The organism is Devosia marina, from assembly GCF_009758415.1.
Taxonomy (GTDB): domain Bacteria; phylum Pseudomonadota; class Alphaproteobacteria; order Rhizobiales; family Devosiaceae; genus Devosia; species Devosia marina.
Map to the genome: position 1 here is coordinate 504,230 of NZ_WQRF01000002.1, position 55,257 is coordinate 559,486.

General features: G+C 62.8%; 59 protein-coding genes and 1 tRNA gene (2 of these 60 only partly in view). 33 read left to right on the forward strand and 27 right to left on the reverse strand.

Going from position 1 to position 55,257, the window contains the following annotated elements; translation table 11 throughout:
• Positions 1-781, forward strand: the 3' portion of a protein-coding gene (locus tag GO014_RS10300) for a prephenate/arogenate dehydrogenase family protein (protein WP_157290242.1). It extends 191 nt beyond the left edge of the window; 781 of the gene's 972 nt are visible here — the last part of the coding sequence; the start codon falls outside the window, past its left edge; it ends in the stop codon at positions 779-781.
• A 114-nt stretch (positions 782-895) separates the two neighbouring features.
• Here GO014_RS10300 and GO014_RS10305 read toward each other — a convergent pair whose 3' ends face one another.
• Positions 896-1,867, reverse strand: coding sequence for a DUF2125 domain-containing protein (locus GO014_RS10305; protein ID WP_157290243.1), 972 nt, complete (start codon positions 1,865-1,867; stop codon positions 896-898).
• Positions 1,868-2,018: 151 nt separating this feature from the next.
• Between GO014_RS10305 and GO014_RS10310 the strand changes: the two genes are divergently transcribed.
• A complete protein-coding gene (locus GO014_RS10310) occupies positions 2,019-2,603 on the forward strand; it encodes a gamma-glutamylcyclotransferase (RefSeq protein ID WP_157290244.1) in 585 nt (194 codons plus the stop codon).
• Here the strand turns inward: GO014_RS10310 and GO014_RS10315 are convergent.
• From GO014_RS10315 to ftsE, 4 genes are all read right to left on the reverse strand, one after another.
• Positions 2,591-2,932 carry a hypothetical protein gene (locus GO014_RS10315; protein WP_157290245.1) on the reverse strand — a complete coding sequence of 114 codons (342 nt, stop codon included), beginning with the start codon at positions 2,930-2,932 and terminating at the stop codon, positions 2,591-2,593. The genes GO014_RS10310 and GO014_RS10315 overlap by 13 nt on opposite strands.
• Before the next feature lie 118 nt (positions 2,933-3,050).
• Entirely contained in the window at positions 3,051-3,863 is an 813-nt protein-coding gene (locus GO014_RS10320) for a lysophospholipid acyltransferase family protein (protein WP_157290246.1), read from the reverse strand.
• Positions 3,864-3,932: 69 nt separating this feature from the next.
• The gene (locus GO014_RS10325) at positions 3,933-4,862 is read right to left on the reverse strand and encodes a cell division protein FtsX (RefSeq protein WP_157290247.1); all 930 of its coding nucleotides are present in this window, start codon (positions 4,860-4,862) and stop codon (positions 3,933-3,935) included.
• Positions 4,855-5,517, reverse strand: a complete 663-nt coding sequence (gene ftsE, locus GO014_RS10330) for a cell division ATP-binding protein FtsE (protein ID WP_104894858.1) — start codon at positions 5,515-5,517, stop codon at positions 4,855-4,857. Before ftsE ends, GO014_RS10325 begins: the two co-directional genes overlap by 8 nt.
• 209 nt (positions 5,518-5,726) lie before the next feature.
• Between ftsE and GO014_RS10335 the strand changes: the two genes are divergently transcribed.
• Both GO014_RS10335 and GO014_RS10340 read left to right on the forward strand, forming a co-directional pair.
• Positions 5,727-6,641, forward strand: coding sequence for a zinc-ribbon domain-containing protein (locus GO014_RS10335; RefSeq protein WP_157290373.1), 915 nt, complete (start codon positions 5,727-5,729; stop codon positions 6,639-6,641).
• A gap of 10 nt (positions 6,642-6,651) precedes the next feature.
• A complete protein-coding gene (locus GO014_RS10340) occupies positions 6,652-7,059 on the forward strand; it encodes a response regulator (RefSeq protein WP_116587319.1) in 408 nt (135 codons plus the stop codon).
• Between the two features lie 26 nt (positions 7,060-7,085).
• Here GO014_RS10340 and lysA read toward each other — a convergent pair whose 3' ends face one another.
• The 3 genes from lysA to argH form a co-directional block, all read right to left on the reverse strand.
• Positions 7,086-8,345 (reverse strand): diaminopimelate decarboxylase, encoded by a 1,260-nt coding sequence (gene lysA, locus GO014_RS10345; RefSeq protein WP_343030896.1) that lies wholly within the window; start codon positions 8,343-8,345, stop codon positions 7,086-7,088.
• 118 nt (positions 8,346-8,463) lie between these two features.
• Positions 8,464-9,183, reverse strand: a complete 720-nt coding sequence (locus GO014_RS10350) for a gamma-glutamylcyclotransferase (protein ID WP_157290248.1) — start codon at positions 9,181-9,183, stop codon at positions 8,464-8,466.
• A gap of 59 nt (positions 9,184-9,242) precedes the next feature.
• Positions 9,243-10,691 carry an argininosuccinate lyase gene (gene argH, locus GO014_RS10355; protein WP_157290374.1) on the reverse strand — a complete coding sequence of 483 codons (1,449 nt, stop codon included), beginning with the start codon at positions 10,689-10,691 and terminating at the stop codon, positions 9,243-9,245.
• 22 nt (positions 10,692-10,713) lie between these two features.
• Between argH and GO014_RS10360 the strand changes: the two genes are divergently transcribed.
• A complete protein-coding gene (locus tag GO014_RS10360) occupies positions 10,714-11,376 on the forward strand; it encodes a TlpA disulfide reductase family protein (protein WP_157290249.1) in 663 nt (220 codons plus the stop codon).
• A 229-nt stretch (positions 11,377-11,605) separates the two neighbouring features.
• Here GO014_RS10360 and GO014_RS10365 read toward each other — a convergent pair whose 3' ends face one another.
• The 5 genes from GO014_RS10365 to GO014_RS10385 all read right to left on the reverse strand — a co-directional run bounded on the left by GO014_RS10365 (position 11,606) and on the right by GO014_RS10385 (position 14,341).
• A complete protein-coding gene (locus tag GO014_RS10365) occupies positions 11,606-11,797 on the reverse strand; it encodes a putative motility protein (protein WP_157290250.1) in 192 nt (63 codons plus the stop codon).
• Between the two features lie 91 nt (positions 11,798-11,888).
• Positions 11,889-12,497, reverse strand: a complete 609-nt coding sequence (locus GO014_RS10370; RefSeq protein ID WP_157290251.1) for a rhomboid family intramembrane serine protease — start codon at positions 12,495-12,497, stop codon at positions 11,889-11,891.
• A gap of 113 nt (positions 12,498-12,610) precedes the next feature.
• On the reverse strand, positions 12,611-13,204 hold the full coding sequence (locus GO014_RS10375) for a cob(I)yrinic acid a,c-diamide adenosyltransferase (protein ID WP_157290252.1): 594 nt from the start codon (positions 13,202-13,204) through the stop codon (positions 12,611-12,613).
• Between the two features lie 20 nt (positions 13,205-13,224).
• Positions 13,225-13,419, reverse strand: a complete 195-nt coding sequence (locus GO014_RS10380; RefSeq protein WP_157290253.1) for a twin transmembrane helix small protein — start codon at positions 13,417-13,419, stop codon at positions 13,225-13,227.
• 7 nt (positions 13,420-13,426) lie between these two features.
• Positions 13,427-14,341: a LysR family transcriptional regulator gene (locus GO014_RS10385; RefSeq protein WP_157290254.1), complete on the reverse strand. Its 915-nt coding sequence runs from the start codon at positions 14,339-14,341 to the stop codon at positions 13,427-13,429.
• An 88-nt stretch (positions 14,342-14,429) separates the two neighbouring features.
• Between GO014_RS10385 and GO014_RS10390 the strand changes: the two genes are divergently transcribed.
• Together GO014_RS10390 and GO014_RS10395 are read left to right on the forward strand one after the other, a co-directional pair.
• Positions 14,430-15,389 (forward strand): NAD-dependent epimerase/dehydratase family protein, encoded by a 960-nt coding sequence (locus GO014_RS10390; protein WP_157290255.1) that lies wholly within the window; start codon positions 14,430-14,432, stop codon positions 15,387-15,389.
• A gap of 17 nt (positions 15,390-15,406) precedes the next feature.
• Positions 15,407-15,778 carry a DUF4260 domain-containing protein gene (locus GO014_RS10395; RefSeq protein WP_157290256.1) on the forward strand — a complete coding sequence of 124 codons (372 nt, stop codon included), beginning with the start codon at positions 15,407-15,409 and terminating at the stop codon, positions 15,776-15,778.
• Here the strand turns inward: GO014_RS10395 and gluQRS are convergent.
• Complete coding sequence (gluQRS, locus tag GO014_RS10400) at positions 15,775-16,620, reverse strand: tRNA glutamyl-Q(34) synthetase GluQRS (protein WP_157290257.1); 846 nt, start codon at positions 16,618-16,620, stop codon at positions 15,775-15,777. The two genes, GO014_RS10395 and gluQRS, sit on opposite strands and share 4 nt — an antisense overlap.
• Positions 16,621-16,811: 191 nt before the next feature.
• Here gluQRS and rlmN point away from each other — a divergent pair, with 191 nt between their 5' ends.
• The 3 genes from rlmN to GO014_RS10415 are packed head-to-tail and all read left to right on the forward strand — an operon-like array spanning position 16,812 to position 18,774.
• On the forward strand, positions 16,812-18,020 hold the full coding sequence (rlmN, locus tag GO014_RS10405) for a dual-specificity RNA methyltransferase RlmN (RefSeq protein ID WP_157290258.1): 1,209 nt from the start codon (positions 16,812-16,814) through the stop codon (positions 18,018-18,020).
• Positions 18,020-18,415, forward strand: coding sequence for a bleomycin resistance protein (locus tag GO014_RS10410; RefSeq protein WP_116587370.1), 396 nt, complete (start codon positions 18,020-18,022; stop codon positions 18,413-18,415). Before rlmN ends, GO014_RS10410 begins: the two co-directional genes overlap by 1 nt.
• Positions 18,415-18,774, forward strand: coding sequence for an HNH endonuclease family protein (locus tag GO014_RS10415; RefSeq protein WP_116587371.1), 360 nt, complete (start codon positions 18,415-18,417; stop codon positions 18,772-18,774). The genes GO014_RS10410 and GO014_RS10415 overlap by 1 nt, the downstream gene beginning before the upstream one ends.
• 3 nt (positions 18,775-18,777) lie before the next feature.
• On the opposite strand, the gene GO014_RS10420 is transcribed toward GO014_RS10415, so the two are convergent.
• The 4 genes from GO014_RS10420 to GO014_RS10435 all read right to left on the reverse strand — a co-directional run bounded on the left by GO014_RS10420 (position 18,778) and on the right by GO014_RS10435 (position 21,993).
• Positions 18,778-19,626: a 23S rRNA (adenine(2030)-N(6))-methyltransferase RlmJ gene (locus GO014_RS10420; protein ID WP_343030897.1), complete on the reverse strand. Its 849-nt coding sequence runs from the start codon at positions 19,624-19,626 to the stop codon at positions 18,778-18,780.
• Position 19,627: 1 nt separating this feature from the next.
• On the reverse strand, positions 19,628-20,275 hold the full coding sequence (locus GO014_RS10425) for a LysE family translocator (protein WP_116587373.1): 648 nt from the start codon (positions 20,273-20,275) through the stop codon (positions 19,628-19,630).
• Between the two features lie 96 nt (positions 20,276-20,371).
• Positions 20,372-21,454: a serine hydrolase domain-containing protein gene (locus tag GO014_RS10430; protein WP_157290260.1), complete on the reverse strand. Its 1,083-nt coding sequence runs from the start codon at positions 21,452-21,454 to the stop codon at positions 20,372-20,374.
• Positions 21,455-21,528: 74 nt separating this feature from the next.
• Positions 21,529-21,993, reverse strand: a complete 465-nt coding sequence (locus GO014_RS10435) for an Lrp/AsnC family transcriptional regulator (RefSeq protein WP_116587375.1) — start codon at positions 21,991-21,993, stop codon at positions 21,529-21,531.
• 127 nt (positions 21,994-22,120) lie between these two features.
• On the opposite strand from GO014_RS10435, the gene GO014_RS10440 reads away from it, so the two are divergent.
• From GO014_RS10440 to GO014_RS10490, 11 genes are all read left to right on the forward strand, one after another.
• The gene (locus tag GO014_RS10440) at positions 22,121-23,344 is read left to right on the forward strand and encodes an argininosuccinate synthase (RefSeq protein ID WP_116587376.1); all 1,224 of its coding nucleotides are present in this window, start codon (positions 22,121-22,123) and stop codon (positions 23,342-23,344) included.
• Positions 23,345-23,480: 136 nt separating this feature from the next.
• Positions 23,481-25,607, forward strand: a complete 2,127-nt coding sequence (locus GO014_RS10445) for a sensor domain-containing protein (protein ID WP_157290261.1) — start codon at positions 23,481-23,483, stop codon at positions 25,605-25,607.
• A 49-nt stretch (positions 25,608-25,656) separates the two neighbouring features.
• Complete coding sequence (locus tag GO014_RS10450) at positions 25,657-26,250, forward strand: RNA polymerase sigma factor (RefSeq protein WP_157290262.1); 594 nt, start codon at positions 25,657-25,659, stop codon at positions 26,248-26,250.
• Positions 26,251-26,298: 48 nt separating this feature from the next.
• Positions 26,299-26,694, forward strand: a complete 396-nt coding sequence (locus GO014_RS10455; RefSeq protein ID WP_157290263.1) for a VOC family protein — start codon at positions 26,299-26,301, stop codon at positions 26,692-26,694.
• The gene (locus GO014_RS10460; RefSeq protein ID WP_157290264.1) at positions 26,691-27,074 is read left to right on the forward strand and encodes a VOC family protein; all 384 of its coding nucleotides are present in this window, start codon (positions 26,691-26,693) and stop codon (positions 27,072-27,074) included. Before GO014_RS10455 ends, GO014_RS10460 begins: the two co-directional genes overlap by 4 nt.
• Before the next feature lie 268 nt (positions 27,075-27,342).
• Positions 27,343-29,157: a translational GTPase TypA gene (typA, locus tag GO014_RS10465; protein ID WP_157290375.1), complete on the forward strand. Its 1,815-nt coding sequence runs from the start codon at positions 27,343-27,345 to the stop codon at positions 29,155-29,157.
• Positions 29,158-29,295: 138 nt separating this feature from the next.
• Positions 29,296-29,904, forward strand: coding sequence for a DedA family protein (locus tag GO014_RS10470; protein ID WP_116587382.1), 609 nt, complete (start codon positions 29,296-29,298; stop codon positions 29,902-29,904).
• A 310-nt stretch (positions 29,905-30,214) separates the two neighbouring features.
• Positions 30,215-30,517 (forward strand): YggT family protein, encoded by a 303-nt coding sequence (locus GO014_RS10475; protein WP_104892834.1) that lies wholly within the window; start codon positions 30,215-30,217, stop codon positions 30,515-30,517.
• Positions 30,518-30,532: 15 nt separating this feature from the next.
• The gene (locus tag GO014_RS10480; protein ID WP_157290376.1) at positions 30,533-30,844 is read left to right on the forward strand and encodes a DUF167 family protein; all 312 of its coding nucleotides are present in this window, start codon (positions 30,533-30,535) and stop codon (positions 30,842-30,844) included.
• A 160-nt stretch (positions 30,845-31,004) separates the two neighbouring features.
• The gene (locus tag GO014_RS10485; RefSeq protein ID WP_157290265.1) at positions 31,005-33,146 is read left to right on the forward strand and encodes a sodium-translocating pyrophosphatase; all 2,142 of its coding nucleotides are present in this window, start codon (positions 31,005-31,007) and stop codon (positions 33,144-33,146) included.
• A 785-nt stretch (positions 33,147-33,931) separates the two neighbouring features.
• The gene (locus GO014_RS10490; protein ID WP_157290266.1) at positions 33,932-34,726 is read left to right on the forward strand and encodes an ion transporter; all 795 of its coding nucleotides are present in this window, start codon (positions 33,932-33,934) and stop codon (positions 34,724-34,726) included.
• A gap of 40 nt (positions 34,727-34,766) precedes the next feature.
• On the opposite strand, the gene ppa is transcribed toward GO014_RS10490, so the two are convergent.
• Together ppa and GO014_RS10500 are read right to left on the reverse strand one after the other, a co-directional pair.
• On the reverse strand, positions 34,767-35,297 hold the full coding sequence (gene ppa, locus GO014_RS10495; RefSeq protein ID WP_116587314.1) for an inorganic diphosphatase: 531 nt from the start codon (positions 35,295-35,297) through the stop codon (positions 34,767-34,769).
• 109 nt (positions 35,298-35,406) lie between these two features.
• On the reverse strand, positions 35,407-35,856 hold the full coding sequence (locus GO014_RS10500; protein ID WP_157290267.1) for a universal stress protein: 450 nt from the start codon (positions 35,854-35,856) through the stop codon (positions 35,407-35,409).
• A gap of 96 nt (positions 35,857-35,952) precedes the next feature.
• On the opposite strand from GO014_RS10500, the gene GO014_RS10505 reads away from it, so the two are divergent.
• Positions 35,953-36,522, forward strand: a complete 570-nt coding sequence (locus GO014_RS10505; RefSeq protein WP_157290268.1) for a hypothetical protein — start codon at positions 35,953-35,955, stop codon at positions 36,520-36,522.
• An 11-nt stretch (positions 36,523-36,533) separates the two neighbouring features.
• Here the strand turns inward: GO014_RS10505 and GO014_RS10510 are convergent, their stop codons facing one another.
• On the reverse strand, positions 36,534-36,989 hold the full coding sequence (locus tag GO014_RS10510; protein WP_157290269.1) for a tellurite resistance TerB family protein: 456 nt from the start codon (positions 36,987-36,989) through the stop codon (positions 36,534-36,536).
• Between the two features lie 230 nt (positions 36,990-37,219).
• Here GO014_RS10510 and GO014_RS10515 point away from each other — a divergent pair, with 230 nt between their 5' ends.
• Genes GO014_RS10515 through GO014_RS10525 form a run of 3 tightly spaced genes read left to right on the forward strand, consistent with a single transcriptional unit; the run spans position 37,220 to position 43,024 of the window.
• On the forward strand, positions 37,220-38,029 hold the full coding sequence (locus tag GO014_RS10515; protein WP_157290270.1) for an ImuA family protein: 810 nt from the start codon (positions 37,220-37,222) through the stop codon (positions 38,027-38,029).
• Positions 37,914-39,593 (forward strand): Y-family DNA polymerase, encoded by a 1,680-nt coding sequence (locus tag GO014_RS10520; protein ID WP_157290271.1) that lies wholly within the window; start codon positions 37,914-37,916, stop codon positions 39,591-39,593. Before GO014_RS10515 ends, GO014_RS10520 begins: the two co-directional genes overlap by 116 nt.
• On the forward strand, positions 39,590-43,024 hold the full coding sequence (locus GO014_RS10525; RefSeq protein ID WP_157290272.1) for an error-prone DNA polymerase: 3,435 nt from the start codon (positions 39,590-39,592) through the stop codon (positions 43,022-43,024). Before GO014_RS10520 ends, GO014_RS10525 begins: the two co-directional genes overlap by 4 nt.
• Before the next feature lie 56 nt (positions 43,025-43,080).
• On the opposite strand, the gene GO014_RS10530 is transcribed toward GO014_RS10525, so the two are convergent.
• Positions 43,081-43,371, reverse strand: coding sequence for a 4a-hydroxytetrahydrobiopterin dehydratase (locus tag GO014_RS10530; protein ID WP_116587307.1), 291 nt, complete (start codon positions 43,369-43,371; stop codon positions 43,081-43,083).
• 198 nt (positions 43,372-43,569) lie between these two features.
• Here GO014_RS10530 and GO014_RS10535 point away from each other — a divergent pair, with 198 nt between their 5' ends.
• Both GO014_RS10535 and GO014_RS10540 read left to right on the forward strand, forming a co-directional pair.
• On the forward strand, positions 43,570-45,864 hold the full coding sequence (locus GO014_RS10535) for an EAL domain-containing protein (protein ID WP_157290273.1): 2,295 nt from the start codon (positions 43,570-43,572) through the stop codon (positions 45,862-45,864).
• Positions 45,865-46,016: 152 nt separating this feature from the next.
• Positions 46,017-46,763, forward strand: coding sequence for an N-acyl amino acid synthase FeeM domain-containing protein (locus tag GO014_RS10540; RefSeq protein WP_157290274.1), 747 nt, complete (start codon positions 46,017-46,019; stop codon positions 46,761-46,763).
• 30 nt (positions 46,764-46,793) lie between these two features.
• On the opposite strand, the gene GO014_RS10545 is transcribed toward GO014_RS10540, so the two are convergent.
• The 5 genes from GO014_RS10545 to hemC all read right to left on the reverse strand — a co-directional run bounded on the left by GO014_RS10545 (position 46,794) and on the right by hemC (position 51,244).
• Positions 46,794-46,869: transfer RNA gene (locus GO014_RS10545), tRNA-Thr, on the reverse strand.
• Positions 46,870-46,908: 39 nt separating this feature from the next.
• Positions 46,909-48,294 (reverse strand): heme biosynthesis protein HemY, encoded by a 1,386-nt coding sequence (locus tag GO014_RS10550; protein WP_157290275.1) that lies wholly within the window; start codon positions 48,292-48,294, stop codon positions 46,909-46,911.
• Positions 48,291-49,550: a COG4223 family protein gene (locus GO014_RS10555; RefSeq protein WP_157290276.1), complete on the reverse strand. Its 1,260-nt coding sequence runs from the start codon at positions 49,548-49,550 to the stop codon at positions 48,291-48,293. The genes GO014_RS10550 and GO014_RS10555 overlap by 4 nt, the downstream gene beginning before the upstream one ends.
• 24 nt (positions 49,551-49,574) lie before the next feature.
• Complete coding sequence (locus GO014_RS10560; protein ID WP_157290277.1) at positions 49,575-50,318, reverse strand: uroporphyrinogen-III synthase; 744 nt, start codon at positions 50,316-50,318, stop codon at positions 49,575-49,577.
• Entirely contained in the window at positions 50,306-51,244 is a 939-nt protein-coding gene (gene hemC, locus GO014_RS10565) for a hydroxymethylbilane synthase (protein ID WP_157290278.1), read from the reverse strand. Before hemC ends, GO014_RS10560 begins: the two co-directional genes overlap by 13 nt.
• A 76-nt stretch (positions 51,245-51,320) precedes the next feature.
• On the opposite strand from hemC, the gene tsaD reads away from it, so the two are divergent.
• From tsaD to GO014_RS10595, 6 genes are all read left to right on the forward strand, one after another.
• Entirely contained in the window at positions 51,321-52,379 is a 1,059-nt protein-coding gene (gene tsaD / locus GO014_RS10570; protein WP_343030915.1) for a tRNA (adenosine(37)-N6)-threonylcarbamoyltransferase complex transferase subunit TsaD, read from the forward strand.
• Positions 52,363-53,355, forward strand: a complete 993-nt coding sequence (locus GO014_RS10575) for an NAD(P)H-dependent glycerol-3-phosphate dehydrogenase (protein ID WP_211198460.1) — start codon at positions 52,363-52,365, stop codon at positions 53,353-53,355. The genes tsaD and GO014_RS10575 overlap by 17 nt, the downstream gene beginning before the upstream one ends.
• 1 nt (position 53,356) lies before the next feature.
• The gene (locus GO014_RS10580; protein WP_157290280.1) at positions 53,357-53,650 is read left to right on the forward strand and encodes a YciI family protein; all 294 of its coding nucleotides are present in this window, start codon (positions 53,357-53,359) and stop codon (positions 53,648-53,650) included.
• A gap of 4 nt (positions 53,651-53,654) precedes the next feature.
• Positions 53,655-54,089: an EVE domain-containing protein gene (locus GO014_RS10585; protein WP_157290281.1), complete on the forward strand. Its 435-nt coding sequence runs from the start codon at positions 53,655-53,657 to the stop codon at positions 54,087-54,089.
• A 100-nt stretch (positions 54,090-54,189) separates the two neighbouring features.
• On the forward strand, positions 54,190-54,942 hold the full coding sequence (locus tag GO014_RS10590; protein WP_157290282.1) for a siderophore-interacting protein: 753 nt from the start codon (positions 54,190-54,192) through the stop codon (positions 54,940-54,942).
• 98 nt (positions 54,943-55,040) lie between these two features.
• On the forward strand, positions 55,041-55,257 hold the 5' portion of the coding sequence (locus GO014_RS10595; RefSeq protein ID WP_157290283.1) for a DUF1761 domain-containing protein. It continues 188 nt past the right edge of the window; only the first 217 of its 405 coding nucleotides appear in the window; it begins with the start codon at positions 55,041-55,043; its stop codon lies beyond the right edge, outside the window.

Consider the following 55,257-nt stretch of genomic DNA (forward strand, 5'->3'; position numbering starts at 1 on the left):
CGGTGCTGACCTCGTCATTCTCTGCGCTCCGGTTGGCGCCTATGCGGCGCTGGCAGCAGCCATCGGGCCGCATATGGAGCCCGGTGCCATCCTCTCCGATGTCGGTTCGGTCAAGGAGCATGTGGTTCGTGTGGTCGGGCCACATGTGCCCCAAGGGGTCAGCTTCATTCCCGGCCATCCCATCGCCGGCACGGAGCATTCCGGTCCCTCCGCAGGCTTTGCCGAACTGTTTGCCGGGCGCTGGTGCGTTCTCACCCCCACCCAGGGTGTACCGCAGGCCGATACGGACAAGCTCGTCAGCTTCTGGCAGGCCATGGGTTCGATGGTCGAATGCATGGATGCGGCCCATCACGACATGGTGCTGGCCATCACCAGCCATATCCCGCATCTGGTCGCCTATAATATCGTTGGCACGGTGGCCGATCTCGAAGCAGCGACGCAGTCGGAAGTGATCAAGTTCTCGGCTTCGGGCTTTCGCGATTTCACCCGCATTGCCGCCTCCGACCCGGTGATGTGGCGCGACGTGTTCCTGACCAACAAGGACGCTGTGCTTGAAATGCTGGGGCGCTTCAGCGAAGACCTTTCGGTATTGCAGCGCGCCGTGCGCAATGGGGATGGTGCCGCGCTCGAAACCATGTTCACCCGCACCCGTGCCATTCGTCGCTCGATCATCGATGCCGGCCAGGAAACCGCCGCCCCCGATTTCGGCCGACCGCACGAAACCCCGCCGACCCCTGACGTGCCCTTTGTGCGCGAACACGGCGGCGGCGATGATGCTTGAGTCCGTCACACAGGGCAAATCTCCCCAGAGGGGAGATTTGAGGGCTCAAGGCCATGAGAGCTATGCTCGAATGGCGGGTGCCGCCAGAGCAATTCTCCCTATCGGGGAGAATAACTAGAACAAGGGTGCCAGCGCTGCGATCGGCACCAGCCCTGAGGAAACTCCCCCGCCGGCGAAATTGAGCTGGTTGCTGTGCCGGCCAGTCTCGCCGGGGACGCCCAGCACCAGGGTACGCCAGGGCTCCTCGATATAGGGGCCGATGCGTTCGGCAACGCCCAGGGAATCGATGCTGATTGACCCGGTCGGGTACCCTTGGGCGTCGAGCGCTAGTTCGCCGCTGGCGTTGAGATCGGCGGTCCCGTCATTGGCGCGGATGCCCAAGATGCGCAACTTGCCCCCTGCCTGTTGCCAGTCTGGCAGAATGGGCTCGGCACCCCAGTTGCGGATGTCATCGGGCAGGGCTGTGACCTCCAGTTCGATTTCGGCATTGGTGTCGGTAAGCTCGATACCTGGAGCCGACAGCGCCTCGGCCCGCAGATAGCCGGCAAGGGCGGCGCGGCCGGCCTCGGCGTCGTGCATCTCGGGCATGTCGAGCAGGTGAGCCTCGACATGCCCGGCCTCGACGATCAGCGTGTCGCCGAAAAGCTGGTCGGTCCAGGTGACGCCGTCAACGACGATGGAGAGCCGGGCTATACGCCAATCTTCGAGCCTGAGGCTGGCTTCGCTCTCGGTCCAGTTCACCTCCTGCCGCGAGCCTGTAAAGGCATCGGAGAGTGCAATGGGGCCGGTGGCGGCGCCGAGCAGATGATTGGGCCGATAGACCATGGCGCTGGCCCGCATATAGGGGATCTCGGCCAGCAGGTCGCCCGAGACCACCGAGGCGGACGCGCATTCGATATCGAAGCGGAAGGGGAAGCCGCCAATGTCGAGGCTGCCGCAGACCAGTTGCGGCGCTGTCTCGCCGTCGGCAAGCGCCTGCAGCTCGATCTGTTGACGCAATTGGCCAGCGATGAAGAACCAGGCACCGGTCCAGGCCATAACGACGAGCAGGACCAGGCTGCCCAGGATGATGATTCGTTTTTTCATGGCCTCTTCATAGCCTTGCTGCGGACTTGTCAGAAGCGGGTTTGCAGCGCGCCTGTCAGGCGCCACATATCCCCGGGTGCTCAGGCGGGCTTGGGATGTCCTTGCCCCATCTGATTGGTGTCGCTAGCCTAATGGGGAAAGTGGTTGCGCTATGGCGAATGAACGAGATTTCGAAGCGTCTGAAAAAACGCACTGGGTTTTTGGCTACGGGTCGTTGATCTGGAACCCCGGCTTTTCGTTTCTCGGCGCGCAGTTGGGGCTGTTGCGCGGGGCGCATCGCTCGCTTTCGATCATATCGCATCATCATCGGGGCACGCGGGATGTGCCCGGGCTGGTTTTTGGATTGACGCGCGGCGGTTCCTGCCGGGGCATGGCGTTTGAAGTGTGCGCCAATGCCTGGGCCGAAGTGCGGGCCTATCTTGATGCGCGTGAACTGGTGACGGCGGTTTACCGCGATGTCTGGCGGCCAGTGACGCTGGCCGATGGCCGCCGGGTAAGGGCACTGACCTATGTGGTGGACGAGAATCATGAGCAATTCGCTGGCCAGTTGAGCCTTGAGGAGCAGGTGGCGATGATCCGAGCGGGGGTGGGGATTTCCGGCCGCAATGTCGATTATGTGCTCAACACCGCTCATCACCTGACCCAATTGGGCATCAATGATAGGGCTCTGATGCGCCTGGCGCGGCAATTGGAGGCTGAAGGCCTGCCCGGTGCAGGGACGGGTCAGGCGGCCTGAGCGACCGGCGCCGTGGCGGGGGTGGCCTGTTCGAGGTCCCAGATGGTGGCCAGACGATTTTCTGGCGCCGCCAGGCTGAACACATTGGTGGCGCAATCAAGCGCCAGACGAAACCGCGAGCGGCTGATCGGATCGGCCACCAGGTCCTGGGTCGAGCCGACCCAGAGCACATGGCTCCCCTTGGCAATGAGATAGAGCTCGGCTTCTTCCATGGCGAACTTGTCGAGTGCCCTGGGCCGGAGGCCATAGGCGCGGCCCGAATGGCCCTGCCAATGCACTACATTGGCCCGGTCACCACCCACTCTGTGTGTATTACCCGAGAGCATCATCTGACGTTCCCCTGCGTCCCCAGAAGAAGAACAAAGTTAGAACAAATTGTATCGACCGTCAAGCGCCGCCCCGCGCTGGCCCTATATCTATGGATGTGTTCGTTGGATGCGTCAATATCTAGTGTTTTTGGGTCTCGCGCAGGATGTTCATACGCTCCCGCAGCCTCCCATCCGGCGGGCGCCCAATGCCCTGGTCGATCGCTTCGAGGGTCAGCCGGGTCGATTCGGGCTCGATGGCCTGTTTCAGGCGCGCCAGAAAAACGTCCGGAGCCAGGCCCGGCTCGATCGCCGGCAGGAAACGGGCGCGTGCGGTTCCGGGCCAGATGACCAGGCTATTGCGGCCCCAGAACAGGCCGGCATTGAGGGCCACGGGCACGACCGGCACATTGAGAGAGGTGTATAGGCGCACGATGCCCTGGCGGTAGTCGGGCGGCGCCAGTGAGGCCCTGCGGGTTCCCTCGGGATAGATGACGATGCGGCATCCTCGGTCGATGGCATCGCGTGCCTGGCTGATCATGGCGGGGATCGACTGGGCGCCTTTCTGGCGGTCAATCTCGATGCAGTCGAGCGAGCGCGCGGCCCAGCCGAAAAAGGGGATGCGCATCAATTCCTTCTTGGCGACATAGGCGGGTCGTCCGGTATGGGGGAAGATCGCAAAAATGTCCCAGTCGGACTGATGTTTTGAAGCGATGATGCAGCCCCCCGGGGGGATATTCTCATCGCCTTCAACATGGGTGCCCATGCCGGTCAGCACCCGCAGAAACACCACATTGGACCAGCACCAATAGCGGGCAATGGCCCAGCCGAGCCGAGTCCGTCCGGCGACGATGCCGATTGTCCCGGCGATGATGGCAAGGATGATCGTCTGGCCGATGAACACCGCGTAAAAGATCGTGGTGCGGATCGCCTGAATTGCGGCCTTGATCGACATATGCTCCCCCGCCCTGCCGGCACTCAGTTCGTCATAGCGGGGCTGACCGCGATTGGCGAGGGCAAGGGGTCACGAGGCTTCGCTGAGATAGCGCCGCACCGTCATGCGCGAGGTGATCGCGGTGAGTACCGCAATCACCGGCACCACGGCCAGGATGAAAGCCATGCCATCCCAGCCCAGCAGGAACTGCCCGAACAGCACACCGACCTGCGCGGTCGCTTCGCTGGGCAAGACGCTGCCCGCGGCCATGCCGATCAGGAGAAAGAACAGGATGGCAAAGAGCGCGCCCAGAAACCCGCCCTGCAGGCCGATGGAGAGGAACCGTCCCTGAAATTCCCCGGCGATGAACTTGTTGGATGCGCCAATGAAGTGGAGCACATCAACGATTTCGCGATTGGAGGCCATGGCGCCGCGGGTGGCAAAGATGATCGCCAAGACGGTCGCCACGCCGATCAGGCTGAGCACCAGCAGGCCCGAGAGCACCACCGTGCCGGCCATGGTGTTGAGCTGCTGGCGCCAGGCGGCGTGGGTATCCAGACTCGCGCCATTGATGGCGCTGAGATTGCGCTGCAACTGCGCGACATCAGCCTCGACCGGATCGGCAAGCTGCACCACCACGAGGCGCGGAATGGCGATGACCGAGAGGTCGAGGCCAGCACCCAGCCAGGGTTCGAGAAGGGCCTGGCTCTCTTCGATGCTGAGCGCCCTGGCGCTGGCGACGCCCGGGGTCGATTGGGCCAGGGAAACGGCGGTGCGCAGATTGGATTCCATCACTTCACCTTCGGCCGGGCGGATCTGGATGGTCAGTTCCCGCCCCACATCGGCCGACCAGGCGATGGCCGATTTCTGCACCAGCACCACGCCGCCCAGGGTTACAGCCGAAAGAAAGGCCATGATGGTGACCAGCAGCAGCAGGGTGCGGCCGGCGACGCTTCTTTCGGGGACGATGGGGGCGGCGCCGCCGCGGCGCGGCAGCAGGGCGAGCAATTGCCTAATCATGGATGGTCAACTCCCCCTTGTTCAGCACCATGCGGGGATAAGGGAAGCGGTCGAGCAGCGGCAATTCATGGGTGGCCAGAATAATGGTGGTCCCCAATGTGCGGTTGAGCTCGGCGAACAGATGCACGAGCCGGCTGGACAGGTCAGGGTCGACATTGCCCGTGGGCTCGTCGGCCAGCAGCACTTTGGGCCGGGCAATGACGGCGCGGGCAATGGCAGCGCGCTGCTTTTCGCCGCCCGAAAGCAGGGTGGGCAGAGCGTGCATGCGTTCGCCCAGGCCCACCCATTCGAGCAGTTCGATCACGTTGGGCCGGTATTCACTTTCCGGCTGCCCCAATACGCGCAGTGGCAGGGCGACATTCTCAAAAGTGGTCAGATGGTCCAGCAGGCGAAATTCCTGGAACACGATACCGATATGGCGGCGCATCTGCAGCAGCCGGTCCTGGTCAAGATTGCCCACATCCTCGCCGAACATGGTGACCTTGCCGCGGCTGGGCTTGTTGGACAGCAGCAGAAGGCGCAGCAGGCTGGTCTTTCCCGCGCCGGACGGCCCGGTCAGAAAATGGAACGAGCCCGGCTCGATCGAAAAGGTCAGGTCTTTAAGGATTTCAGGGCCATTGCCATAGCGCAGGCCCACATCGGAAAATTCGATCAAGAAGCAGTGCTCCCGGGTCATCGGGCAATAAAAGGCGGTGCAAAAGCGAATCAGCTTTGCCCCATCATAGCAGCGCGACCCCATCCACGCGGCATGCCGCCCTCATTGGCCGGGGGAAAGCGGCACAATTTTGGTGAAGGCCGGGGTTTGAGGAGTTTTAACCCCGCAAGGGATAGGGTCGCACACCCGAACGGAAATCCGCGCGCCCGATGATCATCACCTGCCCGCATTGCCAGACCAAGTATCAGGTGACCTATGAGGCCATTGGCTCGGCTGGTCGCAAGGTGCAGTGCGCGCATTGCCATCAAGCCTGGAACCAGGGCGCGCAGTCCGATGCGCCCGAGACGCCCGCGGATGTCGAGGCCAACAAGCTGTTCGATGCCATGGCGGAAGATGCGCTGGACGAGGCCATGAGCGCCGAGGAAAAGACGGTGGCTGGCAAAAGGCCCGCCGCCAGTTCACCGCCGCTCAATGGCCTGGCGGAGGGCATCGATCCGGCGGAACTGAAAAAGCAGCAACAGGAATTCTCCCGCCGCCAGAACGCCATGACCTCACGCCTGCCATTGGCCAGATTGCGGCGCGGCGCGCGGATTGCCGGTGTGATCCTGCTGGCCGGCATTGTTGGCGGCGCCTATTTCTGGCGCTTGCCGATCGTGGAGCGCTATCCCGATCTGGCCGGGCTTTATGAATCCATTGGCCTGGGGGTCAATGTGGTCGGCCTCGAATTTGCCGACCTCGAAACGCTCAAGGCGCTCTCGGATGGCAACGACGTGCTGACCGTCTCGGCGCAGATCGTGGGACAGTCCGGCAGCCCGGTGGCCGTGCCGCCAGTCGTGGTCAGCCTGCTCGATGAGACCGGACAGGCGATTTATGAATGGAGCGTTTCACCACGGGTTCGGGACCTCATGGCGGGAGAACGCGCAACTTTCGATACCAGGCTGTCGTTGCCGCCCAGTGAAGCGGTGCGGGTGCGCCTGAGCTTTGCCGGGCAGTCGGGCATGGCTGGTGGGCGCGGCAATGGTTCGCAACAGACTATGCAGGGCCAGGCGGCGCCTGTTCCGGAAACACCTGCGGCGCCGACCGCAGAGACACATGCGGCCCCGGCCGCCAGTGGCCAACACTAGGAGAGCAATCATGGCTCGCATCCTCGTTGCCGAAGACGATCCGTCTGTCCGCGCCTTTGTCGTCAGTGCCCTCACCATGAAGGGCCACGAGGTGGTGGCAGAAGACGATGGTGGCCTGGCCGCCGAAACTATGGAGGCAGAGGCCGGCCGTTTTGACCTGCTGCTGACCGATATCAAGATGCCGGTCATGGACGGCATTGCCTTGGCGCTGCAGGTGGGCGCAGCCTATCCTGAGGTCACCATCCTGATGATGACCGGCTTTGCCGATCAGCGCGAGCGGGCGCATGGGCTGGACGCCCTCATCTACGACGTTATCGCGAAACCGTTCACGCTGGTCGATCTACTTGAAAAGGTCGATGATGCGCTCAACGGTCGGCCGGTGGAAGTTGTGCCTCTGGCGCGGCGGTCACTGCAGTAGCGCGAGACACAGGCCCCTCAGTTTGATCAGATCCAGTCGGGCACGCTGTCCAGCGCGATCAGCTCGTCGAGCGATTTGCGCGGACGGATGACGTGCCAGCGCGGGCCATCGACCAGCACTTCGGGGATCAGGGGCCGCGAATTATAGGTCGAGGCCATGACCGCGCCATAGGCGCCAGCGCTCATCACCGCGAGCAGATCGCCCTCCTCGACCCCGGCAATAGTGCGGTCCTTGGCCAGATAGTCGCCGGTTTCGCAAACCGGGCCGACAATGTCGCCGGTGATCGGAGGCAGATTGGAGGGGTTGACCGGCTGGATGTCATGATGCGCCTCGTAGAGGGTGGGGCGCAGCAGATCGTTCATCGCTGCATCGACGATCACAAAATCCTTGTCGCCCGTCTTCACATATTCGACCCGGGTAACGAGAATGCCCGCATTGCCGACCAGCAGGCGCCCCGGTTCGATGACCAGTGCGCACCCCAATTGCCCGACCTTGTCGCGCACCACGGCGGCATAGGCTTCGGGGTGCGGCGGGGCTTCCTGATCGTGATCATAGGGAATGCCCAGACCGCCCCCGACATCAATATGCTCTATCTGATGGCCGTCGGCGCGCAATTCGGTGACCAGTTCGGCCATCAGGCCGAAGGCATTGCCGAAGGGTTCGAGATCGGTGATCTGGCTGCCGATATGCATGTCAACGCCAACCGCCTCGATATTGGGTAATGCGGCGATGCGGCTATAGACCTCGCGAGCGCGCTTATAGGAAATGCCAAACTTGTTCTCGGACTTGCCGGTCGAGATCTTGGCATGGGTGCGCGCGTCGACATCGGGGTTGATGCGGACGGAGACCTTTGCCGTCAGCCCCATATCGGCAGCGATCGTGGAGAGGCGCTCAAGCTCGGGCTCGCTCTCGACATTGAAGCACTTGATGCCGACTTGGAGGCCGCGCCGCATTTCGGCGATTGTCTTGGCAACGCCTGAAAAGACGATCTTGTCTGGCGCAAAGCCGGCGGCCAGCACGCGTTCGAGTTCGCCCAGTGAAACGACGTCGGCACCACAGCCTTCCGAGGCCATCAGCTTGAGCACGGCCTGGTTGGAATTGGCCTTCATTGCATAGGCAGTCAGCGTGGGGATGCCGTCAAAGGCGTCGCGCACCACGCGGACATGCCGCCGCAAAGTGGCGCTGGAATAGACATAGAACGGCGTACCGACCTGGTCTGCGAGATCGTTGAGATTGACGTCTTCGGCGAAAAGCACGCCGTCGCGATGATTGAAGTGATGAACCACAATATGCCCCGTTGGGTCGATACAGCCGCCATGCGATCACCGGAGGTGAACGGATCGCCGACGCTGTCCTTCGTTGCAGGCACCTCTAGTCCAGGCAGGATCAAAACGAAAGCCAGACTTATCGATCTGCCTCATAAGCGGCTTCGATGCGTTCGGCGACCAGATGTTGCAGCCGCCAGAGATGGGGGTCGTGGATGCCCATCTGCTCGAGATGGTCGACCGTGGCGTGCAGATATTCGGCCATAGAACCGCGGGTGCCGGTGGCGCTAGCCAGCACATCGGCAATCTCGGCTTCGGACAGGCCTGAGACATAGCGGCCGGAATTGCGGTCAATGCAGAAGGTCAGCGCCCGGATCACGCGCTCGCCGGTCCGCACCGTTACCCATCGCGGTGGAAAGGCGGTGGGCACCCAGCCCATTTCGCGCTCGAACAGCTTGACCAGGCACTCATCGCGCCGGTCGGGCGGCAGGCGATAGAGAGCGCCCTTGCACGAGCCACCCCGATCAAGCGCCAGCATCAGTCCGGGATTTTCCTCGCTGCCGCGAAAGCGGGTATTCCACCCCAGGCAAAAGGCACGGTGCCAGCCATGCAGCAGGCCGGTGCGCATTTCGATGTAGTCGCAGGCTGGTTTCCAGATCAACGAACCATAGGCAAAAACCCAGGTTTCATCGTGATGGTCGGGGCCTTCGAACAGGCTCGCAATAGTTGCCTGGTGGTCTTCCTGGCTGGCTTCCCGCATGCCGGGCGGTGGCGCGGGGAGGGCTTCAAAGATCTCGTCTGGCTGGAGATAGGCAACATGGCGCGCGCTCAGGCGCATCTGTCGCGGGGGTCGCGTCATTTCCGGTCCCTTACCCTCTCCCGCATGGGGAGAGGGAGAGATTGTAGCAATGGTCCGGCTTACTCAACCCCACTATCGCCATGGCCACCTTGCTTTTTCGCTTTGAGAGGGCGTGGCTCGTGCTGCTCGCCGGTGAGGGCCGATTTCCAGCGCGCGGACTGGGCCAGCACATTGGCCGGGGCGGTGCCGCCATAGGAGGCGCGGGCGGCCACCGAGGCCTCGACGGTCAGCACCTTGTGGATACGGCTATCGATGCGCTCATCGATCCGCTTGAAATCCTCGATGGTCAGGCCCTCAAGGCCGCAGCCCTTCTGCTCGGCCATGGAAACAACCTGGCCGGTGATGTGATGGGCGTCGCGGAAGGGAATATTGAGCTCGCGCACCAGCCAGTCGGCGACATCGGTGGCGGTCGAGAAGCCGGCGGAGGCCGAGGCATGCATCTTGTCGCGGTTGGGCTGCATGTCGGTGACCATGCCGGTCATGGCCGCCAGGGACAGGGAAAGAGCGTCGAGGGCATCAAAGGCGACTTCCTTGTCTTCCTGCATGTCCTTGGAATAGGCGAGCGGCAGGCCCTTCATCACCACAAGCAGCGAATTGAGCGCCCCCAGGATGCGGCCGATCTTGGCGCGTACCAGTTCGGCGGCGTCCGGATTGCGCTTTTGCGGCATGATCGAGGAGCCGGTGGTGAACTTGTCGGACAGCTTGATGAAGCTGAACTGGGCCGACGACCAGATCACCATTTCCTCGGCAAAGCGCGACAGATGCATGGCGCAGATCGCGCCGGCCGAAAGGGTTTCGAGAATGAAATCACGGTCCGAGACGGCGTCGAGCGAATTGGCAGTGGGCCGGTCAAAGCCCAGCGCGGTCGCGGTCATGTCGCGATCGATCGGATAGGGGGTGCCGGCCAGGGCCGCCGAGCCGAGCGGACTTTCATTGAGGCGCGCGCGCGCATCTTCAAGCCGGCCGGCATCGCGGCCCAGCATCTCGACATAGGCGAGCAGATGGTGGCCGAAGGTCACGGGCTGGGCGTTCTGCAAGTGGGTGAAGCCGGGCAGGATGGTTTCGGCCTCCTCCTCGGCCCGCGTCACCAGCGCCAGTTGCAGCGCTTTGATCTGACGCACCAGCGTATCGATATAGTCGCGCACATAGAGCTTGAAATCGGTGGCCACCTGGTCGTTGCGCGAGCGGGCCGTGTGCAGGCGCCCGGCGGCATCGCCGATCTTTTCGCGCAGCCGGCTTTCGACATTCATATGGATGTCTTCGAGCGCCCGCGAGAAAGTGAAATCGCCGCGCTCGATTTCGCCCTGAACCTCGTCTAGACCGGCAAGGATGGAGTCGCGGTCGGACTGCGTCAGAATGCCCGTCGCGGCGAGCATTGTGGCATGGGCCTTCGATCCGGCAATATCCTGGCGGTAGAGGCGCTGGTCGAAGCCGATGGAGGCGTTGATTTCCTCCATGATGGCATCGGGCGCTTCGGCAAAGCGGCCGCCCCACATCTTGTTGCTCAGAGCCTTGTCCGACGGAGACACCATGGAAACTACCCGCTCAAAAGGCCCCCGATCCGCTCTTTCCTGGGCGCTGCCCATTGCGGCGGGGGTGGTCGTTGTTGCTGGGTCTATAGCGGCATGGCTGATGCTGGGCAATGCCGGGACGGCCAATGAATGTCCGGTGCAGCAGGCGGCGGCCCAGATCATTGACGCCGCAGCGGTCGGCGAGCTGGCCGCGCTTAATGGCACGGGCGAGGGCCGCGGCTATGCCGACATGGCATTCAACGATGCGTCGGGAACGCCGATGAGCATTGCCGATTTTTCCGGCAAGGCGCTGCTGGTCAATTTCTGGGCGAGCTGGTGCGTGCCGTGCCGCGAAGAGATGCCGGCGCTAGATGCCATTGCCACCGAATATAACTCGGACCGCTTCATGGTGTTGCCGATCAATCTCGATATTGGCGAGAGCGGGCTGGAAAAAGCGCAAGACTTTCTCGACGAAGGGCAGTTTGCCAATCTGCCGCTTTATGCCGACAACACCTTCGCGGCCTTCGAGCGCCTCAAGCGCGAGGCGGTCGCCATAGGCCTGCCGGCGACCTTGCTGCTTGATCCAGAGGGATGCGAGCTGGCTGTCCTGCAAGGGCCGGCCGAATGGCACAGCGAGGATGGCAAGGCGGTTGTCGAAGCGCTGATCGGCTTGCGGGGATAAGGCGGCCGGCCCTAGATCAGCAAGTCGACCTCGGCGCCATTGACGGGCGCTTTGGCCAAGCTGGTGGTGGGCCTGGCGCGGCCGCTTTGACCGCCTGGACCTGCATTATATCGGCGCGCAGGCGGGCGACCTCGAGCAGGTGTCTGTCTTGCGGGGCACCGCGTTCATGCACCAGCGGTCGATCGTGACGGATGGGGAAATGCCGGCGGCGGTGCCCATCGCATTGGCCTCAGGCCTGCTTGTCGATCTTGAGGCCCTGGCCCGGCGGCGGAGCGGCCGGCGCTTCGAGCGCGGTCTGCATCAATGAATTGAGCAGGTTGGATTCCATCTCGTGGGCCTTCTTGAACACCGCAATCTGCACCGAATTCTGCGTCAGCGCCGTTTGTGCGGTCAGCAAATTGGTGGAGAGATCGGTATTCAACGGTCCGGTCCTGATGGTTGGATCGCCCTCAGATTAGTTAAGCCGGGTTAAGAATTTGTTGGCCGTTTGCCCGCTTTTGCGAGTAATGCGCCTAACGTCCGCCAAACAGTGGCACCTTTCGGCTCTTGAACAAGGGCGCCAGTCCCAGGCCGGCGGCGAATCCGCCTAGGTGCGCCCACCAGGCCACCGGCTCGTCCGAGCCCATCACGACAAAGAAAAGCTGGGTGGCGATCCAGAAGCCGAGCATCCAGAAGGCGGGCACGGGCAGCGGAATGAGCCAGACAATGCGGGCCAGCACAAAAACCCGGGCGTGGGGATAGAGCAGGATATAGGCCCCCATGACCCCGGCTACGGCGCCCGAAGCGCCGATCAGCGGACCATTGCCATCAAGATTGAACAGCAGATGGGCAAGGGCCGCCAGAACCGCGCAGGCGAGATAGAAGATCAGGAACTTGATGTGCCCGAAGGCGTCTTCGATATTGTCACCGAATACCCAGAGGAACAGCATGTTGGAAAGCAGATGCAGCCAGTCGGCGTGCAGGAACGCATAGGTCACCAGGTTCGCCCAGTCGGGCAACCACGGCACGGGCTGGGGATAGAGATCGCGCACCACGATCGGGATCATCCCGAAGTTGATAGTCGCCTGATCAAAAGCTGCCGGGGACAGGACCGACTGGATCAGGAAGACCAGGATCGTCACGCCCATCAGCCCATAGGTGACGAAGGGGAAATCGACATGGCGGATGGGGTTGGTGTCATGCAGGGGCAGGAACAGGACCAGTCTCCAATGCTGCGCGATAAGAGCTGGGCTGCTCAGCCTCTGGCTACGTCACCATAATTGCCTGGCACCCACAAGACATCGCCCGCGCCATTGTCATTGGCCACCCTGCCGAGCACGAAAAGCAGGTCCGAGAGGCGGTTGAGATAGCGCAGCGTTTCCACGCTGGTCTCTGGTTCGGCCTCGAGCAGCGCTGCAACCAGCCGCTCGGCCCGGCGGGTCACCGTGCGGGCCAGGTGCAGCGAAACCGCCAATGGCGTGCCGCCGGGCAGGATGAAGCTGGTGAGGGGCTGGAGAGCGACGTTGAACTGGTCGATCTGCTGCTCGAGCCAGATGGTCTGGACCGGCCGGATGCGCAGGCTCGGATGTTCCGCATCGGGCGCATCGGCACCCGGTGTCGCCAGGTCCGAGCCGAGGTCGAACAGATCGTTTTGAATGCGCGAGAGCACTGCATCGATGCGCGGTCGGGTGGCAGCGGTCAGGCGCGCCTGGCCGACAAAGGCATTGGCTTCTTCAACCGTTCCATAGGCCTCGACCCGCAGATCATGCTTGGCGCGGCGCGGACCCCGTACCAGCCCCGTCGTGCCGGCATCGCCGGTACGGGTATAGATCGTATTGAGCTTGACCATGATGCCACCCAGCGCCCGATCTAGCCGCGCCCAAAGAAGAAGAGCGCACCCAGGAGCAGGACCAGGGCCACACCTTGGCCGATGACACGCAGGCGCATCAGGCGCTGGCTGGTATTGCCCGGGCCGCCCTTGAGCATGTTCCAAAGGCCCATGCCCAGAACGATGACGACGAACAGCAGGGCCAGGGCGATGGCGATATTAACGAGGGTTTCCATGATAGCCTTAACGTAAGGGAGGCGAGATTGGATCGCCTTTGATATAGGCGGTCAGACCCTCCGCCACAGCATCATAAATGGCACGAATTCTGTGCGAGGTGAACAATTCCCTGTGCGTGGTGAGCCAGACAGGCAGCGGCGGGATGGCCAGGTCCAGCGGCAGCACCACCAGCCCTGGCGTAAGGCGGGCGAGATTGAGCTGGGCAAAGCCGATTCCCAGGCCCGCCCGCAGCAACTCCCACAAGTGCGGCTGATCGTCCGAGCGCACCGGAAAATTATCGCGCGTCACCTCGAACCCCAGGGACCGGGCATGGCGGATCACCGCGTCGGACCGGTCGAAGCCCAGCATGTCGTGGTCCCAGAGCTGGTTAATCGTGGTGGGCGTGCCGCGCCGGGCCAGATAGTTCTCATGGGCCACCGGGACCAGCGGAATATCACCCAGATGCCGCGTGACCAGCTCGAGCTGGGTGGGCCGGAACATCCGCACGGCAATATCGGCCTCGCGCATTAGCAGGTTCTCGGCCGAATCGGTCGGGACCGATTCGATGGCAATGCGCGGATGCACGCGGCGAATGCCGGCCAATATGTCAGGCAGCACGTAATTGGAAATCATTGTGCTGGCGGTCAGCCGCACCGTGCCGTGCGCCTCGTTCTGGGCGCCGGCGGCCAGGATGGCGGCCTCGGCCAGCGCAGAGCGGGCACGATCAACTGAACCGTAGAGCTTGAGGGCGGTGGCGTTGGGCTTGAGGCCGGTCAGGCTGCGCTCGAACAATGGCAGGTCCAGGGCGGCTTCGAGCGCCTCGATATGGCGGCCCAGCGTCGGCTGGCTGAGGCCGAGCTGGCGCGCTGCGGCCGAGAGCGAGCCTTCGGCGATCACCGCCGCAAAACTGCGCCACAGCGTCCAGTCAGGATTGCTATTCATTATTGTATATTAGACCGAGAAAATTGCGCAATCGCTATTCATCATCGTAGCGCGCATCTTGCTCGCCAGCAACAGCAAGGAGCACAAGATGCAAACGGGAAAAGTCACTGTTCTTGGCAGCAATGGCCATATCGGCAATGCGGCAATGATCGCCTTCCGCGATGCGAACTGGCGGGTCACGGGCCTGGGGCGCAGCAATCGCAAGCCAGTTGCGGGCACCCAGTTCTTCAAGGGCGACGCCGATGAGGTTGTGGTGGTCCGCGCTGCCATCGCCGAAGCCGATGTCGTCGTTCACGCGCTACATTTGCGCTATGACCAATGGGGCGATGGACGGGCCGAAAAGCAATTGCAGGTGGTGCTCGATGCCATGGCGGGCAGCGGCAAGACGCTGCTGTTTCCCGGCACAATCTATAATTACCGCGCCAGCGACCGCACCATTGGCCCCGGCCTGCGTGAGAGTGGGGAAAAGCCGCGCGGCGAAATCCGCATCCGGCTCGAACAGATGCTGCGCGACGCGGCGGCCCGCCATGGGTTCCAGGTGATTATTTTGCGCGCCGGGGATTTTTTCGGGCCGGGCAATCGGGACGAATGGTTTGATGCCGCCATGCTGATGGATTACGCCAAGGGGCGGCTTTACCATCTGGGCGACCTCGAAACGCGCCATAGCTGGGCCTATCTGCCCGATCTGGCGCGCGCCTTCACAGTGCTGGCCGCACGGCGGGCTGAAATGAAGGCGTTCGAGAACGACCATTTTGCCGGCCATTGGGTCAGTCACGGGCAGGTCATGGCTGCGACACAAAATGCCTTGCCCAAGCCCGTCGAGGTGGCACCGCTGCCCTGGTGGATGCTGCGCGCAATCGGGCTGTTCAACCCCGTAATGCGCGACGTCTATCGCATGCGCTATTTGTGGCTGAACGAAATGGAACTGGTCGATCCGCGGCTCGATGCTTTGCTCGGCCCCGGCTTCACCACGCCCTTTGAGACAGCTGTTGCCGACACGGTCACCGAACTGGTCGCAGATCGGTCGGATGCTCGGCACGCGGCCTGAGTCCGGGAGTTCATGTAATGAAAGACGTTATTGTATGGCAGCGGATCGAAGGTGGCTTGGTGTTCGTCGCCGCGCTGGCGCTTTATGGGCAGATGACGCCGGTGTTGCCCTGGTGGGCTGCCCTGCTGGTGTTCTTTGCGCCTGATTTGAGCTTTTTTGCCTATGGCGCAGGCACGCGGATCGGGGCTTGGGTCTACAATCTGGCTCATGTCTATGCGCTCGGGGCCGGACTTGTGGCGATGGGTGGGCTGCTCGGCCTGCCTTTGCTGACCACGCTGGGCGCGCTCTGGATGGCCCATTCCGGTTTTGACCGCATGCTGGGCTATGGGCTCAAGGCCCAGACCAGTTTCAAGGACACCCATCTGGGACGGCTGGGCAAAGCAGGCTAAAGCCCCACCGCCCGCCGCACATCGTCCGGTGTCCAACCCTGGGCCCGCAGATCCGCCAGACTTTGCGAGCCCTTCGACTTGGACAGTTTCTGCCCATCATCTCCAAGCAGCAGGCGGTGGAAGAAATAGATCGGCGCAGGCAAGCCGAGCAGCATTTGCAGCAGCACATGAATATCGGTGGCCGCTTCCAGATCGCGTCCGCGTGTGACATGGCTGATGGTCTGGGCGGCGTCATCGACCACTACGCTCAAGTGATAGCTGGTCGGCGTGTCCTTGCGCTGCAGCACCACATCGCCCCAGCGCTCGGGCCGGGCATAGCGGATCTGCGGCCGGTCCAACACGCTTGGGCCGATCACGGAAAAGGTCAGCAGGCCGGTCCGGGCCATGGCGGCCTCGGTATCGAGACGGAACTGCACCGGATCGCCGCGCTCGAGCCGCTCGATGCGTTCGGCATTGCTCATATGCCGGCAGGTGCCGGGATAAAGCGGAGCGCCGTCGGGATCGGTGCCGGTGGCGTTTTGCGCGATATCGCTGCGCGAGCAGAAGCAGGGATAGAGCAGATCCATGGCGCGCAAGCGGTTGGCCGCCTCAGCATAGAGCTCGAACCGCTCGGACTGATAGAGCACCGGCTCGGGCCAGGAAAGGCCCAGCCAGTGGAGATCCTCGAACAAAGCCGCGACGAATTCGGGCTTGCAGCGGGTGGTGTCGATATCCTCGATGCGCAACAGCGCCATGCCGCCCAGCTTTTGCGCCGCGTCCCAGGTGACGAGCGCCGAGAGGGCATGGCCCAGATGCAATGGGCCATTCGGGCTGGGGGCAAAGCGCAGGACGGGTTTGGACATTGGGCGCTGTTTCGGGATGGGTGGTTGTTTTCTTCATAGGCGCCCGGGCGCCTGAACGAAAGCCCGCGGGATTGGGCGCATGGCCAGAATGGTCTTCAGCGCTTCGTGAGGGCGCGATGCTTTGCGCTTTATTGGCGGCTGTGCTACATGCGCGCACTTCCCGCATTTTTGTCGAGCCCCATGTGCCTGCCATGAGCCTTGCGCTGAATATTGACCATTCCAGTGCCGTCCGTCCCGCGCCGACCATGCGCCCGTCCTTGATCGGCCTTTCCAAGGCAGGGCTGGCCGAGACGCTGGTGAGCCATGACGTGGTTTCCGAAAAGGAAGGACGCATGCGCGCCAGCCAGCTTTGGAACTGGCTCTATGTGAACGGGGTCACCGATTTCGAGCGCATGACCAATGTGGCCAAGCCGGTGCGGCAAAAGCTCAGCGACACCTTCAATCTCGACCGTCCCGAGATCGTCTCCGAGCAGGTGTCGGTCGACGGGACGCGCAAATGGTTGTTCCGCTTCCGCGATCCGGCCAATCCGAACCTGCCGGCGGTCGAGGTGGAAACAGTCTATATTCCGGAAAGCGACCGCGGGACGCTCTGCGTCTCCTCGCAGGTGGGCTGCACACTGACGTGCTCATTCTGCCATACCGGCACGCAAAAGCTGGTGCGCAATCTGACCGCCGGGGAAATCCTGGGACAGATCCTGATGGCGCGCGAGCGTCTGGGCGATTTTCCCGGTGGGTCGCGTCCGGATGACGGGGGCCTGGTGCCCGGCGGGGAAACCCGCGCCATCACCAATATCGTGATGATGGGCATGGGCGAACCGCTCTATAATTACGAGAACGTCAAGCAGGCGCTGCTGATTGCCTCGGCGGGCGATGGCATGTCGATTTCCAAGCGCCGCATCACGCTGTCGACCTCGGGCGTCGTGCCCTATATCGAGCCGACCGGTCGCGAGATCGACGTCATGCTGGCGATTTCGCTCCATGCCGTGCGCGACGATCTGCGCGACGTGCTGGTGCCGATCAACAAGAAATGGCCGCTCAAAGAACTGCTTGAAGCATGCAAGACCTATCCGGGCCTGTCCAATGCGCGCCGCATCACTTTCGAATATGTGATGCTCGACGGCATCAACGACAGCGATGCCGAGGCGCGCGAACTGGTTCGGCTGCTGGCCGGCATCCCCGCCAAGATCAATCTGATCCCGTTCAACCCCTGGCCCGGTTCGAACTATGGCACCTCGCCCTCAAGCCGCATTGAGCGCTTTGCCGATATCGTCAACAAGGCCGGTTATGCCTCCCCGGTCCGCACGCCGCGCGGCCGCGACATCTTCGCCGCCTGCGGGCAGCTCAAAAGCGAGAGCGAACGGCTTTCCAGAAAAGACCGGGACGCTCTGCTGACGCTGTGATGCCGGCATTGGTTCCCGAGCTCTCGGTCTCCGACATTGCGGCCAGCCGCCGCTTCTATTGCGATGTGCTGGGCTTTGCGGTGCGTTATGAGCGGCCCGAAGAGGGCTTTGCCTATCTCGCCTTTGGCCCGGCGGAACTGATGCTGGACCAGATTGGCGAGGGCCGGGACTGGATCACTGGCCCGCTGGTGCCGCCGCTCGGACGGGGCGTCAACTTCCAGATAGAAGTGACGGAAATCGATCCGATCTGTACGCGGATCGAGGCAGCCGGTATCGACCTCTTTCAGCCCATCGAGACCCGAACCTATCGTACGGCCAGGGACCAAGTGACGCAGCGCCAATTCTGCGTGCAGGATCCCGATGGCTATCTGCTGCGGTTCTGCGAGCGTGTGTGATGCGGCCCTCGGCCCGTAAGATCGAACAGGCCATTGCCGCTGTTGAAGATGCGGCGGCAAAGCGGCAACCGCTTGTTTGCCCTTTGTGCGACCGGCCCATTCCGCCTGAGGCCAGATCGAGCCGGCATCACCTCGTGCCACGACTCAAGGGCGGCACGCACATGGGCACGGTGCGCCTGCACCAGATCTGTCACAATGCCATTCATGCCCGGTTTTCAGAGGCCGAATTGGCCAGCAGGCTCGCCGATATCGACAGCCTCAAGGCCGATCCGGAAATCGCGGAGTTCGTGGCATGGGTGAGAACCAAACCACCGGCTTTCCACGCGCAAACGCGGAGAACGCGCAAGCGAAAAGCATAGGCGCTACTCCCCCGCCACCCAATCGATGCGCCATTGCCCGCGACCTTCGTCGCTCAGCAGCTCCGCCAGCACCGGCAGAACCTTGCGCATTTCCTCTTCCAGCACAAAGGGCGGGTTGACCACCACCATGCCTGTGCCGTGCAAGCGCGGCGGTTCGGAAGGTGCCCTGATGGTGAGTTCCAACCGCAGGATTTTTGGAATACCGGTCTTTTTGAGGGCTTTGGCATAGGTCTCGACCTCGCCCGGCTCCTTGATCGGATACCAATAGGCGTAGGTGCCGCCAGGCCAGCGCTTGTGCGCTTTTTCGAGGCTCTGCACCATGCGGGTAAATTCGCCCTTTTCCTCGAAGGGCGGATCGACCAGTACGAGGCCCCGCTTTTCCTTGGGCGGCAAATGGGTGCCGAAAATGTTCCAGGCATCGAGCTGGGTGATGCGGGTCTGGAAATCGCCGGTGAAATTTTCCTTGAGGCGATTGGCGTCCATGGGATGGAGCTCGAATGCCATCAGCCGGTCCTGCTCGCGCAGCATGTGCCGGGTGATGAAGGGCGAGCCAGGATAATAGCGCAGATTGCCATCGGGGTTTTGCGCACGCACCGCATCGAGATAGGGCGCGAGCAATTCGGCCACGGGAGGAGGCAGATCGGCGGCCATGACCCGGTCAATGCCGTCGCGCCATTCCCCGGTGCGCTCGGCCATGTCGCCAAAAAGGTCATAAATCCCCAGCCCGGCATGGGTGTCGATCACCCGGAAGGCCGCGTCCTTGCGCATCAGATAGGTCAGAATTCGGGTGAGGATGGTATGCTTGACCACATCGGCAAAATTGCCGGCGTGGAAGGCGTGCCGGTAATTCACGTCACTTCCGTCCTTCAGCGAGAAGAATGGTTGCGGCAAAGGCCATGAAGACGGCGGCAAAGCTCCAGTTGAGGGCTTTGCCGACCCAGGCATTTTCCTTCAGCGTCCGGGTCAGCCATTCGGCGAACAGCACGATGGCAATGACGACGGGGATGGACACCACGACGAACTCGAACCCCAGAAACAGCAGCTTGCCGGCAGCGTGGGGGTCGGCGGCCGAGACGAATTGGGGCAGGAAGGTTACGAAAAACAGGGCGATCTTGGGATTGGTCAAGTTGATCCCGAGGCCGGTAAGATAGGATTTCCGCCAACTCGGTTGCTTGCCGGCCTGTTTGACCACCAGCATGCCCCCGCCGTCCCGAATAGCCTGGATGGCGAGCCAAACCAGATAGAGCGCGCCGACAATTTTCAGCACCCAGAAGGCGGCCGGCGCCGTTACGATCAGCACCGAGATGCCGAAAGCCACCAGCATGGTGTGAATGCCGATGCCGGTAATGGCGCCCAGTACGGTGGCATAGCCATGGCTTCGGCCCCAATTCATGGTGCGCGAGACGAACAGCGCCATGTCTGGCCCGGGCGTGACGGCGAGCACAAAGGCGGCCAGGGCAAAGGCAAGAATGACGGGCAGGTCGGGGATGAAAGCGGGCATGGCGAGCTCGTTCTGTTGGCGCGGAAAATGGCAGAGTTCGCGCCCTCATGAAAGGCAGGTTGGGCATGAATCCGGAGGATTACGCCACAACATGGGCTATTGCGCGTTAAAGTAGGCGGCCGCAATCGTGTCGAGGAACGTTTCCTCGCTCTGCTGGTTGCCGTTGATCATGATCACCAAGGTCGTTCCCGTTTGGGGGTAATGACGCGTGTCGGACTCAAATCCATCATAGCCGCCACTATGGCCATACCAGGGGCCGAATGCGTCCTCTTCCAACCCCATGCCAAGTCCATAGGTTTCTTCTTGCCCCGATCCTGACGTCATGTCCCGAAGGCTCTCGGGGCCAAGTATGGATTTGCGGACAAACAGGGTGTCAAGAAACTGGGCAAGGTCGCCGGCAGTCATCGTCAACGGGCCATCGGCCAATGCGCTGGCCCAGGCCAGCTCCGACATGTCCAGGCCTGCGCTATAGCCATGCGCCGCAACCGAAGTGTCTGTGGGTCGCCCCACCGACGTTTGCCTCATGCCGGCCTTGGAGAAGACCTTGGTTTCAAGGGCAGCCTCAAGCGAGCCTGCGACTTTCTCGAGAATGTGGCCGAGCAAGACGTAGTTGGTGTTGGAGTATTCAAAGCCTTCGTCCGGCGGAAAATCGGGATCTATGCCGTAGACATAGTGCAGCGCATCCGCAGGCGTAAACACTTTGGTGGGATCATCAAGGCTGTCCTCAAAAAAGGCATCATCAAGGTAGTCGGGCAGACCTGAGGTATGGTCGAGCAATTGCCGCAGGGTCACAACATCTGCATTGGCCAGTTGAGTGATATCGGGCAGGTCCGAAATCAGCGGCCAGACCGATGCGTCCAGGTCCAATATGCCGTCTTCGACATAAGCAAGAATGGCCGCTGCCACGGCCATCTTGCCTGCGGAAGCAGCGTAAAAGCTGGTGAGGGCCGTGACGGGGCGCTGCGTTGAGCGTTCGGCAATCCCGGATGCCAGCACCATATCCGTTTCCCCGTCGCGTATCGCCAGCACCCCGCCGTCAATGCCTTCTGTGGCGAGGAAGGTGTCGAGTGCTTCCTGCGCTATCCTGCCGAGCGCAGTTTCGTTCGCCGTTGCGGCCAATGGGGATACGACGAGCAGAAGCGACAGCAGGAAAGCACGAGCGACGGCAGTTTGGGGCATGTCGGCGGGGGTCCGGCGGTGAGCGATGGGCAATGGGCGACCATTGCATCAAAGTCGTAGGCTGGCCAGTGCGGCTAGATCGGCAATTCCCGACCGGCCTTGATCGTCTCCATCGGGACGTCGGTCTTGACCGACTGGACGGAAGGGATGCGCATCAGATGGTCGGACTGAAAGCGCCAATAGGCGTGCAGGTCCGTGGTGACGATGCGCAGAATTGCGTCGCACTCCCCGGTGGTAAGATAGCATTCCACTACTTCAGGATAGTTTCGCACCGTCTCGGCAAACAAATTGGTGGTTTCGGCATGCTGGGTCTTGAACCAGATGCGGGCAAAGACCGTTAGCCCCAGCCCCAGCTTGGGACCATTGAGCACCGCCACATATTGGTCGATGACGCCTTTTTCCTCGAGCAGCTTGACCCGCCTCAGGCAGGGCGAGGGGGACAGGCCCACCGCATTGGCCAGCTCGACATTGGACATGCGGCCATTGCGCTGCAATGCTCTGAGGATCCGGCGGTCAATGGCGTCAAGCGTTTCTGGCATTTTCCGCCCTACAGATATTCACAGTTGGCACGATGTGCCACAAACTGCGCAATCGCCGCGATGATAGCAAGTTCATTGCGCGATTTCGAGCGTATCCTTTCACCATTAGATCCTTGGGGAACACATCATGGCGAATGAGATCAAGAAAGTCGTGCTGGCCTATTCGGGGGGGCTGGACACCTCCATCATCCTGAAATGGCTGCAGGAAACCTATAATTGCGAAGTGGTGACCTTCACCGCCGATCTGGGCCAGGGCGAAGAGCTGGAGCCGGCGCGCAAGAAGGCCGAAATGTTCGGCATCAAGGACATCCGCATCGAGGATCTGCGCGAGGAATTCGTGCGCGATTTCGTATTCCCCATGTTCCGCGCCAATGCCGTTTATGAAGGTGTCTATCTGCTCGGTACCTCGATTGCCCGACCGCTGATTTCCAAGCGGCTGATTGAAATCGCGCAGGAGACCGGCGCAGACGCCATCGCTCACGGCGCCACGGGCAAGGGCAATGACCAGGTGCGGTTTGAACTGACCGCCAATGCGCTCGACCCCTCCATCAAGGTCATCGCGCCCTGGCGGGAGTGGGATCTGCGCTCGCGCACCGCGCTGCTCAACTATGCCGAAAAGCACCAGATCCCGATTGCCAAGGACAAGCGCGGCGAAGCGCCGTTCTCGGTCGACGCCAATCTGTTGCACACGTCCTCAGAAGGCATGGTTCTCGAAGACCCCGCCGTGCCCTTCCCCGACTATGTGCCGCAGCGAACAGTCGATCCGGAGAAGGCTCCCGACACCCCCGAGACCATTACCATCGGCTTTGAGAAGGGCGATGCGGTCTCGATCAATGGCGAAAAGCTTTCCCCGGCAACCCTGCTGACCAAGCTTAACGAGCTGGGCGGCAAGCATGGCATCGGCCGGCTTGATCTGGTGGAAAACCGCTTCGTTGGCATGAAGTCGCGCGGACTTTATGAGACGCCAGGCGGCACCATCCTGCTTGTGGCGCATCGCGGCATCGAGTCGATCACCCTCGATCGGGGCGAGGCGCATCTGAAAGATGAGCTCATGCCCAAATATGCCGAGCTGATCTACAACGGCTTCTGGTACTCGCCCGAGCGCGAAATGCTGCAGGCATTGATCGACAAGAGCCAGCAATTCGTCACCGGTGAAGTCACCGTCAAGCTCTACAAGGGGTCGGCCAATGTGGTGGCGCGCACCTCGCCTCACAGCCTTTATTCGGAGGATCTGGTGACCTTCGAGGAAGGCGCTGTGGCCTATGATCACAAAGACGCCGAGGGCTTCATCCGCCTCAACGGCCTGCGCCTGAAGACCTGGGCCGCCCGCAACGCCAAGGCGCGGGGCTGAACCACAAGCTGGCGGGTGCTTTGCGTACCCGCCAGTTCGGCAATTTTCATTCGAACATGCCTATTTAATTCCCCGTTAAGCGACGGTGACTAGTTTTTCGCCAGCGTCGCGGATTGACTTTTGGACGGGGGGTTCGATGCGCTCAGATGACGCCGGTAGCACTGGGGATGTGGCCGACACTCTGCTGCTCGATGCGGCGCTGGAGAGCATTCCCTATGGCTTTTGTGTCTGGTCGCCGCAGTTCCGCCTCGTCATGTGGAACGAGCACTATCGCGATTTCTACGGCTTCTCCAAGGATGCCATTTATCGCGGCATGACACTCGAGGACGTGGTGCATCTCTCGGCAAGGCTGGGCAATCATCCTGGCCAGGGCCCCGAAGCCTTCTACGAACACTATACCAGCGAACTCTTGGCCAATCGCAGTGGCGCGCGGCACAAGGCGCAGGAATTGGTGCATGGCGGCCGCATTATCGAAACCGCTCATGTCTATTCGGAAAAGCTGGGCTGGGTGGTGACCCATGAAGATATCACCGACGAAATCGCCCGCTCCGAAAGCCAGCAGAAGCGCAAGCTGGAACTGGAGCGGCAGAACATCCGCCTGGACGCGGCGGTCAACAATATCTCGATTGGCCTGTGCATGATGGATGCGCGCGGGCGGCTGGTCATCTGCAACGAGCCCTATGCGCGCATCTACAATCTACCCATCCATCTGCTCAAGCCCGGCAGTCAGCTTGAGGACATTCTGAGCCATCTGTTCGATGAAGGCATGTCCACCGGCGGCACCAAGGATGACTATATTGCCTGGCGCCGCGAGGTGATCGCCCGGCGCGAATACGGCAAGAATATCCATGAACTCAATGGCCGCACCATTCTGATGCAGCACCATCCGATGAAGGATGGCGGCTGGGTGTCCACCCATGAGGACATTACCGAGCAGCGCCAGGCCGAGGCCCGCATCCAGCATCTGGCGCGGCATGACGCGCTGACCGACCTGCCCAACCGCATCGAGTTTCTCGAACAGATGGCGCGGGTGGAAGCCGGGCTCAATCGCGGTGAAAAGGCTGCCGTGCTCTATATTGACCTCGATCATTTCAAGGCGGTCAACGACACGCTGGGCCATGCCGTCGGCGACGAGGTGATCAAGCAGGCGGCGGTCCGCCTCTGGGGCACGACGCGGGAAACCGACCTGCTTGCGCGGCTGGGCGGCGACGAATTCGCCCTGCTGCTCCGGCCGGTCGAGGGGAGCGATCTGGCGGCCAAGGTGGCAGACCGGATCGTCAAGGCCATGCGCGCCCCGATGAATATTGGTGGCCAGCAGATCGAGATCGGCGCCTCGGTGGGCATTGCCGTGGGGCCGGGCGATGGCACCAGCACCGATCAACTGGTCAAGAATGCCGACCTGGCGCTCTACAAGGCCAAGTCCGAAGGGCGCTCCACCTATCACTTCTTTGAAGCCGGCATGGATGCCAAGCTCCAGCAACGCCGCTCGATCGAGGCAGGCCTGCGCATGGCCATGCAGCGCGAGGAATTGCGCCTGATGTTCCAGCCGCTGCTGGGGCTGGAGGAAAACCGCGTCAATTGTGTCGAGGCGCTGCTGCGCTGGGACCATGACGATCGAACCATTTCGCCAACAGAATTCGTCCCGGTGGCCGAGGAAACCGGCCTGATTGTGCCAATTGGGGAATGGGTACTGCACGAGGCCTGTAGAGCCGCTGCCACTTGGCCAGGCGATGTTCGGGTGGCGGTCAATCTCTCACCAGTGCAATTTCGGCACAAGGATCTGGTGGGGCAGGTCAAGTCGGCCTTGCTGGCCGCCGGGCTCGAACCAACCCGGTTGGAGCTCGAAATCACCGAAAGTCTGCTACTGACTGAGAGTGAAAGCACCACTGATGCCCTGCACGAATTGCGGTCCATGGGAGTGCGGGTCTCGCTGGACGATTTCGGCACCGGCTATTCCTCGCTGAGCTATCTGCGCAGCTTCCCGTTCGACAAGATCAAGATCGACCGCAGCTTCATGGCTGATCTGACCACCCGCGCCGACAGCCAGGCCATCATCAAGGCCGTTATTGGCCTGGGGCAGTCGTTGGGCATGTCGACCACCGCTGAAGGCGTGGAGACCGAGGAGCAATTGGCCATGGTGCGCGAACATGGCGCCTCAGAGGTACAGGGCTTCCTGTTCTCCCCGCCCCTGCACCCGGCAGCCCTGGCCAATCTGTTGCATTCGGAGGCGGCCAAGGCATTGGCCAGCCGCAAGGCGTCGTAAACCGCGCTTGTCGCGGTCGGGGCAGGCTGGCAATCTCTGGCTTATGCCAATGCAGAATTTTGCCAAGCTGATTGCCATTGCCCGCCGCGAAGCCGGCGCGATGCAGGCTGAGGATGTGGTGCAGGACGCGCTTCTCGTGGCCATCGAACAGGGCCGGGCCGATCTCGATGACCAGGCCAACCTGCGCTGGTTGAGCGGGGTTGTGCGCAACAAGGCGCGCATGAGCGCACGGGCGGCGCGGCGGCGGCGGCATCGCGATGGGCTTTGGCACGAAGCCGGTCGCGCCGAGCCCGCCAGCCCAGGCGCGGCTCCCGCCGAGGTGCTGGCCGATCTGCCCAAGGCCCTCAGGGTTGTCGCGGCTCTGGTGCTGACCGGTCATAACCGGCGCGAGATCGCCTATTTGCTCAACCTGCCCGACACTGCGCTGCGCCAGCGGATCAGCGCCCTCAAGCGCCATCTGGTGGCCAGGGGACTGGCGGCACCGGAGGAATTGAGCGGGCTGCATCTGGATCTGGCCTATGGCCGCATTCGGGATGTGCTGCTGCCGGCGCTGCTTCGCCATGGCGGCAGTTTCGCCAGCCACGATCCGGACGGACATTTATTTGTGGTGCGGCGCTCACAAAGCGGCACACCGCGGCAATAGGCGGGTATCGGCAGCACAATTGCTGTCGCCAATCCAGAGGACGCCAATATGCTCTTCAAACCATCCGAGGCCTGCCTCGTTTACCACGCCACTGATCTCGAGCGCAGCGCCCGCTTCTATGCGGATGTGCTGGGCATAGCCTTCGAGCGGCGCGACGCGGGCGCAGGCCCCTTCCTGTTTGCCCGGCTCAGTGCTGATTTCAGCATCAGTGTCATGCCTGGCCAGCCGCGACCGGGCAGCAGTCCACTCGTGACCTTCACCCTGGCCGAAGGCGGTATTGCCGATGTCGTGGCCGCCCTGGCCGATTACGGCGCCACCATTGTTTCGCCGGTCGGCGATGCACCCGATGGCAAGGGCGCGGCCTTTCTGGATCCGGACGGGCACCCCATGGGTCTTTACCAACCACGCGACAAGCCGCTTACGCGCAAGGAGACAGCGCAATGAAACTGAAACCAAAAAATGTCAGCATCGTCTTTTATGTCAGCGACATCGCCCGCACCGAGACCTTCTACAACCAGACGCTTGGGCTCCAGCTCGAGCGGCAGGAGGGGGCCGAGCCGTTCTGGCTGCAGGCGCAGATCGAGAATGGTCCGGACCTGATCTTCTTCCAGATGGAGGGCAAGCGTGGCGACACCCCCGCCATCGTCTTCGACCTCGATGAAGGCGGGATCGACGATGTGGTCGCCGAACTGGCCCGGCAGGGCGTCAATATCGTCACCCCGGTTTCCGAGGCGCCGGGCGGCTGGAGCGCCGACTTTCTGGACCCTGATGGCTTTGGTCTTGGGCTCTGGCAAGCGGGCGAATTGCCGCGATCGTTGAAGTAATAGGGGCCGGATTGGCCTTGCCTCGCCTCCTCTCTGGGGGGGCGGTGAGGGGCCAATCCGGCACCGCGCCATCGATTCGCAACCCCGCCCTGCGTCTCCTGCGCTTGTGGAAAACACCGTTCTGCTGTAAGGCAGCGCCAAATGCGCCCAAACCGGGTTCCTTCCGGACCGGGTGCCGTGTTTATTCCTGCATGGTTCAGCCGTTTTGTCGCCGCCCTCTATCGCGGCCCAAGGTATTGGGATCATGCCAAAGAGGCCTGATCCACATATGTCCCTGCGCAATATCGCCATCATCGCTCACGTTGACCATGGCAAGACCACGCTGATCGACGTGCTGCTCAAGCAGTCCGGTTCGTTCCGCGAAAACGAGCGCGTTGAAGAACGCGCCATGGACAGCAATGATATCGAGCGCGAGCGCGGCATCACCATCCTGGCCAAGGTCACCTCGCTGACCTGGAACGAGACCCGCATCAATATCGTGGACACACCCGGCCACGCCGATTTCGGTGGCGAGGTGGAACGCATTCTCTCCATGGTCGACGGCGTGGTGATCCTGGTGGACGCCGCCGAAGGCCCGATGCCGCAGACCAAGTTCGTGCTCGGCAAGGCGCTCGCCCAGGGCCTCAGGCCCATCGTGGCGATCAACAAGATCGACAAGTCCGATGAGCGGCACCTGGAAGTGCTCGAAGAAATCTTCGACCTGTTCATCGCGCTCGACGCCACGCCCGAGCAGCTCGATTTCCCCGTGCTGTATGGTTCGGCCAAGCAGGGCTGGATGGCCGAAGATCCTGCCGGCCCCAAGGAAACCCTGGCGCCGCTGCTCGACAAGGTCGTGGAACACGTGCCCGAGCCGGTCGTCGAGGAAGGCGCCTTCCGCATGCTGGTGACCACCATTGAGCGCAACCCGTTCCTGGGCCGCATCCTGACCGGCCGCATCACCTCGGGCTCGGTCAAGGCCAACGACCCCATCCACACCCTCAATCGCGAGGGCAAGGAAGTCGAAAAAGGCCGCGTTTCCAAGGTTCTGGCATTCCGTGGCCTTGAACGCACCCCGGTGGATCAGGGCGACGCCGGCGATATCGTCTCCATCGCGGGCCTCGTCACCTCGACCGTGGCCGATACGATCTGCGCGACTTCGGTGAGCACGCCGATCGCTGCCAAGCCGATCGATCCTCCGACCCTGTCGGTGACCTTCCGCATCAATGACGGCCCGCTGGCCGGCCGCGAAGGCGACAAGGTGCAATCGCGCGTCATCCGCGAGCGCCTGTTCCGTGAAGCCGAAGGCAATGTCGCCATCAAGGTGACCCCGGGCGACGACAATGACAGTTATGACGTTGCCGGCCGCGGCGAACTTCAGCTCGCCGTGTTGATCGAAAACATGCGCCGCGAAGGCTTCGAGCTCACCATTGGTCGCCCCAAGGTGCTGTTCAAGGAAGAGAACGGCCAGCGCATGGAGCCGGTCGAGGAAGTCATCATCGACGTTGATGACGAGTTTACCGGCGCCGTGGTGCAAAAGCTGACCGAGCGCAAGGGCGAGTTGACCGACATGCGCCCCTCGGGCGTCGGCCGCACCCGTATCCAGCTCCTAGTCCCCACCCGCTCGCTGATCGGCTATCAGCCCGAGCTGCTCTCGGACACTCGTGGCACGGCGATCTTCAACCGCCTGTTCCACTCCTTCGTGCCATTCAAGGGCGACCTTCCAGGCCGCCGCACCGGTGTGCTGATTTCCAACGGCACCGGCCAGTCGGTCGCCTATGCGCTGTGGAACCTGGAAGACCGCGGCTCGATGCTGATCGACGCCGGCGTCGACATCTATGAAGGCATGATCATTGGCGAGCACAACCGCGAGAACGATCTCGAGGTCAACGCGCTCAAGGGCAAGCAGCTCACCAATATCCGCACCCAGTCCAAGGACGAGGCGGTGCGCCTGACTACGCCCAAGAAGCTGACGCTGGAACAGAGCCTGGGCTATATCGCCGAAGACGAGTATGTCGAGGTGACGCCCAAGTCGATCCGCCTGCGCAAGATCTGGCTCGACCCCAACGATCGCAAGCGCATGAGCCGCGCTGCCAAGTCGGCCTGATTTCCAAACACACCCTGCTGTCATCCCGGCGAAAGCCGGGATCCATCCAGAGATAACGCTACGTTCAGGATGGGTGTGTAGACCTCAAGATGGGCCCCGGCTTTCGCCGGGGCGACATCGAGCACATTGCGGGGAAACATGACTGACTGGATCATCCAGATCATTACCGATTTCGGATATGTCGGCATTGTTCTGGTCATGCTGGCCGAATCGATCTTTCCGCCCATCCCCTCCGAGCTGATCATTCCCTTTGCCGGCTTTGCTGCCGCAAATGGGGATCTCAACCTGTTTGGCGTTCTGGCCGCTGCCACCTTCGGGGCAGTGGCGGGCATGCTGCCCTGGTATTTTGCCGGACGGCTGTTTGGCCTTAATCGCGTCAGATGGCTCGCCGACCGGTATGGGCGGCTGCTGACCATGAATGCCGACGAGATCGACACCGCCGTGGCGTTCTTCCGCCGCTTCGGCCCGATCATCGTGCTGTTCGGCCGCCTGATGCCGATCATCCGCACGCTGATCTCGATCCCGGCTGGGCTGGCGGCCATGCCGCTGCCGCTGTTCCTGCTGGCCTCCACTGCCGGGGCGCTGATCTGGAACATCTTCCTCACCCTTGCAGGCTATATCCTGCATGAGCATTACGAAATGATCGAAGTGGTGCTCGATCCGCTGAGCTACATCGTGCTCGCCGCGGTGGTGCTGATCTATGTCTTCCGGGTCGTCACCTGGAAGCCGGCCCGCGCCGCTGAATAAGTCGCGTTTTGCAAGGCCCTTGCAATTTGCAACGGGCCAGATCCCCGCAAAATGCAAATATTTACAGTCGTTTAATCTTCCACCCCGGTTTTCCGGGCCCCGCGAACTGGCACGTTTTGTGCACTTGTACAGGGGCCTGGATAGAAGAGTTCTGCGTACCAGGTCCAAAGTCATTCGGGGCATCGCATCGCGTTATTGATGTGATGCCCCAATGCTTCGAGCGGCCCGGCCTTGCCCCCGGCGCCGGCAGCCACTAGATAAATCGAACCGTTTTTCAGCCGCGTTTGCCAACGCCTTACCGGAGACGCCCATGCGCGCCGTGCTCGACATCATTCTGATCCTGCTGCAGCTCTATTGGTGGGTGCTGCTCATCATGATCATCATGAGCTGGCTGATCTCGTTCAATGTCATCAACACGCGCAACCAGTTCGTAGCCACGGTCTGGCAGGTTCTCAACCAGCTCACCGATCCGGTGCTCAAGCCCATCCGGCGCTTCATGCCCAATTTCTCGGGCCTCGACCTGTCGCCGCTGATCGCCTTCCTCCTGATCTTCTTCATCCAGTCGATCATCGGCTATTACATCTATCCGGCGGTTATCCGCGCCGGCATCTAGCCTCGTTTGGCCGAGTTGCCCGGCTTTGCCCGGCAGACGGATAGCGGCCTGCTGCTGTTCCTCCGCGTCACGCCCAATGCCGGGCGCGACGCCATTGAGGGCAGTCAGGCGCGCGCTGATGGCTCTGTGGTCTTGCGCGTCCGCGTCTCGGCCGTGCCCGACAAGGGCCGCGCCAATGCCGCCGTCATGGCGCTGATCGCCAAGGCGCTGGGCGTGCCCAAATCCTCGATTGCGCTGGTCAGCGGCGACACCGGCCGGCTCAAGACCGTGTCCGTCTCCGGTTGCGCCGACGATCTCGTCGCCCGCGCTTTGACGCTCGCGCGCTAGCGCTTGCGACAAAACATCGCAACTCCCATTGCTTAACGCATTATTCCCGCTAAGCTCCCCTTTCAGAGGGGGCCCGATGGAGGGCGGGGATTGGACCGGGCAAAAGACCCGGCCGGTGCCAGCGCGGGCCCTCGGAGGAGAAATTTTCGAGGGACTTCTTATGGATCTGGCACTTTGGCTGATCGTTGTGTGCGGCGGCCTGTCTATCGTCTATGGCGTGGTGACCACTCAAGGCCTGCTCAAGGCCGATGCGGGGTCGGCGCGCATGCAGGAAATCTCGGCGGCCGTGCGTGAAGGCGCTTCGGCCTATCTCAAACGCCAATATACCACCATCGCCATTGTCGGCGTGGTCATCCTGATCGCCGCCTATTTCCTTCTCGGCATTTATGCCGCAATCGGCTTCCTGATCGGTGCGGTGCTTTCCGGCGCGGCCGGTTTCATCGGCATGAATGTGTCGGTCCGGGCCAATGTGCGCGTCGCCCAGGCCGCCGTCGGCTCGCTGGCCAAGGGGCTGGACCTGGCCTTCAAGTCCGGCGCCGTCACCGGCATGCTGGTGGCAGGGCTGGGCCTTCTCGGCGTCACACTCTATTTCATGATACTGACCGGCATGGGGTTCGAGCCCACCAGCCGCACCGTCATCGATGCGCTGGTGGCCCTGGGCTTCGGCGCGTCACTGATCTCCATCTTTGCCCGTCTGGGCGGCGGCATCTTCACCAAGGGTGCCGATGTCGGTGGCGACATGGTGGGCAAGGTCGAGGCCGGCATTCCCGAGGATGACCCACGCAACCCTGCCACCATCGCCGACAATGTGGGCGACAATGTCGGAGATTGCGCCGGCATGGCCGCGGATCTGTTCGAAACCTATGTCGTTACCATCGTTGCCACCATGGTCTTGGCAGCCATCATCCTGCCCGAGCAGTTCCGGCTGATCGGCATGGTGCTGCCGCTGGCCATTGGCGGCGCTTGCGTCGTCACCTCGATCATCGGCGCCTATTTCGTCAAGCTCGGCTCGGACAACAACATCATGGGCGCGCTCTACAAGGGCGTTATCGCCACCGGCGTGCTCTCGCTGGTGGCGCTGCTGCCGGTGCTCTGGCTGATGTTCGGCGACATGAATGTCGTTATCGAGACCACCAGCAAGACCTTCACCCCCTGGAGCCTGTTCTGGTGCGGCGTGGTGGGCCTGGTCATTACCGGCCTGATTATCGTCATTACCGAATATTATACCGGCACCAATCGCCGCCCGGTCAATTCCATCGCCGAAGCCTCGGTCACCGGGCACGGCACCAATGTCATCCAGGGCTTGGCCGTCTCGCTGGAATCCACTGCCCTGCCGGCGCTGACCATTATTGCCGGCATCATCGTCACCTATTCGCTTGCCGGGCTCTTCGGCATTGCCGTGGCGGTGGCGACCATGCTGGCTTTGGCCGGCATCATCGTTGCGCTCGACGCCTTCGGTCCGGTCACCGACAATGCCGGTGGCATCGCCGAAATGGCCGGCCTCGACAAGGAGGTGCGCCAGAATACCGATGCGCTCGATGCGGTGGGCAATACCACCAAGGCCGTCACCAAGGGCTATGCCATTGGCTCGGCGGGCCTCGGCGCGCTGGTGCTGTTCGCTGCCTATACCCAGGACCTGATCTATTTTGCCGGGCTCGAAGATGCCCCGGCCATCTTCCAGGGCATGGGCAATCTGAGCTTCTCGCTGGCCGACCCCTATGTCGTTGTGGGTCTGTTGTTCGGTGGCCTGCTGCCGTTCCTGTTCGGCGGCATGAGCATGACGGCGGTGGGCCGCGCAGCCCAATCCGTGGTGGTGGAAGTGCGCCGCCAGTTCAAGGAAAAGCCGGGCATCATGGCGGGCACCGACAAGCCCGATTATGGCCGGGCCGTCGACATGCTGACCAAGGCGGCGATCAAGGAAATGATCGTGCCGAGCCTGCTGCCGGTGCTTTCGCCCATCGTCGTCTTCTTCGTCATCAAGTGGATCGCCGGCCCCGCCGCTGGTTTCTCGGCCGTGGGCGCCATGCTGATGGGCGTGATCGTCACCGGGCTGTTCGTTGCCATCTCGATGACGGCCGGGGGCGGCGCCTGGGACAATGCCAAGAAGAGCTTTGAGGACGGCTTCACTGACAGCCACGGCGTCACCCACCACAAGGGGTCCGACGCCCACAAGGCCTCGGTCACCGGCGACACCGTCGGCGACCCCTACAAGGACACGGCGGGCCCCGCCGTCAACCCGATGATCAAGATCACCAATATCGTCGCGCTGCTCTTGCTCGCGGTGCTGGCGCATCTGGGGTGACCAGACGCAACCTCATGGTGAGCTTGTCAGTATGGACTGGAATGAAGAAGGCCCGGGGCGAAAGCTCCGGGTTTTTTGCTAGCCTCTTGCAATAGGCAGACTCGGTGCAACACCTCCCCCTTCAAGGCGGAGGTGAAGGCTGGTGTGTGTTGGAGCTGCGGGATCAAGCAGGACACCCGGAGGTCATCGCCGACGGCAACTTTTGACACTAGACCTCGAGCAGTTTCCGACCACGCGGCCGGAGCTGGTGCGCTGCGAGGGGACGCCCAAGGGCAACGTGGTGCAGGTCTACGCCAAGCGGGCATAGCAGGGCTGTCCGGCGCGCGAGCTGAGTAGGCCCCGCACCGGGCGCGCCTCATGGCTGATGCCAATGCAAGACCAACCCGCATAAAAATAATCCCCGCCCCTCCATCATTCCCCATAATCGCCCCATCACTCCCGCGGCGGACGGACTGCAGCGAACTTTTGCGGGGGGAGCCGGTTGGGTGCTGGGTCGCTCCAGGACCTGCCTGCGGGTCGGTCACCTTGCGACGAGCGATCAAAAGGGACAACGATGCGCAGGAGAAACCCGGCGTTCCGAGGCGGCGACGTCTCTATTACTTAGTTTTACTGAGACGCACGCGCCTCGGGACACGTCCATTCAACGCAAAGCCGGTGGCCTCAGGGTCGACCGGGGTGTCGTGCTGGCCGGGGCCGGGTCGGGCGGGCGTGGTTCGACTGCAGCCCCTTGACGAATCCGGCGCGCTGGATTCTGCCTGAGCGAAGGTTTCGGAGGTTCACCCGTCATGCGTCAAAGGCTTGTTGCGCTCCTTTCTTCCCGGCGTTGGGAACAAACGATCATTGCCGTCATCGTGATCAATTCGATCATTCTCGGGCTAGAGACAGAGCCGGGCATCATGGCGGCCTATGGGCCGTTGCTGCATATTGTCGATACGGTGATCCTGGGGATCTTCGTCGTCGAGATTGCCTTGCGCATCTTCGCCTTCGGGCCACGCTTTTTCCGCGATCCCTGGAGCCTGTTCGATTTTGCCGTGGTGGCGATCGCGCTTATTCCGGCGGCCGGACCGTTCCAGGTGCTGCGCGCGCTGCGCATATTGCGCGTCCTGCGGCTGATCTCGGTGATGCCCGCGCTGCGGCGCGTGGTGGGCGGGCTGATCGCAGCGCTGCCGGGCATGAGTTCCATCGTCGTCCTGATGGCCATGCTGTTCTATGTGGCAGCGGTGATGGCGACCAATCTGTTCGGCGATACCTTTCCCGACTGGTTCGGGCACTTGGGCGCTTCGCTCTATACGCTGTTCCAGGTGATGACGCTGGAGAGCTGGTCGATGGGCATCGTGCGGCCGGTGATGGAGGCCTATCCCTATGCCTGGATGTTCTTCGTGCCCTTCATCCTGCTCTCGACCTATGCGGTCCTGAACCTGTTCATCGGTGTGATCGTGGCGGCCATGCAGGAGGAAACCGAGGCCACCGCAACGGCGGACCGGCAAACGCTGCATGAAGATTCTGCGCTGATGCTCTCGGAAATCCGGGCCCTGCGCGAAGAGGTGACGGCCCTGCGCAAACAGATCGACCGGTCATGAAAAAGGCGGCCCGGAGGCCGCCTTTTGAAGAGGTCTTCGATCAGGCCTTCTTGGCCATATCGATGCTATCGAGGATCACCTTGCGGGCTTCCTCGATGCCGCCGATGCGGTCGATTCGGGCCCATTTGCCGGGCTCGAGATCCTTGTAGTGGGTGAAGAAGTGCTTGACCCGTTCAAGCTGGATTTCGGGCAGATCGCCAATGTCGGCAATGCCGTCATACATGCGGGTGAGCTTGGACACCGGCACGGCGATGATCTTCTCGTCCTGGCCGCCATCGTCTTCCATGAACAGCACGCCGACCGGCCGGCTGCGCACCACGGCGCCGGGTACCAGCGGGCGCGAATTCATCACGATCACGTCGAGCGGGTCGCCGTCGCCGCACAGGGTGTGGGGCACGAAGCCGTAATTGCCCGGATAGCGCATCGGCGTATAGAGGAAACGGTCGACGAACAGCGCGCCCGAATCCTTGTCGATCTCATACTTGATCGGCTCGCCGCCCAGCGGCACTTCGATGATGACGTTGAGCTCGTCGGGCGGGTTCTTGCCGGTGGGGATCGCGTCGATATTCATAGCTTCTACACTTGCCGAGAGGAGGGAGGGTGTTGCGGGCAGGTTCTGCCCATAATGGCTCCCAAAGGCAAGGGACTAATCCGCCGCATTGACCAACCGGACCGGGGTTTTATTTCACGATCAGCACGGGAACAGCGGCGCGCGCCAGTACCTCGGCGGCCTGGCTGCCCAGTAGCAGCCGGTTGAGCCCGCGTCGGCCATGCGAGCCCATGACGATCAGGTCGCAGCCCTTTTCCGACACGGTTTCGAGAATGCCATCGGCGGGCCTGTGACGCGGCAGGTGCAGGGTCTCGGCGGCAATGCCGGCTTCCTGGGCCTTGTGACGGGCGGCAGCGAGCAGATCGGCGGCTTCGGTGGCATAGGCTTCTTCAAGCCGCGCCAGGATGGGGCCAGCATCTATTGTGCCGAACCCGCCCGATCCGATGCCAGTGGCGACCGGGTCGGTGGCGGTGAGGATGATGAGGCTGGCGCCGTTCTGCCGTGCCAGGTCAAGGGCGGCGTCGAGGGCCTTGTCACCAAGCTCGGATCCGTCCGTTGCAATCAGCAGGTTCTTGTACATGATGCCGTCTCCTTGTCCTGTTATTATAGCAGGGTCATCATGGCGGTGATTTGATTTCGATCATGCCCAGATGTTCTCAATCAGGAGACTAGCTCAATGGCCCTGCCTGTCATCCGTAATTTTGTCGTGCCCGCCTTGCTGGTGGCGCTGACCGTGTCGCCGGCCCTGGCCCAGTCCGGCTTCACCAGCGCCTATACCGATCTCAACCTGGATGACTGCCTGATCCTGGAGGCTGATGATTTTGGCGCGAGCTGGGCCTGTCCGGGCTACAAAGGCTATCCGCTGATGGTGCAGGAGGGCGATCTGCGGTTTTCGCTCAGCTATGGCTTTGAGCCCGATGAGAACGGCGTCGGGTTCCAGACGCTACCGCCATTCAATTATCTGGGCGCAAAGCTGGAATGGCGGCTGTCCAACGCGCTTGGCCGCTGGTTCCCCATCGCCACCATCGTGCGCTACCACACCGCCCATCCCGAAACCGGCGAGGACTATGGACAGGTGCTGGTGGTCAGCCAGATCGCAGAGGGCAATAATTGCCATATCGCCTATGTCGATGCGCGCGCCAACGCCAACGCCAACGAGCTGGCGCGGGAAGCGGCCGACAAGGCTGGTGATTTTGACTGCATGACCGACGAGATCGAGATCATCGGGGCGTTCGGGGCCTATTAGGTCCGGGGCGGTTAGCCCTCTTCGGTGGCCTCGGCGGTTTTGCCGCGGATCTGGTTGCGCAGAATGGTGCGGTCGCGGCTGGAGACGCCGATCAGTTCGGCAATGCGCCAGACCATATTGTCTTCCAGCTCGTGGTTCTGCCGGTCGGCAAACACCACGGTCCACATCATGCGGATGATCTCGATGCGATCGTCCATGTCGAGCTGGATAAGACCGCTGGTGAATTTGTAGAAGTCCACTGCCTCGGCATCGCGCTTCTGGGCTTCGCGCACCAATCTGTCGACGGCGGCTTCATCCAGATCATAATGATCCATCAGGGCGCCGCGAATGGCTGAGCGTTCGTTCTCGTGAATGGAGCCGTCAACTGCGGCCAGATGCACCAGCAGGGCCGCGACGGCCAGCTTGGGATCGTGCAGATCGGCAGGCGCTTCGGGCTTTGCGAACAGACGGGTCAGGGCCTCGAACATGGCGGTCAGCCTTCCTCGGGGGGTGGAATAAGGCGGGTTGCTGCGCGCCGGGAGGCGGACAGACTGAGACTTAGCCATATGAGGTGCCGGCTCAATGGGATTGTCGGGGCTCTCACGCGGTCTTGACCGGGGTGATGCAGCCTCGCCACACCCGGAAAGGCAAAAGGGACTCGACTCCGGAAAGATTCGGAGTCTAAATGTTCCTGTTTTGTTCATCTAGCCATAGCACCATGCAGCCTCAGAACCGCCAACAGCGCCTTGCCGCGCTGCGGGATACCATTGCCAATATCGAGCGCAAGCCGGCCCTGGCCGAGATGCGGGCGCGCGCCTTTGACGGGGCGGCGGACGGTTTTCCGTGTCTGCCGGGCGGGTTGCTGCAGGATGTGTGCACCGATGCGGTGCGCAATGGCGGGGCAAGCCTGGGGTTTGCACTGGGGCAGGTCCGCACTCTGTTCACCCCGAAGCGGCTGGCGGTGCTCTATCTGCAGCTTGCCGCCGATGCGCAATTCTTCGGCCTGCCCTATGGGCCGGGGCTGTCATCCTTCGGGCTGGATCCGGCCCAGCTTGTCATCGTGCGGGCCAGTGACATGCAGGATCTGCTTTGGGTTGCCGAGGAAGCGCTGGCCTGCCGGGCGGTTGCCGGCATCGTCGCTGATATCGGCGGAGCGCCCGAGCGGCTCGATTTCACCGCCAGCAGGCGCCTTAGCCTGCGCACGGCGGAAAGCGGCACATCGCTGTTCCTGTTGCGCTATGGCGCGGACAGGCCGGCCAGTGCGGCGCATCTGCGCTGGCATCTGGCGCCGCACCGGTCGGGGCGCAAGCCGTTCGATGACCGGGCACCCGGACCGGCCCGCTGGGGCCTCACACTCGAAAGGGGCAATACCGGCCAAAACACACGCGAATGGATATTGGAGTGGACAGGAAATGCGTTCAAATCCCTCCCAGACCGGACTGGCAAAACCCGTCAGCCTCATCCCGGAGCGCCGGTTTCTCTGCCTCTATCTGCCCTATTGGGCGACCCAATATCTCAAACGGGTTGATCCCGGCCTTAAGGCGCCGCTGGCGCTTTATGAAAAGATCAAGGGCGGGCTGCGGCTGGTGGCGCTGGATCAGCAGGCGCAGGTAGCGGGCCTGCGGCTCGGGCAGGCTCTTGCCGATGCCCGCGCCCTGCTGCCTGGCCTGACCGTCCTCGAACAGGATACCGCTTTTCTGGCTTCCGCCTTTGCCGAATTTGCCGACTGGCATTCCAATGCCAGCCCGCTGGTCGGCGTGTTGCAGGACAAGGCGCCGTTTGGCGATCTGGTCCTCGACATTACCGGAGTGGCGCATCTGTTCGGTGGCGAGGCGGCCATGCTGCGCATGGTGCTGGGCCGGCTGCGGGCGCTTGGCTATAGCGTTGCGGGCGCCATTGCCCCGACCATTGGCGCGGCCTGGGCCCAAAGCCATTTCGGGTCGAGCGGAATCATTGGTCCCGAGCAGTTGAGCGATGCGCTCGACAAGCTGCCGGTTGCCGCCCTGCGGCTCGATGAAAAGCAGATCAGCCTGCTCACCCAGATGGGGCTGACGCGCATTGGCGCCCTGCGGTCCCGCCCGCGAAAACCCATGCAGGCGCGGTTCGGTGCCTCGCTGATCCTGCGGCTCGACCAGGCCTATGGGCTCATCGAAGAGCGCATGACGCCCCGCTTGCCGCCGGCCGATCATTTCGTGGAGCGCAAATTCTTCGAGCCCATCTCCACGCTCGAGGATGTATTGCTGACCATGGAGGGGCTGGCGCAGGATCTCTCGCAGTTGCTCGAAGCCGAAGGGCTCGGGGGGCAGGGCTTTCACCTGTTTCTCTATCGGGTCGACCACAAGGTGATGACCCTTTCGCTCAATGCCGCCCGGCTGACGCGTGATGCGGGGCATATTGCAAGCCTGTTCCGGCATCGTGCCCAGCGGCTGGAACAGGAAAATTACGATCCCGGTTTTGGCATCGATCTGGTGCGGCTGGGCGCCGCCTCGCTCGACCGGCTCGAGCCCGGCCAGGCCGGGGTGTTCGAAACCGACAATGGTGCAAAAGATATCGAGCAGTTGACCGACAGGCTGGCAAGCCGGCTGGGGCCGCTGAGCGTGCTCAAGACCGAACTGGTGGCCAGCCATATTCCGGAACGGGCGGCGCGGCTGGTGCCGGCCCTGGCCCAGCAGGCCCAGATAACGTCCGCCGGAGAGGGGGGGCACGACCGGCCATTGCGCCTGCTGCCGCAGCCCGAGCCCGTGGCCATCAGCGCCGAAGTGCCCGATGGGCTGCCGGCCGCGATGATCTGGCGGCGACAGCGTTATCGCCTGGTCAAGGCCGCAGGCCCCGAGCGGATCAGCGCGGAATGGTGGCGCAGCGGCGAGCGGCTCAAGCTGGTTCCGGCCGAGCGGCCCAAACCGCCCGCGCCGGGCGAAACGCCCAAGCTGCTGCCTTACACGCCCGATCTGCCGCTGTTCGATCCGATGACGGGGATGCGGGACTATTACATTGTCGAGGACGGAGACGGACACCGGTTTTGGGTGTTCCGCCTGGGGCTCTATGGCGGCGCGGTGCACCCGGTGTGGTATCTGCATGGGGTTTTCCCATGAGCCAGATCATCCAGCTCCGGCCCGACCACGCCCCTTCGACCCTGCCCAGGGCCGCGGTTCCGGGCTATGCCGAGCTGATCACCACCAGCAATTTTTCCTTCCTGCGCTCGGGCTCGCATCCTGAAGAACTGGTAGCGAGTGCCATGCATATGGGCATGGCGGCGCTGGGGCTGTGCGACCGCAACAGCTTTGCCGGGGTGGTGCGCGGCTATGTGACGGCGCGGGACAATAAGCAGATCAACCCTGCTTTCCGCTATCTGGTTGGGGTGCGCCTGTGCTTTGCCGATGGCACGCCCGATATTATCGCCTATCCCACCGACCGGGCGGCTTATGGGCGGCTGTGCAGGCTTTTGACCCTGGGCAATAAGCGTGGCGAGAAGGGCGCCCCCGAGATCGGGTTTCACGACCTGTTTGCCAGCACCGGTCCGGCACATGGCCATGACAGCTATGCCGAAGGGCAGTTGTTCATCCTGACCCCCCAGGAGGGGGATTGGGGCCTGACGGAGCGCACCCTTGAACGCCTGGTGCAAGAGGCACCCGGCCGGGTCTGGGTGGCCGGTGTCGCCCGCTTCGATGGCGGCGACCGCGCCCGGCTCAACCGCGTGTATGCGCTGGCGCGGCGGCATGGCGCCCGGATGATCGCCAGCAATGAGGTAGCCTATCACGAACCGGATCGGCACATGGTGCTCGATGTGGTCACCTGCATTCGCGAACACTTGACCTTGGAAGATGCGGGGCTGGCCCTGTCGGTCAATGCCGAACGGCATTTGAAAAGCCCGCAGGAAATGGCGCGGCTGTTTGCCGAACATCGCGACGCCCTTACCCAGACCCAGGCCTTCATCGCCCGGATCGGCTTTTCGCTCGATCAGCTCGAATACAACTATCCTGAAGAAACCGTGGGCAATGGTGAAACCGCGCAGCAGACGTTGGAGCGATTGACCTGGGCGGGTGCGGCCAAGCGCTTTCCCGGTGGCCTCAGCGATGCACTCAAGAAGGTGCTTTGGACCGAGCTGTGCCTGATCGCCTATAAGGGCTATGCCGCCTATTTCCTGACCGTGCACGACATCGTGCAATTCGCCCGGCATGAAAAAGGCATTCTGTGCCAGGGACGTGGCTCGGCGGCCAATTCCACGGTCTGCTATTGCCTGGAAATCACCGAGGTGGATCCGCGCAAGGCCAATCTGGTGTTTGGCCGCTTCATCTCCACCGAACGCGACGAGCCGCCCGATATCGATGTCGATTTCGAGCATGAGCGGCGCGAGGAGGTGATGCAATATATCTACCAGAAATATGGGGGGCGGCGGACGGGGCTCACCGCCAATGTCATCACCTATCGCTCCAAGAGCGCCATTCGGGAAACCGCCAAGGTGTTCGGCGTTTCCGAGGATACGATCAGCGCCTTCAACCAGCTCCATTGGGGCTGGGGGTCGGGGGTGGATCTGAAAAGCGTTGCAGGGCTTGGGCTTAATCCCGACGATCCGGTGCTGGCGCAGATGTTCGAGGTGGTCAAGGTTTTGCGCGGCTTTCCGCGCCACCTCTCCCAGCATGTGGGCGGGTTCGTCATCACTCGGGACAGCCTCGAAACACTGGTGCCGATCGGCAAGACGGCGATGGACAGCCGCACGATCATCGAATGGAACAAGGACGATATCGACGCGCTCAAGATCCTCAAGGTCGATATCCTGGCCCTGGGCATGCTGACCTGTCTCAGGCGTGCCTTCGAGCTGATGGACACCCATTACGGGCACAAGGTGACGCTGGCCGAACTGCAGAATGAGGAGTTCGATTTTCCGGAGCGGGCGCGGCCAGTCTATGAAATGACCCATCGCGCCGACACGATCGGGGTGTTCCAGATCGAGAGCCGGGCGCAGATGTCCATGCTGCCGCGCTTGCGGCCGGAAGTGTTCTACGACCTGGTGATCGAGGTGGCCATTGTCCGGCCGGGGCCGATCCAGGGCAATATGGTGCATCCCTATCTCCGGCGCCGGCAGGGCATCGACAAGGTCGAATACCCCAGTCCCGAACTCGAAGCGGTGCTGCATCGCACGCTGGGCGTGCCGCTGTTCCAGGAACAGGCGATGCAGATTGCCATTGTCGGGGCCGGCTTTTCGCCCGGCAAGGCCGATCAGTTGCGCCGGGCCATGGCGGCCTGGCAACGCACCGGCAAGCTGGCCCAGTTTGCCGATGATTTCATCGGCGGCATGATCGGCAATGGTTATACGCCCGAATTTGCCAAACAGAGCTTTGCCCAGATCCAGGGCTTTGCCGAATATGGCTTTCCCGAAAGCCATGCGGCCAGTTTTGCCCTTCTGGTCTATGCCTCGTGCTGGCTGAAATGCCATTATCCCGATGTCTTTGCCTGCGCCCTGCTCAATTCGCAGCCCATGGGGTTTTATGCGCCCAGCCAATTGGTGCGCGACGCGACCGAGCATGGCGTGGAGACCCGCCCGCCCGATATCAATTGCTCGACCTATGACAGTACGCTCGAAGAGGGTGGCTGGGATGCGGGCGCGCATCTGTGGCCGCGGCATGCACAAATGGCAGCACATATCTGGACAAAAAAGGCCCTACGGCTGGGGCTCCGGCAGGTCGAAGGGCTGGCAGAAAAGGATGCGCTGCGCATCGTGGAGCAGCGCCAGGACGGCTATAGCTCGGTGCGCGACCTCTGGCTGCGCACTGGGGTGCCGGTGGCCAGCCTTGAAAAACTGGCGCGGGCCGATGCCTTTGCGTCACTCGGGCTCAACCGGCGCGAAGCGTTGTGGGCGGTCAAGGGGCTGGTGGGCACTTATGGAGCCGAAACCCTGCCACTGTTTGCGGCCGAACCGGCGGTGGCACCGGCTCAGGAAGAGCCGGCCGGGCTGCCGCTGATGGCGCCGGGCGAAGAGGTGATCCACGACTATGCGACGCTTTCGCTTTCGCTCAAGGGTCATCCGGTGCAGTTCCTCCGGCCCATGCTGATGGCGCGCGGTACCACGCGAGCGGCAAACCTTGCTCATGTCGCCAATGATATCGTGGTGGAGGTGGCTGGGCTGGTGCTGGTGCGTCAGCGGCCCGGCACGGCCAGCGGGGTGATTTTCGCCACGCTCGAGGACGAAACCGGGGTGGCCAATATCGTGGTCTGGCCCAAGCTGTTCGAGGATGAGCGGCTGCGCAAGGTGCTGCTGTCGAGTCGCATGCTGGCAGTGCGCGGCAAGGTGCAGTCCGAACAGGGGGTCATTCATGTCATTGCCCAGGACATGGAGGATCTGACCCCGCATCTGCTCGATCTGTCCCATGGCAAGGATATTGGCGATGCGGTGGTGGCCCGCGCCGATGAAGGCAAATCCGGACCGCCGGGCAGCCAGAGCCGCAACCGGCAGGTGAACCGGGAAGAGGAGATGGCGCGCCGCAGAGCCTATTCGGCCCTGCCGGGCGGGCGCAATTTCCATTAAGTCAGGGCCAGTTACGACCCAGAGCAATTCAGTAATTTAGTGAAGTGTGGAAACGCTCAGGCGAGCAGCGCGTCGATCTGGTTGGCAAGGGCAATGTCCTTTTCGCTCAAACCCCCGGCGTCATGGGTCGAGAGGTGGATCGATACCTTGTTATAGACATTGGACCAGTCGGGATGATGCCCGGCCTTTTCAGCCAGCAACGCCACCCTGGCCATGAAGGCGAAGGCCTCCGAGAAATCCTTGAACTTGAAGGCGCGGCCAATCGCGTCCTGCGCTGGTTCATAAGACCAGTCGCCCAGCGATGCCAGTGCCGCTTCCCGCGCTGCGGGGGAGAGTTTTTCGACCATAATGGCCTCCGATCACTGATGCGTGCCTGACCAACGCATGAAGGCGCAATAAGGCTCCGGCGCTACTGGCCGGTCCAGGCGCGGCAATATTAACCTGGCATTCAGCCTGCAGTCCAAATCGGCGCGATCAATCAACGCGCTGGCAAGGGCTTGTTAAGGCATCGTCCCCCCAAATGCTGTGGCAATAGGGAAATTTCCGTGCTGAGCTCAGCCAGAAAGACAATGCCGGCCCTGGACTATGTGTCCATTGTCCGCTCGGTCTATGGAGACCGGGGGGCGATGCTTGCTGGCGCCTTTGCCAGCGGGCTGACCGCCGCGCTGACCGCCTGGCGGTCGCAATCCCTGCCGCTTTACGCCGTGGCGCTGGCCATCATCCTGCTTGGGATTGTGCGCTATCTCAACATGCGTGCCTTCTGGCGGGCCGCCATCGACAATGATGATGTGATGGCCGCACAGCACTGGGAGGACCGCGCCACGCTGGCCGGGGCGACCCTAGCCCTGGCGCATGGGTTGTGGTGCCTGTTTGCCCTGTGGCTGGTCAGCGATCCGTTTGCCGAACTGGCCAGCATTTCGCTCTCCATTGCGGTGATGGTGGGAATCTGCGCCCGCAATTTTGGTCTCGACCGGCTGGTCACCCTGCAATTGCTCGGTGTCATCGTGCCGATGGGCGCAGGCCTGCTCGGGCATGGCGATGTCTATCATGCCATTCTGGCGGTGCTGCTGCTGGTGCTGCTGTCGAGCTTTCGCAAGCTGGCGGGGGACATCCGCGCTATTCTGCTTTCGGCCGTGCATGGCCGGGTGGAGGCCTCGCGGCTGGCCGCCGAGCTCGACATTGCCATCACCACGCTGGAACACGGGCTTTGCATGCTCGATGAAAATGGCCTGGTGACCGTTGCCAATGAGCGGGCCAGCCGGGTGTTTGCCTTGCTGGGCATCCGACAGCTCGCCAACCAGCCGTTCGGCACGGTGCTGGCAGCACTCGGGACGAGCAACCGAGTGCCGCGTACGGCGGTTGAACAGCTTGGCAGCATGATTTCGCGCCGGGCCTCGGGCAAGGTGCTGCTCTCGCTCGATCCGGGGCGCTATTACGAGGTGACCGTCAGTTCGCGCGGCAAGCGCAGCGTGCTGCTTTTTGAGGACATTACCGAGCGTGTCGAGGCGGAGGAGCGCATCAGCTTCATGGCGCGCCATGACACGCTGACCAATCTGCCCAATCGCAATCATTTTGGCGAGCTGGCGCTCGACGAGCTGGAAAATCGGGCTGAGACGGGGACGCCCAGCGTCCTGACGATATTCGATATCGACGAGTTCAAGCACGTCAATGACAGCTTCGGCCATGTCGTGGGCGATAAATTGCTGCGCCAGGCCGCGTCCCGGCTGCGCTCCGCGCTGCCGGACGGCACGACGCTGGCCCGGCTGGGGGGCGATGAGTTCATCGCTCTTTCAGGCACCGACGTCGAAAACGCGCGCGCTGACGCCCAGCGCGTGATCGATGCGTTTCATGAGCCCTTTATCCTTGATGGTCATCACCTCTCGGTCCAGGTCAGCATTGGCATGGTCATCAGCCGAACCAGCCGGGAAGAGCTTGATGAATTGATGACCAAGGCCGATCTGGCGCTGTATGCCGCCAAGGGCGAGGGTAAGGGCCGCTGCCAGCTTTTCCATCAGCAGATGGATATCGACTATCACTATCGCCAGCGGCTCAAGGCCGATCTGCGCGAAGCGTTGGCCGCGGGCGCATTGTCACTGGTGTTCCAGCCGTTGCTCGATATTTCGAGCCATCGGGTGGTGTCCTGTGAGGCACTGGCGCGCTGGACGCATCCAGAATTGGGCCCAATTCCGCCCGCGACATTCATTCCGTTGGCCGAGGAAATGGGCATCATTTCCGAGATCACGGCCTTTGTCGTTCGCAGTGCGGTGGCCGAGTGCAGCCAATGGGCCGGTGAGATCGGCGTGGCGGTCAATGTTTCGGGGCGTGACTTCCGCGGACTGGACCTGCCTGGCCTGGTTGACGAGGCCCTGGCCGAGTCCGGACTATCAGCGCCGCGGCTGGAACTGGAAGTGACCGAAACGGCGGTGATCGAGGAAACCGATCTGGCCCAGAGCGTACTGGAGAGCCTGTCCGCCCGCGGCATCTCGATCGCCCTTGATGATTTCGGTACGGGATATTCCTCGCTGAGCTATCTTAGTGCATTGCCCTTCAACAAGCTTAAGATTGATCGTTCCTTTGTCCAGGATATTGCCGAAGACGAGCGCGCACTGAGCCTTCTAGCCAATGTCGCGCGGCTGGGGCGCGATCTGGACCTGACTGTGGTTGCCGAGGGCGTGGAAACCGAAGACCAGCTCCGGGCCATGCTCGAGCATACCGGCATCCAGCAGGTGCAGGGCTATTTCTTCAGCCGCCCCTTGCCGGCCCGCGATATCGCCGAGCTGATCAGCCACCTCAATGGCCAGACCAGCCCGCTGCTCCCGGCAAAACGTAAACATGGTTAACCTGCTTTAAGGTTTTGATAACCATAATCTTTTGCCCGCATTGGCGCCTAAGTGCCGATCCCCTTGTGATTTTTCCGCATGCAGGAATCCCTAACAAAAGGTTAAAGTCGCGCCATCCCATCGCGTAATGGTATTGGTATATGAGTGCGGCAATGGATAGGGCAGCGGGTGCCACCTCGCAGTTTGCCACCAGTCTGATCGACCTTCTGGATCGCGTGCATTATCGCCGCGTTTCGTTGGAGGAGCAGTTCGATCCGGTCTACAAGTTGCGCTATGAGGCGTATCGACGGGAAGATTTCATCCCGATCAATTCGCAGCAGATCACGCGTGACAAGTTCGACGATGCCCCCAATTGCCATTGCTTTGGCATCTATATCGACGATCGTCTGGTCAGCTCGATCCGACTGCATGCGGTCAGCGCAGAACAGCCGATCTCACCGAGCCGCCTGATCTGGCCCGACGTGCTGGGCGGTCTGATTGAGAATGGCGGCGCTTATATCGATCCCAGCCGGTTCACCGCCGATCATGACGCTTCGCTCGAATTTCCGGCCCTGCCCTATCTGACCCTGCGGGTGGCGGTAATGGCCTGCGAATTTTTCCAGGCTACCCATTGCATCTCTTCGGTGCGGCCCGAGCATGGCCCGTTCTATAAACGGGTGTTCGGTCTTGAGCAGTTGGCCGGCGTCGGCCATTGGGGGGAATTGACCTTCCCAGTCTGCCTGTTCGGCGCGCGGGTGGAGGTCATCTACAACAAGGTCATGTCCCGCTTCCCCTTCTTCATGTCGACCCATGAAGAACGCGCGGCCCTGTTTGCACCCGACAGTGTCAAGGTCCCGGCCATTGCCCCGACGGCACGCATGGCGCATCGCCTGCGCCAGCTTGAGGCGGCACAGGGATAGCTATCGGCGGACAGCCATTATGGGAAGTGGTGGTGCCGCCTACGTGACTCGAACACGTGACCCCATCATTACGAATGATGTGCTCTACCAACTGAGCTAAGGCGGCGCTCCAATGGGGCATGGCCCCAAGTGGATGGCGGGTCTTTTACTGGGCGTTTTCGGCGCGCGCAAGGGGTAAGGATTGTTCGGCCGGCAACAGGGCTGGCGAGGCCGCAGCAGCCGGTGAAGGCGTCACCTGCGGACGAGAGTTGCTGGCTACCGGCACCTTCCACTCGAACGCATCGAGCTGTCCGGTGACCGGAGAGACCGGCTCCCATTCGTCGCTGACTATGCCATCTGCTGTCCAGGCGGGGTCGCGTGGCGCGCGCACGGCGCGGGCCAGCCATTCACGGGCCTTGCCCTGGTCGCCATTCTGGCCTTCCTCAATCTCGGCCATCAGGCTGGCGACGCCCTGGGTGGCGTCGGCATCGGCAAAGGGGGCCAGGGCCTCGCGGGCGCGGGCCCAGTCATAAGCGTCGATGGCGGCGCGAGCCATTGCCATGCCGGCGGCGCGATGCGGGGGTGGCATTTCGATGATCTCGCCCATGCGCTTGAGCCGGTCCACGGCCGAGGCGCCGGGCTGCGAATAGGCATAGAGCGCAGCAACATCGGGATGGCCGGTGGCGCGCCAGATGCGGCGCAACAGGCTCTGGGCCCGGCGGGCTTCATTTCGATTGGAATAGATGCGGGCCGCAATCAGCGCGGCGGGCACAAAATCGGGTACCAGCTTGAGCGCGGTCAGCGCGTGTTCGAGGGCGCTGTTGGGTTGGCTCAATTCGCTTTCGCGGGCGCGGGCGGTTTCGATCACGGCCTGGCGGCGGCGCTTTCTGGCTTTTTCCTCGCGCGTTGCGGCGGGTTCGGCATTGACCATGCCGACAGCTTCTGCCCATTGGCCGCGCCGCGCCAGATCATCAAACACAGCCTGGCTGGCCCAACCGGTTTCCGGGGCCAGCGACAGGGTCTTGCGGGCGAAGGTCAAGGCCGCGTCTGGCCGGTCCTGAGCGCGGGCCTGATCGTAAAGGCCAGTCAAGGCCGCAACGGCGGTCTTTTCGCTGGCGATCAGGGCGCGATAGTGCTCGCGCGCCGCCGGCATGTCGCCCAAGGCCAGATCGGCGCGGGCTTCGAGCAGCTTGGCGGCGCCGTTGTCGGGCAGACGGGCCTGGGCCTCACGGGCCATCAGGCGGGCGCGGGCCGGATCGCCGGCTTGCAGGGCAATGACGGCATCCGAGAGGGCCTCCACGCCCTGTTCACGACGGCGGGTGGCCCGGCGCTTCGCCATGGCGCGGGGCGCGCCGACGATGCGGCGGGTAATTGCCCAGATGGCAATGACGAGGGCCGCTGCCACCAGCAGGATGACCACGGCGGTGCCCAGGCGCGGCTGCATGCGATAGCCAGCCAGTTCCAGCGTCAGTGTGCCGGGAAGGGCGATCACCCAGGCGGCGATACCGGCTATGACCAGACTGCCGATGATCCAGGAGGCAAGACGGATCATGCGCCTGTCTCCCCGGTAAGCGCGTGTTCACGCAAGTGCATCAGGAACTCATCTGCCGCCGCGAGACGGGCGATGTCGTCGACAAGCTCGCCGGCGGCAGCGCGCATGGAGGCAGGCAGGGCCTCTATCTCGGCCTGTGCGGCAGAAAAATCGCGGGCTGCCACGGCGGCTTCGAGCCGGGCGATAATGGCATCCGGGCTATCGCCCTCTACCGCCCCAGTGGGTCGCATGGCGACCAGGCCACGGAACCAGTCGAGGCTGGCATCCTGCCAGCTCGCCTCGCTTCCAGCGGGGCGGCCGGCCAGCATGTCAGGCAGCACCGCGTCGAGTTGGCGCGCGACCGCATCGGGTTGCGGCAGGCCGGTAGCGGCGCGTCCGGCAATGGCCTCGGGGACAAGGTAATCGGGCTGGGCCTGGCGCAAGGCCGCCAGTTCGGTTTCGTAGGACCGGCCAGCGTCAAAGGCGCTTTCGAGGGACGAGAAAATCAACGGCAGGCGCGCGGCGGCGAGGCCGCTGCCCGCGTCGTCTTGCGTGCTTTGGGTCAGAGCGGCCAGTTCGTTCCGCGCCTGTGCCAATTGGGCCGTGGTTTCTGCCGCACTGGCGCGCAGGGCCGAAAGTTCGGCTTCGATCGCTGCCAGGCTTTCCGGCGCTGCAGCGCTGCCAGCGGGTCTGGCGGCAAGTTCGTCGAGCCGGGCCGCAAGGGCGGCAAGGTCTTCGGTGCTGGCCAGATTGCTGGTGTCGATGGCGCCTGCGGGTTGGTCTGGCAGATCGGCCAGGTCGGATTCAAGCGCGCCAACCCGTCCCGTCAGGGTCGAGAGTTCGTCCTGCACCGTGCTGGTCACGGTTTCCAGTTCAGGAATGGCGGTGGCAAACTGGGCCAGACGTGGATCAGCCGGCGGGGCTGCCTGGTCCGGGGCGGGCCACAGGCCATACCAGGCCAGGCCATAGGCTGCGCCCAGGCCGAGGGCGCCACCGACCAGGCCAGCCAGCCAGACGCTGCCACTGCCGCCTGAGGCTGGTGCGGGTTCGTTTGCGGCTTTCGCGGCAGTCGTCGCCCCCGGCGCAGGCTTATCCGGCTTGCTGGCCGTGGTTGTGGCCTTGGGTGTCTCGGTGGACGAGGTCCCGCCGGCCGGTTTGGCCGTGCCTTCCAATACCGGCGGCCTGACCGGTCCGGTCTTGCCGGCGGTCTTTTCAGCTGGCTTGTCGGTTGCCTTGGGGTCGCTGTCTGGCGTTTGCTTGCCGGTGGTCTCAGCCATGGCCCTTCCTCTCGTTCCGTCCGATCATGGCCCAGTTTGCTCGCGGGCAAAAGCCAGTGCGAGCGCCATCATTGCGTCTTCGCTGGGATGGTCTGCCAGAAGAACGCGGCTGAAATGATGTTCGATCAGCGGCGCGGCGACATTTTCCGACAGGCAGATGACGGGCAATTTGCGTCGATCGGGTTCTGGAACAGCCGAGGCGCCCAGCGCACAGAAGATTTCAGCAGTGCGGCGCGAGTAAAACAGGATCGCGTCAAAGGTGCCTTCGGCCAATTGGCCCTCAATGGCTGGCGGCAGGGCAGTTTCGGCCACCATTTCATAGACTGGCGTGGTGACCACCATCAGCCCGTGCGGAGCGAGCGCGTGGGCAAGATCACCGCTCAAATGCTTGCCGGCGGGGTAAAACACGGGACCATCGAGCCGCGCCAGGGCAATGGTGGTGACCAGCGAATCAAGTGTGCCGTCGGCGGCAATCACATGATCGAAGCCGAGCTGACGCGCTTCATGGGCGGTGCGATCGCCCACGGCATAGACTGGCTTGTTGCGCAGGCCAGCGGTCGCATCCAGTTCGGACAGGGCGCGCAGCGCATTGGAGCTGGTCAGCGCCAATGCGGAAAAGCCCTCGGCCGGCGGCAAATGGGCGCGCAGCGTCTGGCGCGTCATCAGCGGCGCGATGTCAGCGGAAATTTCCAGCGCTGCCAGCCGTTCCTGGGTGGCCTGGGCGTCCGGCTCGGGCCGGGTGATGAGCATGCGCATCAGCTTGACCATTGGCTGAGCCAGTCCGGTCCCGCCTGATCGAGCAGGTCGCGGCCGACGGCTTCGCCCAGGGCGACCGGGTCTTGGCCGCGGGCCGTGGCGCGGAAACTGGTCTGCCCGTCGAGGCTGAGAATTTCGCCCTTGAGGGTGAGCAGGCCGTTCTCGTTCAAGGTCAAGGCGCCGACCGGGGTGCGGCAGGAGCCATCGAGCACGGTGAGCATGGTGCGCTCGGCGGTGATAGCGGTGTGCGTCGACAGGTGGTCGAGCGGCGCAATGAGGCCGGCCAGGCGCTCGTCGCCTTCCCTTATGGCGAGGCCAATGGCGCCCTGGGCGGGCGCCGGCATGAAGTCTTCAGGGTCGAGAACGGCGGTGGCGCGGTGGCCTTCATCCAAACGGTTGAGACCGGCCATGGCCAGAAGGGTTGCGTCGGCGACGCCGTCGAGCAGCTTTTGCAGGCGGGTATGCACATTGCCGCGGAAGGGCACGATGCGCAGGTCTGGCCTGAGGCGCAGGGCCTGGGCGGCGCGGCGGATGGACGAGGTGCCGAAGCGGGCGCCTTCGGGCAGATTGTCGATGCCTTTGACGGACACTGAAATAAAGGCGTCGCGCGCATCCTCGCGCTCCAGAAAGGCGGCAAGATGGATGCCCGCGGGCAGGGCTGTGGCAACGTCCTTGCTCGAATGCACGCCAATATCGATGCGCCCGCTCAGAAGCGCCTCGTCGATCTCCTTGGTGAAAACGCCCTTGCCGCCAATGTCAGACAGGGTGGTGTTTTCCTTCTGGCTGCGGTCGCCGCCGGTCGAAAACACCTCGATCTCGATGCGGTCCCCGGCGACGTCGTGGATTTCCGAGATCAGATCGCGCACCAGTTCGGCTTGGGCTAAAGCCAGCGGGCTGCCGCGCGTTCCGATCCGGGCGAAGGGGGTGGGCGATTGCATAATCAGGCGGTCCTAGTGTACGCGATAGGCTCAATTTGGAGTAGACCAGTTCGTCGTGACCGGGCAAGCGCAAGCCATCATTCTGGGCATTGAAACAAGCTGCGACGAAACCGCCGCGGCCATTGTCGTACGGGATCAATCGGGCCGGGGCATGATAAGTTCCAATGTGGTGCGCTCCCAGCTCGATGAACATGCTGCGTTTGGCGGGGTGGTGCCGGAACTGGCCGCGCGTGCCCATGTCGAATGGCTCGACCACATCATCGCCCAGGCGGTGGATGAGGCGGGCATTGCGCTTGAGGATGTCGACGCCATTGCCGCCACGGCCGGGCCGGGGCTGATTGGCGGGGTTCTGGTGGGTCTGACCACCGGCAAGGCGCTGGCTGCCTCGCTGGGTAAGCCCTTGATCGCGGTCAATCATCTCGAGGGGCACGCGCTGACGGCACGGCTGACCGATGGCGTTCAATTTCCCTATCTGATGCTGCTGGTGTCGGGCGGGCACAGCCAATTCGTGCTGGTGCGCGGCGTCGGCGATTATGAGCGCTGGGGCGGCACGATCGATGATGCGCTGGGCGAGGCCTTCGACAAGGTGGCCAAGCTCTTGAGCCTGGGGCATCCCGGCGGGCCGGCCGTGGAACGGATCGCTGTCAAAGGTGACCCGAGCCGGTTCAAGTTTCCTCGGCCCCTGCTGCGCGAACGGCGGCTGGATTTCTCGTTTTCTGGCCTCAAGACAGCGGTGCGGTTGCAGGCCGAGGCGCTGGCACCGCTCAGCGAGCAGGACGTGGCCGATATTGCCGCGGGTTTTCAGGCGGCGGTGACCGAAATCGTCGCCAAGCGCTCTCACCAGGCGCTGGAGCGGTTTCGCGCTGAATTGCCTGAGGCCGAACCGCAATTGGTGGTGGCTGGTGGGGTCGCGGCCAATCGGGCCATTGCGACAGCGCTTGAAACGGCCACGCGGGAAATGGGCGCGCGCCTTGTGGTGCCGCCAATTGCCCTTTGCACCGACAATGGGGCCATGGTGGCCTGGGCAGGTGCGGAACGCTTTGCTCTGGGCGCAACAGACGGGCTGGCGGTTGAGGCGCGTCCGCGCTGGCCGCTCGATACGCCGGGGATGAAGGTGGATGATCATGCGGCTTGAAACCGTGGCGGCGATCGGCGGCGGCGCCTGGGGCACGGCCCTGGCGCAGGCTGCCGCCATGGCGGGGCGGCAGGTTCGACTGGTGGTCCGCAGCGCAGAACAGGCCGAGGCGATCAACCGGGAGCATATCAATGCCCGCGCGCTGCCGGGTCAATACTTGCTGCCGGGCGTGGTCGCAACCGACCGGCTCGAGCGTGCCGATCTCGTGATCCTGGCGGTGCCGGCGCAATCGACGCGTACGTTGCTGTCCGGGCTGGACCCGGATTTGCTGGCCGGGCGACCGGTGGTGCTCTCGGCCAAGGGGCTGGAAACCGGAACGCTGGCGCGGCAGAGCGAAATTTTGCTCGATATGGCGCCTGACGCGGTGCCCTATGTGCTCTCCGGCCCCAGTTTTGCAGCCGATCTGGCGGCGGGACGTCCGACGGCGGTGACCCTGGCGGGGGACGATGCCAGCGATACATCGGATCTGGCGGCGGCGCTGGCCGGGCCCAGTTTCCGGCCCTACGCGGCCGACGACCGGATCGGGGTGGAAATCGCCGGGGCACTCAAGAATGTCTATGCGCTGGCCTGCGGCGCGGTGGATGGGGCCAATCTTGGCGCCTCAGCGCGGGCGGCGCTGATTGCCCGTGGCTATGCCGAAATGGCGCGGGTCGTGACGGCCATGGGCGGCTCGGCGCATACGCTGACCGGGCTGGCCGGGTTGGGTGACTTGACCCTGACCTGCACCTCGGTGCAATCGCGCAATTACCAGTTCGGCATGGCGCTGGGGGCCGGGCGTTCGACCGAAGAAATCGTGGCCTCCGGGGCCAGGCTGGCCGAAGGCGTGGCGACAGCGCCGGTTGCGGCGGCGCTGGCCAAAAGCCTCGATATCGACGCGCCGCTAATTGATGCAGTTGACGCCGTTGTCGCCGGCAAGGCCGATATTGCCACTATTGTTGCGGGGCTGATGTCCCGCCCACTCAAGAGGGAAGTTTGACATGCTCTATGCCATGATCGCAAAGGATGCGCCGGGCGCGTTGCAGACGCGGCTCGACACGCGCCCGGCGCACCTGGATCATCTCAATTCGCTGGGCAAGAAACTGGTCTTTGCCGGCGCGCTGCTCAATGCCGAAGAACAGCCGGAAGGCTCGATCGTGGTGTTCGAAGCGGCCGATCTGGCTGAGGCCGAAGCGCTGGCGGCGGCAGACCCGTTCGTGCCGGCTGGCGTCTTTGCCAGCTATGAGGTCAAGCGCTGGCGCATTGCCATCAACACCACCGGCGTGGAGTTGTGACATCATGGCCTATTGGCTGATGAAGTCCGAGCCGGACGTGTTTTCGTTTGATGATCTGGTTGCCAAGACGGCCAAGGGTGAGGCGGAGGAATGGCACGGCGTGCGCAATTACGCGGCGCGCAACAATATGCGCGAGATGAAGGTGGGCGACGAGGCCTTCTTCTATCATTCCAATATCGGCAAGGACGTCGTGGGAATCATGAAGATCGTGGTGCCCGCCCACCCAGACAGCACGGCCGAGCTCAATGCCAAGGGTGAAGTGGTTTGGGAATGCGTCGATGTGCAGTCGGTCAAACCCTTCCCCCGCCCGGTTAGCCTGGCCGAGATCAAGGCGACGCCTGAACTGGCCGACATCGAACTGGTGCGCCTTTCGCGCCTGTCGGTGTCAAAAGTCAGCGAAGCGGAATGGAAACTGATCTGCAAAATGGGTGGCTTGTAGCCGTCCCGCAGGGGAAATCGCTCCAGTGGCCTGCCTATAAGTTGACTTGTCTATTCAGCTATAAAGTGGCAAGTCGTCTTTCGACAAGATGGAGACGTTCATGGTCAAGCAGATGCGCAATTTCGAGGTGGTGGAGACTGGACACGTCACGCCCAACATGTTCCGCGTGCGCTTTGGCGGGGCCGATGTGATTGCTTTCCCCGAAGGCTTTGCCGGGGGCTATCTCAAGCTGCGCATTCCGCTTGAGGGCGATGCAGTAGCGGTGCGCACCTATACAATCCGCCATCAGGACAAGGACGCCATCGATGTCGACTTCGCCCTGCATGGCGACAAGGATGCCGCGGGCCTCGCGACGCGCTGGGCGCTCGACGCACAGCCGGGCATGCGCCTCGATGTGGGTGGTCCGGGCCAGCCCAAGCCGCTACCGGCGGCGAATGGCCATTACATCATCGTAGGAGACATGACGGCGCTACCGGCCATATCGGTCAATCTCGAAGCGCTGGGCCCCGACGCCAGCGGCGATGTATTCCTCGAAATCCAGCATGAGGACGATATCCAGGACCTGGCGGTGCCCAAAAATGTCCGCCTGCACTGGCTGATCAATCCCGTGCCGGGTGGCAATCCCAACCTGCTGGTGGAAGCCATTCGCGCGCTCGATTGGCCCGATGCCCTAACCTATGCTTGGGTGGCCACCGAGTTTGAAGCCATGCGCAATCTGCGCGCCTATTTGCGCGGTGAACGCGCCTTGGGGCCCGATCAGCTCTATATTTCGAGCTATTGGAAGCGCGGCCTCATCGAAGACGACCACCGCACGGTCAAGAGCGCCGATGCACAGGCAGAGACGCCTGCGTGAGGGCGACCCGGCGGCGATACCAATCCTGTTGGGCCCTTTGCTGAAATGCAGGCGCGGATTAAGCTGTGCAGGCGCATTTCACGCGAGGGGGAAGAGAAATGGACTTTCTAGCTGTCAATTGGCTGGCCATCGTGCTGGCTACCGTGGCCAGCATGGCGCTGGGTGCGGCCTGGTATGGGGTGTTGTCCGCCCAATGGCTGGCTGCTTCGGGCCGGACCAAGGAGGATATCGATCCCAAGGACTTCATGCCCTATGTGTGGTCGGTGATCGTACAGCTTGTCATGGCCTATTTCCTGGCCGTTCTGACACCGCCCC

Coding starts and splice junctions, on each gene's coding strand:
- GO014_RS10305 (WP_157290243.1), bottom strand. CDS start 1,867: ATGAAAAAACGAATCATCATCCTGGGCAGCCTGGTCCTGCTCGTCGTT.
- GO014_RS10310 (WP_157290244.1), top strand. CDS start 2,019: ATGGCGAATGAACGAGATTTCGAAGCGTCTGAAAAAACGCACTGGGTT.
- GO014_RS10315 (WP_157290245.1), bottom strand. CDS start 2,932: ATGATGCTCTCGGGTAATACACACAGAGTGGGTGGTGACCGGGCCAAT.
- GO014_RS10320 (WP_157290246.1), bottom strand. CDS start 3,863: ATGTCGATCAAGGCCGCAATTCAGGCGATCCGCACCACGATCTTTTAC.
- GO014_RS10325 (WP_157290247.1), bottom strand. CDS start 4,862: ATGATTAGGCAATTGCTCGCCCTGCTGCCGCGCCGCGGCGGCGCCGCC.
- GO014_RS10335 (WP_157290373.1), top strand. CDS start 5,727: ATGATCATCACCTGCCCGCATTGCCAGACCAAGTATCAGGTGACCTAT.
- GO014_RS10340 (WP_116587319.1), top strand. CDS start 6,652: ATGGCTCGCATCCTCGTTGCCGAAGACGATCCGTCTGTCCGCGCCTTT.
- GO014_RS10350 (WP_157290248.1), bottom strand. CDS start 9,183: ATGACGCGACCCCCGCGACAGATGCGCCTGAGCGCGCGCCATGTTGCC.
- GO014_RS10360 (WP_157290249.1), top strand. CDS start 10,714: ATGGAAACTACCCGCTCAAAAGGCCCCCGATCCGCTCTTTCCTGGGCG.
- GO014_RS10375 (WP_157290252.1), bottom strand. CDS start 13,204: ATGGTCAAGCTCAATACGATCTATACCCGTACCGGCGATGCCGGCACG.
- GO014_RS10380 (WP_157290253.1), bottom strand. CDS start 13,419: ATGGAAACCCTCGTTAATATCGCCATCGCCCTGGCCCTGCTGTTCGTC.
- GO014_RS10385 (WP_157290254.1), bottom strand. CDS start 14,341: ATGAATAGCAATCCTGACTGGACGCTGTGGCGCAGTTTTGCGGCGGTG.
- GO014_RS10390 (WP_157290255.1), top strand. CDS start 14,430: ATGCAAACGGGAAAAGTCACTGTTCTTGGCAGCAATGGCCATATCGGC.
- GO014_RS10395 (WP_157290256.1), top strand. CDS start 15,407: ATGAAAGACGTTATTGTATGGCAGCGGATCGAAGGTGGCTTGGTGTTC.
- gluQRS (WP_157290257.1), bottom strand. CDS start 16,620: ATGTCCAAACCCGTCCTGCGCTTTGCCCCCAGCCCGAATGGCCCATTG.
- rlmN (WP_157290258.1), top strand. CDS start 16,812: ATGAGCCTTGCGCTGAATATTGACCATTCCAGTGCCGTCCGTCCCGCG.
- GO014_RS10410 (WP_116587370.1), top strand. CDS start 18,020: ATGCCGGCATTGGTTCCCGAGCTCTCGGTCTCCGACATTGCGGCCAGC.
- GO014_RS10415 (WP_116587371.1), top strand. CDS start 18,415: ATGCGGCCCTCGGCCCGTAAGATCGAACAGGCCATTGCCGCTGTTGAA.
- GO014_RS10425 (WP_116587373.1), bottom strand. CDS start 20,275: ATGCCCGCTTTCATCCCCGACCTGCCCGTCATTCTTGCCTTTGCCCTG.
- GO014_RS10430 (WP_157290260.1), bottom strand. CDS start 21,454: ATGCCCCAAACTGCCGTCGCTCGTGCTTTCCTGCTGTCGCTTCTGCTC.
- GO014_RS10435 (WP_116587375.1), bottom strand. CDS start 21,993: ATGCCAGAAACGCTTGACGCCATTGACCGCCGGATCCTCAGAGCATTG.
- GO014_RS10440 (WP_116587376.1), top strand. CDS start 22,121: ATGGCGAATGAGATCAAGAAAGTCGTGCTGGCCTATTCGGGGGGGCTG.
- GO014_RS10445 (WP_157290261.1), top strand. CDS start 23,481: ATGCGCTCAGATGACGCCGGTAGCACTGGGGATGTGGCCGACACTCTG.
- GO014_RS10450 (WP_157290262.1), top strand. CDS start 25,657: ATGCAGAATTTTGCCAAGCTGATTGCCATTGCCCGCCGCGAAGCCGGC.
- GO014_RS10455 (WP_157290263.1), top strand. CDS start 26,299: ATGCTCTTCAAACCATCCGAGGCCTGCCTCGTTTACCACGCCACTGAT.
- GO014_RS10460 (WP_157290264.1), top strand. CDS start 26,691: ATGAAACTGAAACCAAAAAATGTCAGCATCGTCTTTTATGTCAGCGAC.
- typA (WP_157290375.1), top strand. CDS start 27,343: ATGTCCCTGCGCAATATCGCCATCATCGCTCACGTTGACCATGGCAAG.
- GO014_RS10470 (WP_116587382.1), top strand. CDS start 29,296: ATGACTGACTGGATCATCCAGATCATTACCGATTTCGGATATGTCGGC.
- GO014_RS10475 (WP_104892834.1), top strand. CDS start 30,215: ATGCGCGCCGTGCTCGACATCATTCTGATCCTGCTGCAGCTCTATTGG.
- GO014_RS10485 (WP_157290265.1), top strand. CDS start 31,005: ATGGATCTGGCACTTTGGCTGATCGTTGTGTGCGGCGGCCTGTCTATC.
- GO014_RS10490 (WP_157290266.1), top strand. CDS start 33,932: ATGCGTCAAAGGCTTGTTGCGCTCCTTTCTTCCCGGCGTTGGGAACAA.
- ppa (WP_116587314.1), bottom strand. CDS start 35,297: ATGAATATCGACGCGATCCCCACCGGCAAGAACCCGCCCGACGAGCTC.
- GO014_RS10500 (WP_157290267.1), bottom strand. CDS start 35,856: ATGTACAAGAACCTGCTGATTGCAACGGACGGATCCGAGCTTGGTGAC.
- GO014_RS10505 (WP_157290268.1), top strand. CDS start 35,953: ATGGCCCTGCCTGTCATCCGTAATTTTGTCGTGCCCGCCTTGCTGGTG.
- GO014_RS10510 (WP_157290269.1), bottom strand. CDS start 36,989: ATGTTCGAGGCCCTGACCCGTCTGTTCGCAAAGCCCGAAGCGCCTGCC.
- GO014_RS10515 (WP_157290270.1), top strand. CDS start 37,220: ATGCAGCCTCAGAACCGCCAACAGCGCCTTGCCGCGCTGCGGGATACC.
- GO014_RS10520 (WP_157290271.1), top strand. CDS start 37,914: ATGCGTTCAAATCCCTCCCAGACCGGACTGGCAAAACCCGTCAGCCTC.
- GO014_RS10525 (WP_157290272.1), top strand. CDS start 39,590: ATGAGCCAGATCATCCAGCTCCGGCCCGACCACGCCCCTTCGACCCTG.
- GO014_RS10530 (WP_116587307.1), bottom strand. CDS start 43,371: ATGGTCGAAAAACTCTCCCCCGCAGCGCGGGAAGCGGCACTGGCATCG.
- GO014_RS10540 (WP_157290274.1), top strand. CDS start 46,017: ATGGATAGGGCAGCGGGTGCCACCTCGCAGTTTGCCACCAGTCTGATC.
- GO014_RS10550 (WP_157290275.1), bottom strand. CDS start 48,294: ATGATCCGTCTTGCCTCCTGGATCATCGGCAGTCTGGTCATAGCCGGT.
- GO014_RS10555 (WP_157290276.1), bottom strand. CDS start 49,550: ATGGCTGAGACCACCGGCAAGCAAACGCCAGACAGCGACCCCAAGGCA.
- GO014_RS10560 (WP_157290277.1), bottom strand. CDS start 50,318: ATGGTCAAGCTGATGCGCATGCTCATCACCCGGCCCGAGCCGGACGCC.
- hemC (WP_157290278.1), bottom strand. CDS start 51,244: ATGCAATCGCCCACCCCCTTCGCCCGGATCGGAACGCGCGGCAGCCCG.
- GO014_RS10575 (WP_211198460.1), top strand. CDS start 52,363: ATGATCATGCGGCTTGAAACCGTGGCGGCGATCGGCGGCGGCGCCTGG.
- GO014_RS10580 (WP_157290280.1), top strand. CDS start 53,357: ATGCTCTATGCCATGATCGCAAAGGATGCGCCGGGCGCGTTGCAGACG.
- GO014_RS10585 (WP_157290281.1), top strand. CDS start 53,655: ATGGCCTATTGGCTGATGAAGTCCGAGCCGGACGTGTTTTCGTTTGAT.
- GO014_RS10590 (WP_157290282.1), top strand. CDS start 54,190: ATGGTCAAGCAGATGCGCAATTTCGAGGTGGTGGAGACTGGACACGTC.